Origin of the sequence: Streptomyces sp. NPDC007872 (assembly GCF_042868165.1) — a bacterium.
In the GTDB taxonomy this organism is placed as follows: Bacteria; Actinomycetota; Actinomycetes; order Streptomycetales; family Streptomycetaceae; genus Streptomyces.
The window spans coordinates 1-57,671 of record NZ_JBIAEA010000013.1 but is presented as its reverse complement, the minus strand read 5'-3'; the positions used below and the strand labels follow the sequence as shown (position 1 = coordinate 57,671).

44 protein-coding genes and 1 riboswitch (1 of these 45 running past the window's edge) are annotated in these 57,671 nt (G+C 73.6%); of the genes, 28 read left to right on the top strand and 16 right to left on the bottom strand.

Annotated features, from left to right (window positions below; genetic code table 11):
* Nucleotides 1–135: the 3' end of a ribonuclease HII gene (locus tag ACFYNX_RS32065; protein ID WP_365547310.1), read on the top strand. It extends 582 nt beyond the left edge of the window; the window shows 135 of its 717 coding nt (coding positions 583–717); its start codon lies beyond the left edge, outside the window; the stop codon is at nucleotides 133–135.
* Nucleotides 136–239: 104 nt separating this feature from the next.
* Complete coding sequence (locus ACFYNX_RS32060) at nucleotides 240–875, top strand: hypothetical protein (protein ID WP_365547313.1); 636 nt, start codon at nucleotides 240–242, stop codon at nucleotides 873–875.
* A 198-nt stretch (nucleotides 876–1,073) separates the two neighbouring features.
* On the opposite strand, the gene ACFYNX_RS32055 is transcribed toward ACFYNX_RS32060, so the two are convergent.
* A complete protein-coding gene (locus tag ACFYNX_RS32055) occupies nucleotides 1,074–1,703 on the bottom strand; it encodes a hypothetical protein (protein WP_365547316.1) in 630 nt (209 codons plus the stop codon).
* A 356-nt stretch (nucleotides 1,704–2,059) separates the two neighbouring features.
* Here ACFYNX_RS32055 and ACFYNX_RS32050 point away from each other — a divergent pair, with 356 nt between their 5' ends.
* Nucleotides 2,060–4,219, top strand: a complete 2,160-nt coding sequence (locus ACFYNX_RS32050) for a RecQ family ATP-dependent DNA helicase (RefSeq protein WP_388666730.1) — start codon at nucleotides 2,060–2,062, stop codon at nucleotides 4,217–4,219.
* A 94-nt stretch (nucleotides 4,220–4,313) separates the two neighbouring features.
* Here the strand turns inward: ACFYNX_RS32050 and ACFYNX_RS32045 are convergent, their stop codons facing one another.
* A complete protein-coding gene (locus ACFYNX_RS32045; protein ID WP_388666728.1) occupies nucleotides 4,314–5,849 on the bottom strand; it encodes an ATP-dependent DNA ligase in 1,536 nt (511 codons plus the stop codon).
* A gap of 241 nt (nucleotides 5,850–6,090) precedes the next feature.
* Entirely contained in the window at nucleotides 6,091–7,206 is a 1,116-nt protein-coding gene (locus tag ACFYNX_RS32040) for a winged helix DNA-binding domain-containing protein (protein WP_388666725.1), read from the bottom strand.
* 317 nt (nucleotides 7,207–7,523) lie between these two features.
* On the opposite strand from ACFYNX_RS32040, the gene ACFYNX_RS32035 reads away from it, so the two are divergent.
* The 7 genes from ACFYNX_RS32035 (at nucleotide 7,524) to ACFYNX_RS32005 (ending at nucleotide 17,969) form a co-directional block, all read left to right on the top strand.
* Nucleotides 7,524–8,951, top strand: a complete 1,428-nt coding sequence (locus tag ACFYNX_RS32035) for a DUF4192 domain-containing protein (RefSeq protein ID WP_388666722.1) — start codon at nucleotides 7,524–7,526, stop codon at nucleotides 8,949–8,951.
* Between the two features lie 115 nt (nucleotides 8,952–9,066).
* Nucleotides 9,067–11,124, top strand: coding sequence for a glycogen debranching N-terminal domain-containing protein (locus tag ACFYNX_RS32030; protein WP_388666719.1), 2,058 nt, complete (start codon nucleotides 9,067–9,069; stop codon nucleotides 11,122–11,124).
* A 121-nt stretch (nucleotides 11,125–11,245) separates the two neighbouring features.
* A complete protein-coding gene (locus ACFYNX_RS32025) occupies nucleotides 11,246–12,016 on the top strand; it encodes an NUDIX domain-containing protein (RefSeq protein WP_365547334.1) in 771 nt (256 codons plus the stop codon).
* 122 nt (nucleotides 12,017–12,138) lie between these two features.
* Nucleotides 12,139–14,007 (top strand): ATP-binding cassette domain-containing protein, encoded by a 1,869-nt coding sequence (locus ACFYNX_RS32020; RefSeq protein ID WP_388666716.1) that lies wholly within the window; start codon nucleotides 12,139–12,141, stop codon nucleotides 14,005–14,007.
* Between the two features lie 160 nt (nucleotides 14,008–14,167).
* Nucleotides 14,168–15,055, top strand: coding sequence for a FadR/GntR family transcriptional regulator (locus tag ACFYNX_RS32015; protein ID WP_388666713.1), 888 nt, complete (start codon nucleotides 14,168–14,170; stop codon nucleotides 15,053–15,055).
* 378 nt (nucleotides 15,056–15,433) lie between these two features.
* Nucleotides 15,434–16,978 carry an RNA polymerase sigma factor gene (locus tag ACFYNX_RS32010; protein ID WP_365547344.1) on the top strand — a complete coding sequence of 515 codons (1,545 nt, stop codon included), beginning with the start codon at nucleotides 15,434–15,436 and terminating at the stop codon, nucleotides 16,976–16,978.
* Between the two features lie 172 nt (nucleotides 16,979–17,150).
* On the top strand, nucleotides 17,151–17,969 hold the full coding sequence (locus ACFYNX_RS32005; protein WP_388666710.1) for a serine protease: 819 nt from the start codon (nucleotides 17,151–17,153) through the stop codon (nucleotides 17,967–17,969).
* 226 nt (nucleotides 17,970–18,195) lie between these two features.
* On the opposite strand, the gene ACFYNX_RS32000 is transcribed toward ACFYNX_RS32005, so the two are convergent.
* Nucleotides 18,196–18,426, bottom strand: a complete 231-nt coding sequence (locus tag ACFYNX_RS32000; RefSeq protein ID WP_388666706.1) for a hypothetical protein — start codon at nucleotides 18,424–18,426, stop codon at nucleotides 18,196–18,198.
* A 435-nt stretch (nucleotides 18,427–18,861) separates the two neighbouring features.
* Here ACFYNX_RS32000 and ACFYNX_RS31995 point away from each other — a divergent pair, with 435 nt between their 5' ends.
* The 3 genes from ACFYNX_RS31995 (at nucleotide 18,862) to ACFYNX_RS31985 (ending at nucleotide 23,274) form a co-directional block, all read left to right on the top strand.
* A complete protein-coding gene (locus ACFYNX_RS31995) occupies nucleotides 18,862–20,979 on the top strand; it encodes a type IIA DNA topoisomerase subunit B (protein WP_125662644.1) in 2,118 nt (705 codons plus the stop codon).
* Between the two features lie 208 nt (nucleotides 20,980–21,187).
* Nucleotides 21,188–21,685 (top strand): DUF485 domain-containing protein, encoded by a 498-nt coding sequence (locus ACFYNX_RS31990; protein ID WP_365547354.1) that lies wholly within the window; start codon nucleotides 21,188–21,190, stop codon nucleotides 21,683–21,685.
* Nucleotides 21,682–23,274: a cation acetate symporter gene (locus tag ACFYNX_RS31985; RefSeq protein WP_388666702.1), complete on the top strand. Its 1,593-nt coding sequence runs from the start codon at nucleotides 21,682–21,684 to the stop codon at nucleotides 23,272–23,274. Before ACFYNX_RS31990 ends, ACFYNX_RS31985 begins: the two co-directional genes overlap by 4 nt.
* A 55-nt stretch (nucleotides 23,275–23,329) precedes the next feature.
* On the opposite strand, the gene ACFYNX_RS31980 is transcribed toward ACFYNX_RS31985, so the two are convergent.
* Together ACFYNX_RS31980 and ACFYNX_RS31975 are read right to left on the bottom strand one after the other, a co-directional pair.
* Entirely contained in the window at nucleotides 23,330–24,031 is a 702-nt protein-coding gene (locus ACFYNX_RS31980) for a response regulator (protein WP_388666699.1), read from the bottom strand.
* Nucleotides 24,028–25,776, bottom strand: coding sequence for an ATP-binding protein (locus ACFYNX_RS31975; protein WP_388666696.1), 1,749 nt, complete (start codon nucleotides 25,774–25,776; stop codon nucleotides 24,028–24,030). The genes ACFYNX_RS31980 and ACFYNX_RS31975 overlap by 4 nt, the downstream gene beginning before the upstream one ends.
* Nucleotides 25,777–26,037: 261 nt before the next feature.
* On the opposite strand from ACFYNX_RS31975, the gene ACFYNX_RS31970 reads away from it, so the two are divergent.
* Nucleotides 26,038–27,093, top strand: a complete 1,056-nt coding sequence (locus ACFYNX_RS31970; protein ID WP_388666693.1) for a CobW family GTP-binding protein — start codon at nucleotides 26,038–26,040, stop codon at nucleotides 27,091–27,093.
* 28 nt (nucleotides 27,094–27,121) lie between these two features.
* Here ACFYNX_RS31970 and ACFYNX_RS31965 read toward each other — a convergent pair whose 3' ends face one another.
* Entirely contained in the window at nucleotides 27,122–29,581 is a 2,460-nt protein-coding gene (locus ACFYNX_RS31965; RefSeq protein ID WP_388666690.1) for a DNA topoisomerase (ATP-hydrolyzing) subunit A, read from the bottom strand.
* A 181-nt stretch (nucleotides 29,582–29,762) separates the two neighbouring features.
* Between ACFYNX_RS31965 and ACFYNX_RS31960 the strand changes: the two genes are divergently transcribed.
* The 4 genes from ACFYNX_RS31960 (at nucleotide 29,763) to ACFYNX_RS31945 (ending at nucleotide 34,636) form a co-directional block, all read left to right on the top strand.
* The gene (locus tag ACFYNX_RS31960) at nucleotides 29,763–31,109 is read left to right on the top strand and encodes a pitrilysin family protein (protein WP_365547373.1); all 1,347 of its coding nucleotides are present in this window, start codon (nucleotides 29,763–29,765) and stop codon (nucleotides 31,107–31,109) included.
* Complete coding sequence (locus tag ACFYNX_RS31955) at nucleotides 31,106–32,503, top strand: M16 family metallopeptidase (RefSeq protein ID WP_388666688.1); 1,398 nt, start codon at nucleotides 31,106–31,108, stop codon at nucleotides 32,501–32,503. The genes ACFYNX_RS31960 and ACFYNX_RS31955 overlap by 4 nt, the downstream gene beginning before the upstream one ends.
* Before the next feature lie 288 nt (nucleotides 32,504–32,791).
* Nucleotides 32,792–32,957, top strand: a riboswitch (cyclic di-AMP (ydaO/yuaA leader).
* A gap of 12 nt (nucleotides 32,958–32,969) precedes the next feature.
* Nucleotides 32,970–33,740, top strand: coding sequence for a M23 family metallopeptidase (locus tag ACFYNX_RS31950; protein ID WP_388666685.1), 771 nt, complete (start codon nucleotides 32,970–32,972; stop codon nucleotides 33,738–33,740).
* Nucleotides 33,741–33,952: 212 nt separating this feature from the next.
* Nucleotides 33,953–34,636, top strand: coding sequence for a GntR family transcriptional regulator (locus tag ACFYNX_RS31945; protein ID WP_388666682.1), 684 nt, complete (start codon nucleotides 33,953–33,955; stop codon nucleotides 34,634–34,636).
* 166 nt (nucleotides 34,637–34,802) lie between these two features.
* On the opposite strand, the gene ACFYNX_RS31940 is transcribed toward ACFYNX_RS31945, so the two are convergent.
* Nucleotides 34,803–35,084 carry an HPr family phosphocarrier protein gene (locus ACFYNX_RS31940; protein WP_030222698.1) on the bottom strand — a complete coding sequence of 94 codons (282 nt, stop codon included), beginning with the start codon at nucleotides 35,082–35,084 and terminating at the stop codon, nucleotides 34,803–34,805.
* Nucleotides 35,085–35,258: 174 nt separating this feature from the next.
* Here ACFYNX_RS31940 and ACFYNX_RS31935 point away from each other — a divergent pair, with 174 nt between their 5' ends.
* The 4 genes from ACFYNX_RS31935 (at nucleotide 35,259) to ACFYNX_RS31920 (ending at nucleotide 40,986) form a co-directional block, all read left to right on the top strand.
* The gene (locus tag ACFYNX_RS31935) at nucleotides 35,259–38,375 is read left to right on the top strand and encodes a GNAT family N-acetyltransferase (protein ID WP_388666679.1); all 3,117 of its coding nucleotides are present in this window, start codon (nucleotides 35,259–35,261) and stop codon (nucleotides 38,373–38,375) included.
* A 109-nt stretch (nucleotides 38,376–38,484) separates the two neighbouring features.
* Entirely contained in the window at nucleotides 38,485–39,078 is a 594-nt protein-coding gene (locus ACFYNX_RS31930) for a DUF5998 family protein (protein ID WP_388666676.1), read from the top strand.
* Nucleotides 39,078–40,283, top strand: coding sequence for a nucleotide pyrophosphatase/phosphodiesterase family protein (locus tag ACFYNX_RS31925; protein ID WP_365547389.1), 1,206 nt, complete (start codon nucleotides 39,078–39,080; stop codon nucleotides 40,281–40,283). The genes ACFYNX_RS31930 and ACFYNX_RS31925 overlap by 1 nt, the downstream gene beginning before the upstream one ends.
* 52 nt (nucleotides 40,284–40,335) lie before the next feature.
* Nucleotides 40,336–40,986 carry a thymidine kinase gene (locus ACFYNX_RS31920; protein ID WP_125668367.1) on the top strand — a complete coding sequence of 217 codons (651 nt, stop codon included), beginning with the start codon at nucleotides 40,336–40,338 and terminating at the stop codon, nucleotides 40,984–40,986.
* Nucleotides 40,987–41,060: 74 nt separating this feature from the next.
* Here the strand turns inward: ACFYNX_RS31920 and ACFYNX_RS31915 are convergent, their stop codons facing one another.
* The 4 genes from ACFYNX_RS31915 to ACFYNX_RS31900 all read right to left on the bottom strand — a co-directional run bounded on the left by ACFYNX_RS31915 (nucleotide 41,061) and on the right by ACFYNX_RS31900 (nucleotide 44,243).
* Nucleotides 41,061–41,570, bottom strand: a complete 510-nt coding sequence (locus tag ACFYNX_RS31915) for an RICIN domain-containing protein (RefSeq protein ID WP_388666673.1) — start codon at nucleotides 41,568–41,570, stop codon at nucleotides 41,061–41,063.
* Between the two features lie 145 nt (nucleotides 41,571–41,715).
* Nucleotides 41,716–42,717 carry an ArsR/SmtB family transcription factor gene (locus ACFYNX_RS31910; RefSeq protein WP_388666671.1) on the bottom strand — a complete coding sequence of 334 codons (1,002 nt, stop codon included), beginning with the start codon at nucleotides 42,715–42,717 and terminating at the stop codon, nucleotides 41,716–41,718.
* 485 nt (nucleotides 42,718–43,202) lie between these two features.
* The gene (locus ACFYNX_RS31905; RefSeq protein WP_388666668.1) at nucleotides 43,203–43,571 is read right to left on the bottom strand and encodes a hypothetical protein; all 369 of its coding nucleotides are present in this window, start codon (nucleotides 43,569–43,571) and stop codon (nucleotides 43,203–43,205) included.
* A gap of 3 nt (nucleotides 43,572–43,574) precedes the next feature.
* Entirely contained in the window at nucleotides 43,575–44,243 is a 669-nt protein-coding gene (locus tag ACFYNX_RS31900) for a TetR/AcrR family transcriptional regulator (RefSeq protein ID WP_388666665.1), read from the bottom strand.
* A gap of 173 nt (nucleotides 44,244–44,416) precedes the next feature.
* On the opposite strand from ACFYNX_RS31900, the gene ACFYNX_RS31895 reads away from it, so the two are divergent.
* The 4 genes from ACFYNX_RS31895 (at nucleotide 44,417) to ACFYNX_RS31880 (ending at nucleotide 50,327) form a co-directional block, all read left to right on the top strand.
* Nucleotides 44,417–45,034 carry an isochorismatase family protein gene (locus tag ACFYNX_RS31895; RefSeq protein ID WP_388666662.1) on the top strand — a complete coding sequence of 206 codons (618 nt, stop codon included), beginning with the start codon at nucleotides 44,417–44,419 and terminating at the stop codon, nucleotides 45,032–45,034.
* Between the two features lie 159 nt (nucleotides 45,035–45,193).
* Complete coding sequence (locus ACFYNX_RS31890; protein ID WP_388666661.1) at nucleotides 45,194–47,809, top strand: YfhO family protein; 2,616 nt, start codon at nucleotides 45,194–45,196, stop codon at nucleotides 47,807–47,809.
* Nucleotides 47,810–47,987: 178 nt separating this feature from the next.
* The gene (locus ACFYNX_RS31885) at nucleotides 47,988–48,953 is read left to right on the top strand and encodes a glycosyltransferase family 2 protein (protein ID WP_388666659.1); all 966 of its coding nucleotides are present in this window, start codon (nucleotides 47,988–47,990) and stop codon (nucleotides 48,951–48,953) included.
* Nucleotides 48,954–48,956: 3 nt separating this feature from the next.
* The gene (locus ACFYNX_RS31880; protein ID WP_388666656.1) at nucleotides 48,957–50,327 is read left to right on the top strand and encodes a polysialyltransferase family glycosyltransferase; all 1,371 of its coding nucleotides are present in this window, start codon (nucleotides 48,957–48,959) and stop codon (nucleotides 50,325–50,327) included.
* A 36-nt stretch (nucleotides 50,328–50,363) separates the two neighbouring features.
* Here the strand turns inward: ACFYNX_RS31880 and ACFYNX_RS31875 are convergent, their stop codons facing one another.
* Nucleotides 50,364–51,134, bottom strand: a complete 771-nt coding sequence (locus tag ACFYNX_RS31875; RefSeq protein WP_388666653.1) for a VOC family protein — start codon at nucleotides 51,132–51,134, stop codon at nucleotides 50,364–50,366.
* Nucleotides 51,135–51,296: 162 nt separating this feature from the next.
* On the opposite strand from ACFYNX_RS31875, the gene ACFYNX_RS31870 reads away from it, so the two are divergent.
* Nucleotides 51,297–52,124: a sulfurtransferase gene (locus ACFYNX_RS31870; protein ID WP_365547415.1), complete on the top strand. Its 828-nt coding sequence runs from the start codon at nucleotides 51,297–51,299 to the stop codon at nucleotides 52,122–52,124.
* 132 nt (nucleotides 52,125–52,256) lie between these two features.
* On the opposite strand, the gene sepH is transcribed toward ACFYNX_RS31870, so the two are convergent.
* On the bottom strand, nucleotides 52,257–53,315 hold the full coding sequence (gene sepH, locus ACFYNX_RS31865; protein WP_125666790.1) for a septation protein SepH: 1,059 nt from the start codon (nucleotides 53,313–53,315) through the stop codon (nucleotides 52,257–52,259).
* 430 nt (nucleotides 53,316–53,745) lie between these two features.
* Here sepH and ACFYNX_RS31860 point away from each other — a divergent pair, with 430 nt between their 5' ends.
* Nucleotides 53,746–54,747 carry a hypothetical protein gene (locus ACFYNX_RS31860; protein WP_388666648.1) on the top strand — a complete coding sequence of 334 codons (1,002 nt, stop codon included), beginning with the start codon at nucleotides 53,746–53,748 and terminating at the stop codon, nucleotides 54,745–54,747.
* Nucleotides 54,748–54,815: 68 nt separating this feature from the next.
* Here the strand turns inward: ACFYNX_RS31860 and ACFYNX_RS31855 are convergent, their stop codons facing one another.
* Both ACFYNX_RS31855 and ACFYNX_RS31850 read right to left on the bottom strand, forming a co-directional pair.
* A complete protein-coding gene (locus tag ACFYNX_RS31855; RefSeq protein WP_365547422.1) occupies nucleotides 54,816–56,156 on the bottom strand; it encodes a D-arabinono-1,4-lactone oxidase in 1,341 nt (446 codons plus the stop codon).
* A complete protein-coding gene (locus ACFYNX_RS31850) occupies nucleotides 56,095–57,360 on the bottom strand; it encodes an MFS transporter (protein ID WP_388666645.1) in 1,266 nt (421 codons plus the stop codon). Before ACFYNX_RS31850 ends, ACFYNX_RS31855 begins: the two co-directional genes overlap by 62 nt.
* Between the last annotated feature and the right edge of the window lie 311 nt (nucleotides 57,361–57,671).

Below are 57,671 nucleotides of genomic sequence, written 5' to 3'. Positions count from 1 at the left end.
GGCCCCACCCCGCACCACCGGCTCTCCTGGTCCTATCTGGACGCGCTGCCCCGGTGGCGCCACCTCAAGAAGGTCCGCCTCTCCGTCGAGGCGGCCGCGCTGGAGAGCGGGGGCCAACTCGGCTTCGACTTCTGAACTTCCGGTCGCGGGGCCGCCGAAAAGCCGCCCACGCGCCCGGGGTGCACCTGTGTGCCCACCCGCCGATGCCCCGCGCAGCGGCGTTTGATAGACATCCACCCATGCCTCTCATCCCCGAGGAGCCTCAGATTCACGAGAGCGCCCAGGGTCCCCGCGCCACCGCGGCCGCCGGCCGCCCCGCGTCGACCCCCCGTCCCGTACCCGGTCCGCGTTCCGCGGCCTCCCCGCGCCCCGGACGTCCCGTCCCCGGACCCGCCGCCCGGCCCGCGCCGCCGAAGCCGCGCCCCGCGGCCGGGAAGTCTCCGGCCGGTGGCACGGAGAATCGTTCCGACCAGCGGTCCGCCCCGCAGCTCCAACTGATCCCGGCGCCCGTCGACGGCGCGCTCGACGCCGCCGAGGAGGCCCTGGACCTGCTCCTGGAGAGCGGCCGGGCCCCCGGTGAGGTCCTGCTGCTCACCACCGGCGAGCAGCACCCGTGGGCAGCGCACGAGCTGTCCTTCGGCGAAACCGCCTACTGGGCCCAGCAGGACACCGGCGACGACGTGTTCTTCGCCGACGCCTCCGCCGTGGACCGCGCCGCCTCCCGGCCCGTGGTGATCGTCGCCGTCAACGGCGGGGACGACGAGGCGACCGCCCGCGCCCTGCCGGCGGCGCTGGCCCGCGCGGGCACGCTGCTCGTCGTCTGCGGCGACCCGCAGCGCATCACGGCGGTCCTCGGAGCGGGCGCCGGCGTCTGACCGACGGCCCGTACCCCTCGACCGACCGACCGCTCCTCCGCCGGGCCGTGCCGGGCCCGGCGGGGCGGCAGGTCGGGCAGGTCGGGCAGCATGGACGGTTCAGGTGTGGCGGACGGCGCCTGCACGTCGTTCGTGTGCTGTGTGCTGTGTGCTGTGTGCTGTGTGCTGTGTGCTGTGTGCTGTGTGCCGCCCGTGCGCTCAGCGCGCGGCGGCCCGGCGCAGCGGTTCGACCGCGCCGCTCGCGGTCCTCGGCGTGATCCGGTCGAACTCGGCCGGCCCGTCGCCGAGCGGCACGGGAAGCGAGTCGGAGCTCGGTCGGCGGCCTCCCCGGCCCTCGCCGAGCACCTGCCAGCCCCCTCGGGTCAGCGTGATGTACGCGCCGCAGCGCAGCCCGTGCAGCGTGCAGGCGTCCCGGAGTCCCCACATCCAGGCCCCGTCCTCCTCCGTCCAGCGCTCGTCCCCCTCGCGGCAGTACAGCAGCACCGCGGTCCGTACGGGCGCACGCCTCCGCAGGTCGTGGGGGATGACGCGCCGCAGGTGCGCCAGGAGCGCGTTGCGGAACTCCCAGCCGTCCGCCGGCGCGGAGCGGCGGACGAACGAGGCGCTGGCCGCGATCCGTTCCTCGTGGTCCAGGACCGCGAGGACCGCCGTCGCGGGCGCGGGCGCGTGGCGGGAGTGCAGACCGCCGACGACCTCGCGCGGATTGCGCAACAGGGGGACCCCCGCCGCGGCCCACTCGGAGGGCTCCAGTATCCGGGCGAGACGGCTGGCGGACCCGGACGAAGATCTGGTCGAGGCGGCTGTGGGCGGAGCGAATCCGAGGGTCACGGTCCTCCCTTCGGATACGCGCCCGCTGGGCGGGCAAGGTCGGGTGAGGGCGCACCACGGCACAGTCCTTCCGGACCGCTGACGGGCCTTGTGGGGCGGTGGTCCAATTCTTGCGGGCCCGTGCGCGAGCGGCAATGAGCAATTGAGACCGCTGACGGGAATGCGTTGGTATGCCACTCATATCCCTGCCCAGTTGCCCATTGTTCACTCCCCGTTCGTCTGCCGGTTTCACCTCTCGGTGACCGGCACGGGGCGGACACCGGGTGGACACGAGCGGAAACCTCCCTTCCGTTCGTGACCTGGCGTCACGCTGGGTGAGTTCGCCGATTGTCAGTGGCATCGGGTTGCATGGGTGCATGGACACCCTGGAGCTCCGCGCCGAAGCCGATGCCGTTCTCGCCGAGCTGGTCGGCGCCGCCGAGGGGACGGCGCGGCTGCGGGAGGACCAGTGGCTGGCGGTGGCCGCCCTGGTGGAGGAACGGCGGCGGGCCCTGGTGGTGCAGCGCACCGGCTGGGGCAAGTCGGCGGTGTACTTCGTCGCCACCGCCCTGCTGCGCCGCCGCGGCTCCGGACCCACCGTGATCATCTCGCCGCTGCTCGCCCTCATGCGGAACCAGGTCGAGGCGGCGGAGCGGGCCGGCATCCGGGCGCGCACCATCAACTCGGCCAACCCCGAGGAGTGGGACACGATCTACGACGAGGTCGAGCGCGGCGAGACCGACGTCCTCCTCGTGAGTCCCGAACGCCTCAACTCCGTGGACTTCCGCGAGCAGGTGCTCCCCAAACTCGCGGCCACCACGGGCCTCCTGGTGGTCGACGAGGCGCACTGCATCTCCGACTGGGGCCACGACTTCCGCCCCGACTACCGCCGGCTGCGCACCATGCTCACCGAGCTCGCCCCCGGGGTGCCGGTCCTCGCCACCACCGCGACCGCCAACGCCCGGGTGACCGCCGACGTGGCCGAGCAGCTCGGTACCGGTGCCGGCGAGGCGCTGGTGCTGCGCGGCTCCCTAGAGCGGGAGAGCCTGCGGCTCGGCGTGGTCCGGCTGCCGGACGCCGCGCACCGGCTGGCCTGGCTCGCCGAGCACCTGGACGAACTGCCGGGCTCCGGGATCGTCTACACGCTGACGGTCGCCGCCGCCGAGGAGGCCACGGCCTTCCTGCGGCAGCGCGGCTTCGCGGTCGCCTCGTACACGGGCCGCACGGAGAACGCCGACCGGCTCCAGGCCGAGGCCGACCTCCAGGAGAACCGGGTCAAGGCGCTCGTGGCGACCTCGGCCCTCGGCATGGGCTTCGACAAGCCCGACCTCGGTTTCGTGATCCACCTCGGTTCGCCGTCCTCCCCGATCGCCTACTACCAGCAGGTGGGCCGGGCCGGCCGCGGTGTCGAGCACGCGGAGGTGCTGATGCTGCCGGGGAAGGAGGACGAGGCGATCTGGCGCTACTTCGCCGACACCGCCTTCCCGCCCGAGGCACAGGTCCGCCAGACCCTGGCGGCCCTCGCCGACGCGGGACGGCCGCTGTCCGTGCCGGCCCTGGAGGCGGCGGTGGACCTGCGGCGCACCCGCCTGGAGACGATGCTCAAGGTCCTCGACGTGGACGGCGCCGTGCGACGGGTCAAGGGCGGCTGGGAGAGCACCGGACGACCCTGGACGTACGACACCGAGCGGTACGCGTGGGTGGCGCGGCAGCGGGCCGCCGAGCAGCAGGCCATGCGCGACTACGTGAGCGCCTCCGGATGCCGGATGGAGTTCCTGCGCCGGCAGTTGGACGACGAGGGCGCGGCCCCGTGCGGCCGCTGCGACAACTGCGCGGGCGCCTGGGCCGACACATCCGTGTCGCAGGAGACGCTGACGGGCGCGACCAGGGAGCTGGACCGCCCCGGCGTGGAGGTGGAGCCGCGCCGGATGTGGCCGACCGGGATGCCCGCCCTGGGGATCGAGCTCAAGGGCCGCATCCCCGCCGGCGAGCAGTGCTCCACCGGAAGGGCCCTGGGCCGGCTCTCGGACATCGGCTGGGGCAACCGCCTGCGCCCCCTCCTCGCCGAGAACGCGCCCGACGGACCGGTCCCGGACGACGTCCTCAAGGCGGCGGTGGCGGTCCTCGCCGACTGGGCCCGCTCCCCGGGCGGCTGGGCGCCGGACGTTCCGGACGCCTCCGCCCGGCCGGTGGGGGTCGTCGCCGTGCCGTCCCTGGCCCGCCCGCACCTGGTCGGCTCCCTCGCCCGGGGCATCGCGGACATCGGCCGCCTGCCCTACCTGGGGACCCTGACGTACACCGGGCCGGACGGCGCGCACGCGGTGCGCCGCAGCAACTCCGCACAGCGCCTCAGGGCGCTCTCCGACGCCTTCGCCGTCTCCGGAGAGCTGTCCGGCGCCCTGGCGGCCGCCTCCGGCCCCGTGCTGCTCGTGGACGACTTCACCGACTCCGGCTGGACCCTCGCGGTCGCCGCCCGACTGCTCCGCCGTGCGGGCGCCGCGCAGGTGCTCCCCCTGGTCCTCGCCGCGGCCGGCTGACCTGCCCGCCCCTGGGTGGGCTGCCGACTCCGTCCTTCTCCGGCCCCGGCGGGTGCCTCGGGCCGGAGGAGGGCGGCCCGGCCGGGCGCTTCCGTCAGGGGAGGAGGGCCGTCACCGACTCCACCGTGTCCGCGTCCGAGGGGAGCTTGTCCTCGCGGTAGCGGACCACGCGGGCGAAGCGGAGGGTGACTCCCGCGGGATAGCGGGTGGAACGCTGGACGCCGTCGAAGGCGATCTCGACGACCAGTTCGGGGCGTACGGTGACGCCCCACGTCTCCTCCGTGACCGTCAGCTTCCGCAGACGCTCGGTCTGCCAGGTGAGCAGGGCGTCGGTCAGCCCCTTGAACGTCTTGCCCAGCATGGCGAAGGTGCCGTCGGCCGCCCGCGCGCCCAGGTGCAGGTTGGAGAGCGTGCCGGTGCGCCGGCCATGGCCCCATTCGGCGCCGAGGACCACCAGGTCCAGGGTGTGCACGGGCTTCACCTTCAGCCAGGAGGTGCCCCGGCGCCCCGCGCTGTAGCCCGCGTCGAGGGACTTCACGACCACGCCCTCCTGGCCTCGTTCGAGCGCCTCCGCGGCGAACGCCGCCGCGGCCGCGCGCTCCTTCGGGTCGGTGGGGTCCGCCACCACCAGGCGACGCACGCGCTGCGCCTCGGGCACCAGCCGGTCGAGCAGCGCGCGCCGTTCGGCGGCCGGAGTGTCGAGCAGGTCCTCGCCGTCGACGTGCAGCACCTCGAAGAAGACCGGGGAGAGAGGCACCGCCGTTTGCGCGCCCGCCACGTCGAGGGTGGACCCGGTCCGCCCGGACGTCTCCTGGAACGGCCGCGGCCGGCCCCGCTCGTCGAAGGCCAGCAGCTCCCCGTCCAGCACCACCCGACGTACCGGCAGCGCGCGGACCAGTGCCACCACCTCGGGTGTCCGGTCGGTGATGTCGGCGAGCGTCCGGGTGAAGACGCGCACGTCGTCGCCGTCGCGATGCACCTGGATGCGGATACCGTCGAGCTTCTCCTCCAGGGCACAGGGCCCCGTCCTGGCGAGGGCCTCGTCGATGCCCTTGGCGGTGTGGGCCAGCATCGGCAGGACCGGGCGCCCCACCGTGAGCCGGAACTCGGCGAGGGCGGACGGCCCCCTGGAGAGCAGCACCTCGGCGACGGCGGCCGGCGAACCGCTCAGCATGACCGCCTGCCGGACGTCGGCGACCGGCGCCCCGGCTGCCGAGGCGAGGCCCTCCACGGCCACGGCGTCGAGGGCACCCTGCCGCAACTCGCCACTGATCAACCGGAGGAGGAACAGTTGCTCCTCCTCGGTGGCCGCACCCAGCAGCTCGTCCAAGAGCCTCTTCCGCTCGCCCTGTGCGCCCTTGCCGGACACGGCGGCGATCCGGGTGAGGAGCGCGTCCACCTCCTGTACCCCGAGCCGAGGTTCGGGAGAGGGCTCCCGCCGTTCCCTGAGGGTGTTCCAGCCGACACCGATCCTGCGCTGGGGCAGCCGACCGGACATATACATGATCACGACGGGAGCGTCCGCGGGGTCGGCGGCCCGGAACAGCTCGGCCAGCAGCGCCACCTTCTCCGTCCGCGCGGAGGCGGCGCCGATGTCCCGGGACGCCCGTGCGATGTCGGCGAGTCTCATGCGGAAAGCCCTTTCAGTCGGTACGACCCTGTTCACGCAGTCTGCTCATCCACCCCGTGCGGTGCGCCGCGGCACACCGGACCGCCTGGCATCCCTCCCGCCCGGCGTCCCGCCGTCCCGGCCGCGGGTCCTCGAACGGGCGGCCCGCGCCCGAGGACCCGAGGGCGAGGACGCGAACACGACAGCGGTGAGGAAGCGGCGAACCCGCGCCCTTCTCGCCGACGTCCACCTCGAACGGGCCTCAGATCATGCGCACCGACATCGCGTACGAACGCCCGTTGCACGCCTCCAGGTGCCCGACCTCGGCCTCCAGCGCGTCCTTCGGCACCTCGGGGCTCTCGGAGAACAACTGCACGTCCACGGTCCCGTCGGTGATCTCCCAGACCCCGGCGACCCGTCCCCTGTGCACCACCACGGGCGTGATCCAGCCCGACGTACGGCTCACCGCCTTGCGTCGCTCCGCCGGCAGGACACGGGTGTCGGACGTGCCCGGCCCCAGCACGTACTGGTCGAACCCGGCCAGCAGCCGCACCTCCTCCGACGGCCCGGCCGACGCCAGCGCGTCCGCGTCCTCGGCGCGCATGTAGGACGTCGTTCCGTCCACCTCCACCTTCGTCAACTCCTCGCCGAGCGAGGCGAACCAGCCGCGCACCACCGTCTTGCGGTGGGCGTTGCGCGTCAGCCAGGCGTCGAAGGTCTCCGGTGTCGCCGGCCCGTGCGCCCCGAGGTACGCGGGGATGACGGTCCGGGCCGCCTCCTCCGGCTCGATCGTCCCCGTCCAGCCGGGCACCCGGTCGCGTGGTGAGGCGAAGGTGACGCGGTTGCCCTGGTTCGGTCCGTGGCACAGCTTTCCCGTCCAGGCCAGCGGCTTGAGCACCATCCCCCAGCCGGACGTCAACTGCGTCTCCAGGGCGGCGAACCTGCCATCGGCGACCAGGGCCTCGGTGAGCTCCTGACGGGTGAGGACCCTGCCGGCGAGAACGTCGTCGACGGCCTCGCCGAGAGCCGTCATCTCCGTGGGCGTGACCCCGAACGTCCGTTGCCAGGCGGGCTTCTCCCAGGTCCGTGCCGCCGCCATCAGCGACAGGTAAGCCGCCACGTGCTCGGCCGCCACGAGGTGCAGCGTGCCCCGCATGACCCAGGTCTTGACCACCGCGCGGGCCTCCAGGGCCTCCTCCACGGCACCGGCCCTCGGTCTCCGCTGCCGGGTGGCGAGGGCGAGCTCCGCTGACGAGGCCACCTGTGCCTGCACCCCCGCGAGCCCCCGCACCAGCTCCGCGACAGAAGCCGTGCTCCGGGGCGCGAGGCCCTGCCGCCGCAGCCGCCAGGCGAGCACCTGATCCTGAGTCACCTGCATGAGCGCTCCTCGGTGTAGGTCGCAGATCGTCTGCCATCCTGCCTGAACGCCGTGTCGGAGCCGGTCCGTTCCCCAGGAGGGGGGCGGGAGCTCCGCCGCGCCGACGGAACCGGGCGAACGCGGCCCGCGCCGCTTCGCAACGCGACCGGATCTTCGAGAAAGCCGTGTGGGTCATGCCTCCATGCAACCCGACACCTCGGACATCGTGGTCACCTGCATTCGAATCTGTGGATAACTCGAAAGACCGGCGCATGCCTCGATCCGCAAGTTATCCACAGGGGTTTCGGATTTCGGGAGAACACGAGACCGTCCTGACCATGAACGCGAATCGCCACGAAACCAGCGGACCCACCCGTACCCAGCAGATCACCCTGCGGGGCCCGGCCGAACTGGCCGACGCCCTGCCGTTCATGCTGGGCTTCCACCCCACCGACTCCGTCGTCCTGGTCGCCCTCCACGGCGAGCGCGGCCGCTTCGGCGGCCGGGTCAGGCTGGGCATCCCGAGCTCGCCCCGCGAATGGGCGTCCACCGCCGACCACCTCGCCGAGTGCCTCGTCGAGGGAGGCGCCCGGATCGGCGCCCGCCCGGACGGCATCGTCGTCTTCCTCTGCCAGGACCCGGCCCCCGGTGAGACGGGCCGCCGCGTCATGGAGCGACTGCGCCCCTTCGCGCAGCGACTGCGCACCGCCTGCGGCGCCCTCGACATCCCCGTCTACGAGGCCCTCTGCATCTCCGACGGCCTCTACTTCTCCTACTGCTGCCCCGACGCGCGCTGCTGTCCGCCCGACGGCACCCCGCTCGCGCTCAGCGGCACGACGGTGATGGCGGCGACCGCCGCGTACGCCGGAGTACGGCTACGGGGCACCCTGCGGGACATGGAGGCCCGGCTGAAGCCGGCCGGCGGCCCGGGAGAGGAGGAGCAGCGGGCCGCGCTCGACGCGGCCGCCGCCTCGATCGTCCCCCGCGTCCTCGAAGGCTCCGAGGACCGAGGGCGGGTGGAGGTCCGCGAGGAGACCCTGCGCCTCGCCCGCGAGATCCTCCGTCGGTTCACCCGCTCGAAGGACCCGAAGGCCTCGAAGATGCCGGCGGGCACGGCACACCCGGCGGGGGTGACGATCCCCGGAAAGGCCGGCGCCGGCACGACCGAGGACGATGCGGCCGACGACGCCCTGATCGCGTCCGACGAAGCCGCCACGCTGATCCTCGGCCTCCAGGACCGGGTCACCCGGGACCGCGCCGCCGAATGGATGGAGGGCTGGGAAGGGACCGCCGCCCTACGGCTCTGGCGTGTCCTGGCCCGGCGCTGCGTCACCCCCTACCAGGAGCACGCCGCCGCGCCCCTCACCCTCGTGGGCTGGACGGCCTGGTCCACCGGTGACGAGCCGACGGCCCGGGTCGCCCTCGGACTCGCCCTCGACGCCGACCCCGAATACGTCTTCGCCCAACTGCTCCACCAGGCGTGCAACGAGGGCCTCGACCCCGAGTCGCTCCGCTCCTGCCTGAGGAGCGAGCGGGACTCACGGGCCGCCTCGCAGCAGGCCGCTCCCGCATCCTCCCGGCGGGTCCGGATGCGCGCCTCCCACCGGCAGGGAACCCGCCCGGCCCTCGGCAGGGCCGGGCGGCAGACCGGGACGCGGGACCGGCGCGCGGCGGCCGGAGTCCGGCCCGGCGGGCCCGCCGCCGACCGGCCGAGGAGCGGCTCCCCGCGCCAGGGCGGACAGCGCGGCAGCAGGAGCGGTCGATGACGACCGTGACCCGGCCGCCCGCGAACGCGTTCAGCTCTCTGGCGGAGACGTACGAACCGTGCCGCCGACACTCCGCCGGCCGCCCGGTCCGCACAGAGAGCATCCCGCATCCGCCATGGCCCCCAGCCCCGTCCCGGCCCCCGGCCGCCCCGCCCGCCCCCCGATCGGCCGCGCCTCCGGCACCGCGCTCCCGCGCGCGGCACGCCCGGGGGAACTTCCTCCCGTGCACGGCGCGCTCGTCTGCGTCGCCCTGCCCGCCCTCGCCGTCTGCGGCGAACACGGCCAGCTCACCGGCGAGGGACCCGAAGGCGTGTACGCGGCGGGGCGGCGGCTCCTCTCCCGCTGCGTCCTGCGGGTGGCGGGCCGGGAGCCCGTCGCCCTCCAGGGCCGCATGGCGGGTGCCGACCGGGCGGTCTTCCTCGGCGTCCTGCGCGCCCCCGGAGAAACGGGGCCCGACCCCGGTCTCGCCGTCGAACGCGCACGGAGCGCCGACGGCACCGAACGGATCACCCTGCGGAGCGCCGCCACCCGGCCCCTCCGGCTCCCCGTGGAGATCGCTCTGGGCACGGATCTCGCGGACCTGGGCGCGGTGGCGACCGGCAGACCCGGACCCGAACTCACGGCGAGCGTCCACGGAACCGGACTGCGCTGGACCGGGAGCGACGGATGGTCCGCCGCCGTCACCGCGGATCCGGCGCCCGCGGACTCCCTGGCGGCGGCGGGAGTCCTGCGCTGGGAGGCCGAGTTGGCTCCCGGAGCCGCGTTCACGATCCGGCTCCGGGTGCGAGGAGAGGCGCCCGCCCGCCCCGCGGGCCCCTCGGGAGCGGGCACCGGACGGCCGGGCGGTCACCTTCTCGCCGAGGCCCGTGCCGAGGCCGACGACCCGCGCCCCGGTGAACTGCTGCGCACGTCCGTCGAGGACCTGCGGGCCCTGCTCCAGCGCACCCCGGAGCACCCCGCTGACGTGTACCTCGCCGCCGGCGTCCCCTGGCGCTGCGGACCGGTCACCGCCGAGGCGCTCTGGGCGGCCCGCATGGCCCTTCCCCTCGGCACCCGGCTCGCCGTCACCACCCTGCGCGCCCTCGGTCGCACCCAACTCGCCGGAGAAGGAGCCGAGTCCGGTCGCATCCCCGGGCCCCTCAGGGACGCGGGCCCGCATCTTCCGCCCCGCTGCACGGGCATCGAGGCCACGCTCGCCTTCCCGGCGGTGCTCGCCGAAGCCCGCCGCTGGGGACTGTCGCCGGCGGACCTGGAGGAGCTGCTTCCCGTCGCGGAGCGCTGCCTCGACTGGCTGCGCCGCGCCGCCGGCGCGGACGGCCTCGTGCCGGACCCGGGACCCGCCGGACCCCGGCGGGCCGAGACGCAGGCGCACGCCCACCGGGCGGCGCTGCTCGGCGCGGACCTCCTCGACGCTTGCGGGAGACCCGGCGGTGACGCCCTGCGCGACACGGCGAGGACGATGCGCGAACGGTTCCGGCACGAGTTCTGGATCGACGACCGGGCAGGGGGCCGCCCCGCCCTCGCCCGTACGGCGGACGGCAGGACCTGGCCCCGGCCGGGAGGCTGGGCGGCGCACCTCCTCGACACCGGACTGCTGGGCGGCGGCCGGTACGCGCAGGGTCTGCTGGACGGGACGGAGACCGAGCAGGTGGCCCGGCTGCTCGGCGCCCCGGACCTCGACTCCGGCTGGGGCCTGCGGGGCCTGGCCGCCAAGGATCCGGACCACAATCCCTTCGGCCACCGCACGGGCGCGGTCCGGACGCACGACACGGCGGTCGCCGTGGCCGGCCTCGCCGCCACGGGACACGAGAAGGAGGCCGCCTCCCTGATGCGGGGACTGCTCGACGCGGCGGAGGCCTTCGACCACCGGCTCCCCGAGATGTACGCGGGCGAGCAGCGGACGACGGGCGGGCGCCCGGTGCCCCACCCGGCCGCGTGCCGGCCGGCGGCCGTCGCGGCCGCCGGGGCGGTGCACGCCCTGCTCGCCCTCGCCGGGATCCGGCCCGACGCGCCCGGCCGGTCCGTCTCGGTGCACCCGCTGCCCTCCGCGCCCCTCGGAGCGATCCGTCTGTCGGGGCTCGTGGTCGCGGGCGAACCGTTCGCCGTGCGGGTGAGCAGGCTCGGTCTCGGTATGGTCGAGGAGGCCGCAGAGGGCCTTCAACTGGGGGTGTGACGGGATGGCGGATACGGATACGAGGGAAGCTTCGCGGCACCCCGGGAAACACGTTGGGGAAGTCGCCTCCGAAGATTCCGCGGGACGTGTTTATCGTCAGGAAGACGACTATGATCGCGGCATGCCTCCCTACGACCCGTCGGCCTTTCCGCCCTTCGCCGTCACCGTCGATCTGGTCGTGCTCACCGTGCGGCGCCACGCGCTCTGCACCCTGGTCGTGCGGCGGGGGGAGAGTCCGTTCCAGGGGCGTTGGGCCCTGCCCGGCGGCTTCGTGCGGGCGGACGAGGACCTCGGCGCCGCGGCGGCGCGCGAGCTGGTCGAGGAGACCGGCCTCTGCGCGTACGACCCGGCCGCCCCGCCTCCCGTACCGAGCAATGGCGCACACCTGGAGCAGTTGGCGACGTACGGGGCGCCCGACCGTGATCCCCGGATGCGCGTGGTGAGCGTCGCGCATCTGGCCCTCGCCCCGGACCTGCCCGCCCCCAGGGCCGGCGGCGACGCCAACAGCGCCCGCTGGGCCCCCGTCGAGGAGCTGCTCGGGGAGGACGCGGCCGCCGGCGCCGACGGCGAGGGAGCGGGCACGCTCGCCTTCGACCACTCCCGGATCCTCGCCGACGGGGTGGAGCGCGCCCGCTCCAAGATCGAGTACTCCTCCCTGGCCACGGCCTTCTGCCCGCCGGAGTTCACGGTCGGAGAGCTGCGGCGCGTCTACGAGGCCGTCTGGGGCGTGGCCCTGGATCCGCGCAACTTCCACCGCAAGGTGACCGGCACGCCCGGCTTCCTGGTCCCGGCCGGTGGTACCACGACCCGTCAGGGAGGGCGCCCCGCCCAGCTCTTCAGGGCAGGTGGGGCGACCCTCCTCAACCCGCCCATGCTGCGTCCCGAGGTCTGAGGGGCGGGGACATCCGGCGTCGTGGAGCGCCAATCCTGCACGGAAAGTCCGAAATGTAGCGTTATCTTGCTGCGGTAGCGCCGCCCTGCCGCGGAGCGGTGTCACCTACCGCGAGAGAAGCGATGCTCCAGGCAATCGGACTGACCAGCACCCCCCGTGGCGATCGCCCGCCCGCCGTGAACGATCTGACCTTCGAGGCCCGGCCGGGCGCCGTGACCGCCCTCCTGGGGCCTTCGGGCTCCGGCAAGACCACCGCCCTCCGGCTCATGCTCGAACTCGAGCCGGGGCGCGGGATCACCTACTTCCGGGGCCGGCCGCTGCACCGCATCGCCCACCCTCCCCGCGAGGTCGGCGTACTCCTCGGTGATGTGCCCGGCCATCCCTCCCGCACGCTCCGGGGCCAACTCCGGATGCTCTGCGCCGCCACGGGGGTCCCCGCCTCGCGGGCCGAGGAGCTGTTGCGGAGCGTAGGTCTCACGGGCCTGGAGCGTCGGTCGATCGGAACCCTTCCGATCGGCGCGGACCGCCGACTCGGTCTTGCCTCGGCTCTGTTGGGCGACCCCCACACGCTCCTGCTCGACGAACCGGGTGCCGGTCTCTCCGCGTCCGAGAGCGCGTGGCTGTACGAGTTCCTGCGCTCCCACGCCTCCGAGGGCGGCACCGTGCTCTACACCACGGCCGACCCCAAGGACGCCGCCCGCAACGCCGACCGGGTCGTCACCCTCGACGGCGGCCGGCTCGTCGCCGCGCAGGAGGCGGCCGAGTTCGCCCGCACCAGGCTGCGTCCCCGGGTCACGGTCCGCACTCCGCACGCCGCGCGTCTGGCGGCGGCCGTGACCCAGGAGGCGAGGGCCGCCCGCCGGCCGGTCGAGGTGGTCGCGGAGGACGGCAACCGGCTGTCCGTCTACGGCAGCGACTGCGCGTCCGTCGGCGACACGGCCTTCCGGCACGGCGTACCGGTCCACCGCCTCGCCGACGAGACGGGCGATGCCAGCACGGCCGGTACGACCGGTATGGCGGGCATGACGGGAGCAGGCGCCGTCGCGGGAGCCGGGCGGGAGCGCGGCGCTCCCGGAGGGGCCACCGCCGGACCCCGCACCGCCGTGCCCGCGTCACGGGGCGTCGAACCGGCTCTCGCGACCGTCGCCCAAGACGCCCAAGACGCCCAAGACGCCCGCGACACCCCGGCGGAGCGGCCGGTCGCCGCCCGGCGGCCGATGCGCTCGCCCCTGCGCCCGCTCCGCTACGAGGTCCACCGGCTCCTCGGCGTGCCGTCCACGCCGCTCGTCATGGCGGGCGTCCTCCTCGTCTCCGTGACGCTCGCCCTGCTCCTCGGGCGGGGCGGTCGCGCCGCGCTGCCCGCCGTCCTCGCCGGCTGGCCCGCGATCTCCCCGCTGCCGCCCGCCGCCCTGGGGGCCGGGCTGCTCGGCGCCTTCTCCTTCGCTGAGGAGTACCGCTACCCGGCGCTCACCTCGGGCCGCGGAACAGTGCCCCGCAGGCCGGGCCTGCTGCTCGCGAAACTCGCCGTGGCCGCGGTCGTCGCCCTCGTGCTCGGGACGCTCGTCGTGGCGGTCGACCTGGGAGCCCTGCGGCTCTTCTACGGCGGCGAGTTGATCCCCGTCCCGGGGAAATGGCCGGTTCTCTGCGCGAATTGGGCGGGCCTGCTCGTCGGCTGCGCCTGGGCCGGGGTGCTCGGTGCCGGGGTGTTCCGGGCCGCCGCGGCCGGAGTGGCGGCGGTGCTCGCCGTACCGGTCGCCTTCGTCCCGCTGTTGCAGAAGGTGCTGACGGGGCCGTCGGTGCGGTCGGCCGCCGGACTCCCGGCGCGGCTGCGCGAGTTCGCGGGCCCGCACTGGTCCCCGGTCGCGGACCGCTGGCTGAGCGGGGGGCTTCGGGTGCTGGGGCAGCCCGCGGGGGTGGCGCTCTCCCTGACGTTGACGGGATTGTTCTGCGCTTATGTGTTCACCGGCCTTCGCCGCAGAGCCCGTTGGTGACCGCGCGCAGATCGAAAGGCTTCGAGTCGCCCTCAACTGTCAGGCGATATGGGCTTTATGCCCGATTTATCGTCAATTGTGTAAGGGGTACCGATCACCCTTTCGTGTGCTTTTCACCAAAGACCTCAAGGGCCGTGAAGGCGGCGCCGACAAAGGATGCGTGAGTACCCTTGCGCACACCATGATGACCGCCGCCCGCTCCGTCGACTCCGGCCTCGGCACCCCGGGCGATCTCGACCGCTACCCCTATGCGGAGGCTCCCGCCGCCGGCCGGGCGGCCCCGTCCACCTGGGAGGGGGTGGACACCGACCTGGGCCGCGTCGGTCGCAGAAGTGCGGGCAGCCGGGGACGCGGGCTGCACGGCCAGCTCGTCCAGCAGCTCGGCCAGATGATCGTCTCCGGTGACCTCGGAGCCGACCGGCCGCTCGTTCCCGAGGAGATCGGCCAGCGGTTCGAGGTCTCGCGCACCGTCGTGCGCGAGTCGCTCCGCGTCCTCGAGGCCAAGGGGCTCGTCAGCGCCCGCCCCAACGTCGGCACCCGGGTCAGGCCCGTCAGCGACTGGAACCTCCTCGACCCCGACATCATCGAGTGGCGCGCCTTCGGTCCGCAGCGGGACGACCAGCGCCGCGAGCTGAACGAGCTGCGCTGGACGATCGAGCCCCTGGCCGCCCGCCTCGCCGCCGGACACGGCCGCGAGGACGTGCAGCAGCGCCTCGCCGACATGGTCGAGATCATGGGCCACGCGTTCGCCCAGGGGGACGGCATCACCTTCTCCCGGGCCGACACCGAGTTCCACTCCCTCCTCATCCAGCTCGCCGGGAACCGCATGCTGGAGCACCTCTCCGGCATCGTCGCCGCCGCGCTCCAGGTCTCCGGCGGCCCCGCCACCCACTGCGACCGGCCGAGCGAGGCCTGCCTCGCCCATCACGCCCGGATCGCGGACGCGCTCGCCGCCGGCGACGCGCAGGGCGCCGAGGCGGCCATGCGGCAGTTGCTCACGGTCCACCCCGAGGTGGAGCGCGTCGTCCCGGCTCCCCGCGAACACTGACCCGCGGACCGTGGCCGGGAGCGAAGGGGCGCACGCGCCGCGTGCCGCCGGATCCGGGCGTCGCCCGGGGAGCCCGGCAGGGCGGCCCCGAGCGGCGTCCGGATCTCGATGGCGCGAATGTGCGCTTTTAAGCTGGTATGAGTACTTCGTCGCGCATGAGGTGTGACTCGGGCCACGAAGATTGGGCGTAACACTCCTCCGAGCCGTGCGATGACCTAAGAGGTGACGGCCGAGGAAGGAATACAGCAGCCGACGGAGGCGCTGTCCAGTTCCCCGGTCCAGCCCGCGCCGTCGGCACATCCCCCGCCGACGGTCGTCGGCTCCAGCCCGATCCAGGGCGGGGCCGGAAGCCGTTTCCATCGTTCCGAGAGGTTGTTCGTGTCGGCCAGCACATCCCGTACGCTCCCGCCGGAGATCGCCGAGTCCGAGTCTGTGATGGCGCTCATCGAGCGGGGAAAGGCTGATGGGCAGATCGCCGGCGATGACGTGCGTCGGGCCTTCGAGGCTGACCAGATTCCGCCAACCCAGTGGAAGAATGTTCTGCGCAGCCTCAATCAGATCCTCGAGGAAGAGGGTGTGACGCTGATGGTCAGTGCAGCGGAGTCGCCGAAGCGCGCCCGCAAGAGCGTCGCAGCGAAGAGCCCGGCCAAGCGCACCGCCACCAAGACCGTCACCGCCAGGGCGACCGTGACGAAGTCCGCCGTCCCGGCCGCGGCCCCCGCCGCCGAAGGCGCCGACCCGGCCGACGAGGCCGGTTCGACCGCCAAGAAGGCGGCCGCGAAGAAGACCGCCACCAAGAAGACGGCGGCCAAGAAGACCGTCGCCAAGAAGACGGCGGCGAAGAAGACCGCGTCCAAGAAGGACGCCGACGAGCTCATCGAGGGCGAGGAGCTCCTCGAGGACGTGGCTCCCGGCAAGGGCGAGGACGAGGAGACCGAGGGCGAGACCAAGGGCTTCGTCCTGTCCGACGAGGACGAGGACGACGCTCCGGCGCAGCAGGTCGCGGTCGCCGGTGCCACCGCCGACCCGGTCAAGGACTACCTCAAGCAGATCGGCAAGGTCCCGCTGCTCAACGCCGAGCAGGAGGTCGAGCTCGCCAAGCGCATCGAGGCCGGCCTGTTCGCCGAGGACAAGCTCGCCAACTCGGACAAGCTCGCCCCGAAGCTCAAGCGCGAGCTGGAGATCATCGCCGAGGACGGCCGCCGGGCCAAGAACCACCTCCTGGAGGCCAACCTCCGTCTGGTGGTCTCCCTCGCCAAGCGCTACACCGGCCGCGGCATGCTCTTCCTGGACCTGATCCAGGAGGGCAACCTGGGTCTGATCCGCGCCGTCGAGAAGTTCGACTACACCAAGGGCTACAAGTTCTCCACGTACGCCACCTGGTGGATCCGTCAGGCGATCACCCGCGCCATGGCCGACCAGGCCCGCACCATCCGCATCCCGGTGCACATGGTCGAGGTCATCAACAAGCTCGCGCGCGTGCAGCGCCAGATGCTCCAGGACCTGGGCCGCGAGCCCACCCCGGAGGAGCTGGCCAAGGAACTCGACATGACCCCCGAGAAGGTCATCGAGGTCCAGAAGTACGGCCGCGAGCCGATCTCCCTCCACACCCCGCTGGGTGAGGACGGCGACAGCGAGTTCGGCGACCTGATCGAGGACTCCGAGGCGGTCGTCCCGGCCGACGCGGTGAGCTTCACGCTCCTCCAGGAGCAGTTGCACTCCGTCCTCGACACGCTCTCCGAGCGCGAGGCGGGCGTCGTCTCGATGCGCTTCGGCCTCACCGACGGCCAGCCGAAGACGCTGGACGAGATCGGCAAGGTCTACGGCGTGACGCGAGAGCGGATCCGTCAGATCGAGTCGAAGACGATGTCGAAGCTGCGTCACCCGTCGCGTTCGCAGGTGCTGCGCGACTACCTCGACTGACGCGACCGGCACGACCCGCCCGGGTCGGCCTCGCAGATCCGTACGAGGCACGGAGCGGTACACCGAAGGGCCCGGCTCCCCGAAAGGGGGAGCCGGGCCCTTCGGGTGTGCGCCGGGGCTCCGGGTGCTGGACGCTGGGTGAACCGACATCACCGGAGAGTCAGGAGGCTCCATGCGTGGTTCCCTCACTCGAGCATTGACGGGTGCCCTGGGACTGATCACCGCGGCGGCGGGACACCTCGCCCTCGCCGCCCCCGTGGTCGCCGACAGCGTCGTGGTGGGCGGCCGCCAGGTCGGGATCACGGACGCGCCGTGGGTGGTGGCGCTGTCCAGCCGTGACCGGTTCGGGGGTACGCGCGCGGGGCAGTTCTGCGGAGGCGTGGTCGTCGCGCCCACCAAGGTGCTCACCGCCGCCCACTGCCTGGGCCGGGAGGTGCTCGGCGGCGAGCCGTCGGAGGTGCGCGACTTCGCGGTCGTCGCCGGCCGTGCCTCGCTGCGCGGCCAGGGCGGCCAGGAGGTCCGGGTCTCCGGCACGTGGGTCAGCCCCGACTACGACCCGACGACCAACTCGGGCGACCTGGCGGTCCTGACGCTGGCGAGCGCGCTTCCGGAGTCGTACGTGATCGGTGTCGCCCGCACGGGAGACAGCGCGTACGCGCCCGGTACGGCGGCGGACGTCTACGGCTGGGGCGACACGACCGGCAGGGGGAGCTACGCCTCCGCGCTGCGGACGGCGCGCGTCCAGGTGCTGCCGGACACGGCGTGCGAGCGGGCGTATCCGGGCGGTCCAGGCGTCCGGTACCGGGACGACACGATGGTGTGCGCGGGCGATCCGCGGGGCGGCAGGGACGCGTGCCAGGGGGACAGCGGCGGTCCGCTGGTGGCCGAGGGGCGTCTCATCGGCCTGGTGTCCTGGGGGAGCGGCTGCGGGGAGGCGGAGAACCCGGGCGTCTACACACGGGTTTCCGCGGTGCTCCCGGAGCGCTTCTGAGGCCCGCTCTGGGAGAGGGGCGGGAGCCGGACCCGTAAAGGTGCCGGGACGGACCCCCGAGAGGCCTTCCGGGCGTGCGCCGGAAGGCCTCTCGGGGGTCGGGGCCCGGAAAGCTTCTCCGGGAGCGCCCCGGATACGAGAACGGGCGGCCACTCCCCGCAGCGCGGGGGTGACCGCCCGTCGTCCGGTCAGCGACCGGCCCTGGGCTCGTCGTGGATGCGGGGCGTCAGTGCTCGTCGCCCACCGTGCGGGCCGACACATCCGTCAGCCGGTCCGTCTCATCCTGTATCTCAACGGCGATCTTCTTGAGTTCCGGCTCGAACTTACGTCCGTGGTGGGCGCAGAAGAGCAAGTCACCTCCGCTGGTCAGGACGACACGCAGGTAAGCCTGGGCGCCGCAGCGGTCGCAGCGGTCAGCGGCCGTCAGGGGGCTCGCGGGGGTCAGAACAGTAGTCACGTCGCCTCTTCTCTAGCTCGACGAGCTGTCGTACCAGGGTCAACATCCAACCAGGCCGAAAACGTTCCCGCTCGTGGCTTTTCCTTGAAACTTCTTCCCAAGGTGGCTGTCTGCTGCCGGTTGGCGGCGAATGAGCCGTATTGCGTCGCTCTACGGATTTCGCATTGCTTGTCTCGGTCAGGCCCTCCCGGCGTGGTTGCCGGTTGTTCATGAGGACGTGCCCGGAGCCTAAATGGTTCATGCCTGGAAGGGAACGTGATGTTCACGTCACCCGATCGAGGGATCGAACATGTATGCGACTCTGGACTAGCATGAGGAATCGGGGAGGGTGGCGTGACAACGGCTCTACCAGGCATCGGTACCCTCTGAAGCCGGTGACCGACGCCGGGCCTTACCCACCGGGCCAGATTTCAAATTCAGCGAGGAGCGAACCGCGTGACCGCCGAAACGTCCGTGCCGTCCAGTGCGCTGCTGACCGCAGACCGTGACGGTTCCAACTACACCGCGCGGCACCTGCTCGTACTCGAAGGGCTCGAAGCGGTCCGCAAGCGCCCCGGCATGTACATCGGGTCCACCGACAGCCGCGGCCTGATGCACTGCATCTGGGAGATCATCGACAACTCGGTCGACGAGGCCCTCGGGGGCTACTGCGACCACATCGAGGTCGTCCTCCACGAGGACGGCTCCGTCGAGGTCCGGGACAACGGCCGGGGCATCCCGGTCGACGTCGAGCCGAAGACCGGGCTCTCGGGCGTCGAGGTCGTCATGACCAAGCTGCACGCCGGCGGAAAGTTCGGCGGCGGCTCGTACGCGGCCTCCGGCGGTCTGCACGGCGTCGGCGCCTCCGTGGTCAACGCCCTGTCGGCCCGCCTCGACGTCGAGGTCGACCGGAACAGCGCGGTGCACTCGATCAGCTTCCGCCGCGGCGTCCCCGGGGTCTTCACGGAGCAGGGCCCCGACAGCCCCTTCGACCCGGCCAACGGCCTCCGCAAGGGCAAGCGGATCCCCAAGACCCGCACCGGCACCCGCATCCGCTACTGGGCGGACCGGCAGATCTTCCTCAAGGACGCCAAGCTCTCCCTGGAGACGCTCCACCAGCGCGCCCGGCAGACCGCCTTCCTCGTGCCCGGCCTCACCATCGTCGTCCGCGACGAGCGGGACCTGGCCGGGGTCGGCAAGAGCGAGGAGACCTTCCGCTTCGACGGGGGCATCAGCGAGTTCTGCGAGTACCTCGCGCAGGACAAGGCCGTCTGCGACATCCAGCGCCTCACCGGGCAGGGCACCTTCAAGGAGACCGTCCCGGTCCTCGACGAGCGCGGCCACATGACCCCGACCGAGGTCACCCGCGAGCTCGCCGTCGACATCGCCCTGCGCTGGGGCACCGGCTACGACAGCACGGTCAAGTCCTTCGTCAACATCATCGCCACGCCCAAGGGCGGCACCCACGTCTCCGGCTTCGAGCAGGCCGTCACGAAGACGGTGAACGAGGTGCTGCGCTCGGCCAAGATGCTGCGCGTCGCCGAGGACGACATCGTCAAGGACGACGCCCTGGAGGGGCTCACGGCCGTCGTGACCGTGCGCCTCGCGGAGCCGCAGTTCGAGGGCCAGACCAAGGAGGTCCTCGGCACCTCCGCCGCCCGCCGCATCGTGGCGAACGTGGTGGCGAAGGAGCTCAAGGCCTTCCTCACCTCCACCAAGCGGGACGCCAAGGCGCAGGCCCGCGCCGTCCTGGAGAAGGCCGTCGCCGCGGCCCGTACCCGGATCGCGGCCCGTCAGCACAAGGAGGCGCAGCGCAGGAAGACCGCGCTCGAGACCTCCTCCCTGCCGGCCAAGCTCGCCGACTGCCGCAGCGACGACGTGGAGCGCAGCGAGCTCTTCATCGTCGAGGGCGACTCGGCCCTCGGCACGGCCAAGCTCGCCCGCAACAGCGAGTTCCAGGCCCTGCTGCCGATCCGCGGCAAGATCCTCAACGTCCAGAAGTCCTCCGTCGCGGACATGCTCAAGAACGCCGAGTGCGGCGCGATCATCCAGGTCATAGGAGCGGGCTCGGGCCGCACCTTCGACATCGACGCGGCCCGTTACGGCAAGGTCATCATGATGACCGACGCCGACGTCGACGGCTCCCACATCCGCACGCTGCTGCTCACGCTCTTCCAGCGCTACATGCGGCCCATGGTCGAGGCGGGGCGGGTCTTCGCGGCCGTTCCCCCGCTGCACCGCATCGAGCTCGTCCAGCCGAAGCGCGGCCAGGACAAGTACGTCTACACGTACTCGGACAACGAGCTGCGGCAGACCCTCCTCGAGTTCCAGCGCAAGGGCGTCCGCTACAAGGACTCCATCCAGCGCTACAAGGGTCTGGGCGAGATGGACGCCGACCAGCTCGCGGAGACCACGATGGACCCGCGCCACCGCACCCTGCGCCGGATCAACATCGGCGACCTGGAGGCGTCGGAGCAGGTCTTCGACCTCCTCATGGGCAACGACGTCGCGCCCCGCAAGGAGTTCATCACCAGCTCGGCGGCGACCCTCGACCGCTCGCGCATCGACGCCTGACGGCCTCCGTCCGTGGGTGGGGCCACACGCTCCACCCACGGCCGCGAGCCGTGCGGTACGCATATCAGCACGGTTTTGTCAGGCAGCCCGGGAAAAGAGTCACCTGATGAGGTGAAGTGAGGGAGGAGAAGAGTCCGGGAAGTTCCTGCTCTGTCCATCCTTGTGCACACGCGGCCGAAACGGTTCGCTGACAAGGAGAGTTGGACCGGTGGAGCAGGTGGAGAAGCAGGAGGGGCGCGGCGCTTCGGCGGTGCCGGTCGACGACCCCTGGGACGACGTGCCGGCCCCGGGCCGGGACGGACGGGCGCAGCCCGGAGTGGCCGCCGGGACGACCGGCGGCGGCCGTACGGGCACGGTGCCGCGACAGCGGGTCCCCAGCGCGGCGGAGATCTATCTGGAGGTCCAGCGGAGCCCCGCCTTCCAGGAAGTGCGCGGCCGCTACCGCCGGTTCGTCTTCCCGGCCACCTTCGCCTTCCTGGCCTGGTACCTCGCCTACGTCGTGGCGGCGACCGCCGCGCCGGGGCTGATGGCCCGGCCGGTCGCCGGAGCGGTGAACGTGGCGATGGTCGCGGGCCTCGGCCAGTTCCTCACCACCTTCCTGCTGACCTGGGCGTACGCGCGCCACGCGCGACTGCGCAGGGACCGGGCGGCGCTGGAACTGCGCTGGGACACGCAGGAGATGACCCGAGGGGCGGTGCAGCGGTGACCGGAGACCACCAGACCCTGGCGCTCGTGCTGTTCAGCGTCTTCGTGGCCGTGACCCTGGGCATCACCACCTGGGTGAGCCGCAGCCGGCACGGTTCGGCGGAGGAGTTCTACGCCGGCGGGCGCCTCTTCTCGCCCATGGAGAACGGCTTCGCCATCGCCGGCGACTACATGTCGGCGGCGTCCTTCCTCGGCATCTCCGGCCTGATCGCCCTCTACGGCTACGACGGCATGCTGTACTCCGTCGGCTTCCTCGTCGCCTGGCTCGTCGTCCTCCTCCTCGTCGCCGAACTGGTCCGCAACTGCGGGCGGTTCACGCTGGCCGACGTCGTCGCCGCGCGGATGTCCGAGCGCCCCGTGCGGATCGCCGCCGGAACGTCCTCGGTGGCCGTCTCCGTGCTGTACCTGGTGGCGCAGATGGTGGGGGCCGGAAGCCTGGTCGCCCTCCTCCTCGGCGGCACCGGCGAGGCGGCCCGCTCCTGGACGGTGATCGGGGTGGGCGCGCTGATGGTGATCTACGTGTCGCTCGGCGGCATGCGGGCCACCACCTGGATCCAGATCGTCAAGGCGGTCCTGCTCATGGCGGGCACGATCGCGCTCACCGTCCTCGTCCTGCTCCGCTTCCACGGCGACGTGAACAGCCTGCTCTCCACCGCGGCCGAACGCAGCGGTCACGGCCTCGACTTCCTCGCCCCCGGGCTCCGCTACGGCGGGGACTGGACGGCCCGCCTCGACTTCATCAGCCTCGGCCTCGCCCTGGTCCTCGGCACCGCCGGCCTCCCGCACATCCTGTCGCGCTTCTACACCGTGCCGACCGCCCGGGCCGCCCGCCGCTCCGTCGTCTGGTCCATCGGGCTCATCGGCAGCTTCTACCTGATGACGATCGTGCTCGGCTTCGGCGCGGCCGCCCTGATCGGCCCCGCCGAGGTCCGGGCGTCCAACGCGGCCGGGAACACCGCCGTACCGCTGCTCGCGCTCGACCTCGGGGGCGGCGCGGGCTCCACCGGCGGCACGGTGCTCTTCGCGGTCGTCGCCGCCGTCGCCTTCGCGACCATCCTCGCCGTCGTCGCGGGGATCACCCTCGCCTCCTCGGCCTCCGTCGCCCACGACCTGTACGCCTCGCTGCGCCGCAAGCACGCGAAGCAGTACAGCGAGGTGGCCGTGGCCCGGGTCGCCGCGGTGGTGATCGGCGCCGCCGCCATCGGCCTCGGGCTGCTCGCCAGCGACCTCAACGTGGCCTTCCTCGTCGGCCTGGCCTTCGCCGTCGCGGCCTCCGCCAACCTGCCGGTGCTGCTCTACTCGCTGTTCTGGCGGAAGTTCACGACCAGGGGCGCGGTCTGGGCGGTGTACGGCGGGCTCGTCCCGGCCGTCCTGCTCGTCCTGGTCTCGCCGGTCGTCTCCGGCAGCCCGGAGTCGCTGTTCCCCGGCGTCGACTTCCACCTCTTCCCGCTGCAGAACCCGGGCCTGGTCTCCATCCCGCTCGGCTTCCTCGCCGGGTGGGTCGGCACGGCCACCTCGACCGAGCCGCCCGACGAGGCGCGGCACGCGGAGACCGAGGTCCGGGCGCTGACCGGTGCGGGAGCGGTCTGATCCGTGCGCGTACGAGTGCCCGTACGAGCGGGAGCACGGACCGGACCGGCTCGCGTCAGGCGGTGGGCGGCGAGCTCGCCCAGGCGTACCGGTGCTCGGGGCGGCCCGTCTCGCCGTACCGGAGCGAGAGGCGCACCCGGCCGGTCCGTTCCAGGAGTTTGAGGTAGCGCTGGGCGGTCTGGCGGCTGACGCCGGACCGCTCGGCGATCTCCTGCGCGGACAGCGGCCCGTCGGCGGCGAGCAGCACCTGCCGGACCAGCTCGGCCGTGGTGGGGGAGTGCCCCTTCGGCAGGTCGGGGGCGACGGAGCCCGCCGCCAGGACCCCGAAGATCCGGTCCACCTCCGCCTGCTCGGCCTCGCCCCCGCCCTCCAGGGTGCGGCGGAGCGTCGCGTACGCCTCCAGCTTGCCGCGCAGGCCGGCGAAGTTGAACGGCTTGACCAGGTACTGGAGGGCTCCGTGCCGCATCGCCGCCTGCACGGTGGCCACGTCCCGGGCCGCCGTCACCATGATCACGTCGCACTGGTGGCCCCGCGCGCGGAGCTTCCGTACCGCCGCGAGGCCGTTCTCGTCCGGCAGGTGGTGGTCCAGGAGGATCAGGTCCACCGGCCGCTCGTCCAGGACGGCGAGCGCCCCGGCGGTCGAATGGGCGGTCGCGACGACCCGGAAGCCGGGCACCTTGGCGACGTAGGCGGCGTTGATCCGCGCCACCCGCACGTCGTCGTCCACCACGAGCACGTCGATGGGCACGCCGGTCATCGTGCCTCCTCGGCGGGCTCCGGAGCGGTCGGCCCCGGGACGGCCGGTTCCGGTGCGGTCGGCTTCGCTCCGGCCGGTTCCGGTGCGGCCGGTTCCGGGACGGAGCGGAGGCCGTCCGGGGCGTCGCTCAGGGCGTCGGGGAGGACGACCGTGAACTCGGCCCCGCCTTCGGGGCCCCCGGTCACGGTCGCCGAGCCGCCCCGGCGCTCGGCGAGCCGGCGCACCAGGGCGAGCCCGAGCCCCCGTTTCCCGTGCGACGGGAGGGCCTTCGTCGTCCAGCCCTCGGTGAAGATCAGCTCGCGCCGCTCCTCCGGCACCCCCGGGCCGCTGTCCGAGACCCGCAGCACGACCGTACGGCCCGCGCAGTTGAAGGAGACGTCGACGCGGGCGTCCGGGGTGCCGGAGGCCGCGTCCAGGGCGTTGTCGACCAGGTTGCCGACGACGGTGACCAGTTCGCGCGGGTCGACCAGTCGGTCCGGAAGCAGCGAGTCCGGTGCGAGCCGCAGCGAGACGCCGCGCTCGGCGGCGACGGCGGCCTTGCCGACGAGCAGCGCGGCCAGGAGCGGATCGTGGACCTTCTCCGTGACCTGCTCGGCGGTGGCCCGGTGCACCCCGACCACCTCGGTGACGAACTCCACCGCCTCCTCGTGCATCTCCAGCTCCAGGAGGCCGAGGAGGGTGTGCATCCGGTTGGCGTGCTCGTGGTCCTGGGCGCGCAGGGCGTCGATGAGGCCCCGGGTGGCGTCCAGCTCGCGTCCGAGGTGCTCCAGCTCGGTGCGGTCGCGGAGGGTCGCCACCGCGCCCCCGTCGTCCGTGGGCATCCGGTTCGCGATGAGCACCCGGTGCCCCCGGACCGTGACCAGGTCCTCGCCGGTGACCCGGCCCGCCAGGACGTCGGCGGTGCGGCCCCGGCCGAGGACCTCGTCGAGCGGCCGGCCCGCCGCCTCGGGGCCGAGGCCGAGGAGCCGCTGCGCCTCGTCGTTCACGAGCCGTACGGAACCGTTGCGGTCCAGGGCCACCACGCCCTCCCGGATGCCGTGCAGCATGGCCTCGCGCTCGGCGAGGAGCGCGGAGATGTCGGAGAAGGCCAGGTCGTGGGTCTGCCGCTGGAGCCGCCGGGAGATCAGGTACGCGGCCAGGGCCCCGGCCGCGAGCGCGCCGCCCGCGTAGGCGAGGAGACCGGGGATCGCGCCGAGGAGCCGGTCGCGGACGCTGTCGTACTCGATGCCGACGGAGACCGCGCCGACGGTCCGCCCGTCCGCGTCGCGCAGCGGCACCTTGCCGCGCGCCGACCGGCCGAGCGTGCCGCTGTCGATCTCCATGACCTCCCGGCCGGCCAGGGCCTCGCTCGGGTCGGTGGAGACGAGCCTGCCGATCTGCGCGGGGTCGGGGTGCGACCAGCGCACCCCGCGCGTGTCCATGACGACCACGTACTCGGCGCCCGTGGAGATCCGGACCCGCTCCGCCTCCGCCTGCACCGGGCCCCGTACGGACGGCGGACCGCCGGTCAGGCCGGCGGCGAGCCGGGGCGACGCGGTGGTCCCGGCGACGGCCAGGGCCCGCCGCATGGCCTGGTCGTCGAGCTGCGCGCTCAGCGGAGCCAGGAACAGGCCGGTGGCGAGGACGGTCACCCCGGTCGCGACGGCCAACTGCATCAGCAGGACCTGCGAGAACACCCGCCGGGGCCATCCGAACCGCCGACGGCGCGTGAGGGGGCGCGGGGATCCGGTCCGTACGGGGTTCATGCCCGAAAAGGTACGGGGACACGCCCCGGCACCGGAAATGAGCGCGGACGGGAGCGGAGGCGGGAGGGCGTGCGGTGCCGGAGCGGGGGTAGGGCCCCAGGAACCGAAGCCCGTCCCGGGGCACCCGCCCCCCGGCCCGCCCGCGCGCACCCGCTCCGTACCGGAAGCCCGTCATGGGCCCGTGGCCCGCCTATCCTGGGCCTTTCCCGCGGAGCGGCACGTCGCGGGGACCACCACCGAGCACGACCGGAGGCACGTTCCTTGACCACGCAGCAGATCCCCGTCGTCGTCCTGGCAGGGTTCCTCGGGGCCGGGAAGACCACGCTCCTCAACCATCTGCTGCGCAGCGCGCGGGGCACCCGCATCGGGGTCATGGTCAACGACTTCGGCGACATCGGCATCGACGCGATGACCGTCGCCGGCCAGGTCGGCTCCACCGTCTCCCTGGGCAACGGCTGTCTGTGCTGCGCCGTCGACGCCAGTGAGCTCGACGAGTACCTGGAGGTCCTGACCCGGCCCGAGTCCCGGCTCGACGTGATCGTGATCGAGGCGAGCGGACTCGCGGAGCCGCAGGAACTGGTCCGCATGGTGCTCGCCAGCGAGAACGAGCGGATCGTGTACGGAGGGCTCGTCGAGGTCGTCGACGCGGCCGAGTTCGGGGCCACCCGGCAGCGGCACCCCGGGACCGACCGGCACCTGGCCGTCGCCGACCTCGTGGTCGTCAACAAGGCCGACCGGGTCTCCGCCGACGAGCTGCGGAGCGTACGGGAGACGGTGGCGGGCCTCGCCGGACGCGCCGCCGTGATCGAGGCCTCCCACGGCCGCGTCGACCCGGAACTGCTCTTCGACCGGGTCGTGCCGGACGACGAGATCGAGGGCCAGATGTCCATCGAGGACGTCCTGTACGGCTCCGACGACGACGCCGACCACGCGCACGCGTCCTACGAGACCGTCTCGCTGACGGCCTCGACGCCGCTCCACCCGCGCCGTCTGATGGCGTTCCTCGACTCCCGCCCCGAGGGGCTCTACCGGATCAAGGGCTTCGTCGACCTCGGCGCCGCCGACCCGGCCAACCGCTACACCGTGCACGCCGTCGGACGCTTCCTGCGCTTCTACCCGGAGCCCTGGCCCGCCGGCGAGGAGCGCCTCACCCAGCTCGTCCTGATCGGCTCCGGCGTCGATACGGCCGGTCTGCGCGAGGAACTCGCCGCCTGCGAGCTGAGCGGCCCGCGGGACGCCCCCGACGAGTCCAGCATGTGGGGCGTCCTGCGGTACGTGCAGCAGACGGAGGAGGAGCCGGAGGAGACCCTGTTCTAGGGGGTCCGGGGCCCCTCCGGCCCGGGTGCTAGCTGGCCGGGCCCGCCAGGACCTCCACCGGCTTCGGCAGGGGCGTGCCCGAGCCGTCGCGGCGGGGGTCGATCTCCGGGAGCTCGACCGGGGTGCCGTTCTTCTGCGCCGCGCGGGCCGGGGAGGTGCCCGCCCAGGCCAGGACCAGGACGTCCTCGCCCTTCAGGAACCGCTGGCAGCGGACGCCGCCGGTCGCGCGGCCCTTGCGCGGGTACTGGTCGAAGGGCGTCAGCTTCGCCGACGTACTACCGGCGGGGTCCAGGGTGCCCGTGGAGCCCGCGACCGTGAAGACCACCGCCTCCGCCGCCGGGTCGACCGCCGTGAACGAGAGGACCTCGGCGCCCGCCGCCAGCTTCACGCCCGCCATGCCGCCCGCGGGCCGGCCCTGGGGCCGCACCTGGGACGCCGGGTAGCGCAGCAACTGGGCGTCGGAGGTGATGAAGACCAGGTCCTCCTCACCCGTCCGCAGCTCGGTCGCGCCGACGATCCGGTCGCCGTCCTTGAGGGTGATGACCTCCAGCTCGTCCTTGTTCGCCGGGTAGTCCGGCACCACCCGCTTCACCACGCCCTGGAGCGTGCCGAGGGCGAGCCCCTGCGAGGCCTCCTCGAGGGTCGTCAGGCAGACCACCGTCTCGTCCGCCTCCAGGGAGAGGAACTCCGACAGCGGCGCGCCGCCCGCCAGGTTCGGGACGGACGCGGTGTCCGGCAACTGCGGCAGGTCGATCACCGCGATCCGCAGCAGCCGGCCGGCCGAGGTCACCGCGCCGACGTCACCGCGCTGGGTGGCGGCCACCACCGACACGATCACGTCGTGCTTGACCCGCTTCGCGTCCGGGTCGGTGGGCGGTAGCTCCTCCGTCGCCGTACGCGCCAGCAGACCGGTCGAGGACAGCAGGACCCGGCACGGGTCGTCCGCGACCTGGAGGGACGTGGCCGCGACGGGCGTGCCGGCCGATTCGAGCAGGACGGTCCGGCGGTCCGTGGCGAACTTCTTGGCGACCGAGGCCAGCTCCGCCGAGACCAGCTTGCGCAGCTCCGCGTCGGACTCCAGGATCCCGGTCAGCTCGTCGATCTCGCCGTTGAGGCGGTCGCGCTCGCCCTCCAGCTCGATCCGGTCGAACCTGGTGAGGCGGCGCAGCGGGGTGTCCAGGATGTACTGCGTCTGGATCTCGCTCAGGGAGAAGCGCTCCATCAGGCGCTCCTTGGCCTGCGCGGAGTTGTCGCTCTCCCGGATGAGGCGGATGACCTCGTCGATGTCGAGCAGCGCCACGAGCAGGCCCTCGACCAGGTGGAGCCGGTCGCGCTTCTTGGTGCGGCGGAACTCGGAGCGGCGGCGGACCACGTCGAAGCGGTGGTCCAGGTAGACCTCCAGGAGCTCCTTGAGGCCGAGGGTGAGCGGCTGGCCGTCGACGAGCGCCACGTTGTTGATGCCGAAGGACTCCTCCATCGGCGTCAGCTTGTAGAGCTGCTCCAGGACGGCCTCGGGCACGAAGCCGTTCTTGATCTCGATGACCAGGCGCAGGCCGTGGCTGCGGTCGGTGAGGTCCTTGACGTCCGCGATGCCCTGGAGCTTCTTGGAGCCGACCAGGTCCTTGATCTTGGAGATGACCTTCTCCGGGCCGACCGTGAACGGCAGCTCGGTCACGACGATGCCCTTGCGGCGCGCCGTCACGGTCTCCACGGTCGCGGTGGCGCGGATCTTGAAGGAGCCGCGCCCCGACGCGTACGCGTCCTTGATGCCGGAGAGGCCGACGATGCGGCCGCCGGTCGGCAGGTCCGGTCCCGGCACGAAGCGCATCAGCGTCTCGAGGTCGGCGTTCGGGTGCCGGATCAGGTGGCGGGCGGCCGCGACGACCTCGCCGAGGTTGTGCGGGGGCATGTTGGTCGCCATGCCGACCGCGATGCCGGACGCGCCGTTGACCAGCAGGTTCGGGTAGGCGGCGGGCAGTGCCACCGGCTCCTGCTCCTGGCCGTCGTAGTTCGGCGCGAAGTCGACCGTGTCCTCTTCGATGGACTCGGTCATGAGCAGCGCGGCCGAAGCCATCCGCGACTCGGTGTACCGCATGGCGGCCGGCGGGTCGTCGTTGCCGAGGGAACCGAAGTTGCCGTGGCCGTCGACGAGCGGGAGGCGCATGGAGAAGGGCTGTGCCATGCGGACCATCGCGTCGTAGATCGACGCGTCGCCGTGCGGGTGCAGCTTGCCCATCACCTCGCCGACGACCCGGGCGCACTTCACGAAGCCGCGGTCGGGACGCAGCCCCATCTCGTTCATCTGGTAGACGATGCGGCGCTGGACGGGCTTCATCCCGTCGCGGGCGTCCGGGAGCGCGCGCGAGTAGATCACCGAGTACGCGTACTCGAGGAAGGAGCCCTGCATCTCGTCGACGACGTCGATGTCGAGGATCCTCTCCTCGTACGCGTCGTCCGGCGGCGGTGTCTTCGTGCTGCGGCGGGCCATCGCGGCTGCGGCTCCTTCACCAACAAGGTTGATCTGACGCGGACCATTGTGGACCGTGCCACCGACAACGCCGACCGCGACCCGGACGAGGGACATCTCGAAGGGGCGGGAACTTCGCCAGGTGTCGGCGCGCTTGCATACAGTGGCAGGACTTTTTCACATCGCCATCGAAGGGACGTACATGCCCATGGGTCACACGGCCACGGCCGAGGCCGGCTCCGGCGGCCTGACAGCGACCGAGCACCGGTTGGCGAACGGCCTGCGCGTGGTGCTCTCCGAGGACCACCTGACCCCGGTCGCCGCGGTCTGCCTCTGGTACGACGTCGGCTCGCGCCACGAGGTCGCGGGCCGCACGGGGCTCGCCCACCTCTTCGAGCACCTGATGTTCCAGGGCTCGAAGCAGGTCCACGGCAACGGCCACTTCGAGCTGGTGCAGGGCGCGGGCGGCTCGCTGAACGGCACGACGAGCTTCGAGCGCACCAACTACTTCGAGACCATGCCCACCCACCAGCTCGAGCTCGCGCTCTGGCTGGAGGCGGACCGCATGGGCTCGCTGCTCGCCGCCCTGGACGACGAGTCCATGGAGAACCAGCGGGACGTCGTCAAGAACGAGCGCCGCCAGCGCTACGACAACGTGCCCTACGGCACGGCCTTCGAGAAGCTGACCGCGCTCGCCTACCCGGAGGGCCACCCCTACCACCACACGCCCATCGGCTCCATGGCCGACCTGGACGCGGCCACCCTGGAGGACGCGCGGGACTTCTTCCGCACGTACTACGCCCCGAACAACGCGGTGCTCTCCGTCGTCGGCGACATCGACCCGGCGCGGACCCTCGCGTGGATCGAGAAGTACTTCGGCTCCATCCCGTCCCACGACGGCAAGCCGGCCCCGCGCGACGGCTCGCTGCCCGACGTCATCGGCGAGCAGCTCCGCGAGGTCGTCGAGGAGGAGGTCCCGGCGCGCGCCCTGATGGCCGCCTACCGGCTGCCGCACGACGGCACGCGCGAGTGCGACGCCGCCGACCTGGCCCTGACGGTCCTGGGCGGCGGGGAGTCCTCCCGGCTGCACAACCGCCTGGTCCGCCGGGACCGCACGGCCGTCGCCGCCGGTTTCGGGCTGCTGCGGCTCGCCGGGGCGCCCTCGCTCGGCTGGCTGGACGTCAAGACGTCCGGCGGCGTCGAGGTCCCGGAGATCGAGGCGGCCGTCGACGAGGAGCTCGCCCGGTTCGCCGCCGAGGGCCCCACCGCGGAGGAGATGGAGCGCGCGCAGGCGCAGTTGGAGCGCGAGTGGCTGGACCGGCTCGGCACCGTCGCGGGCCGCGCCGACGAACTGTGCCGGTTCGCCGTGCTGTTCGGCGACCCGCAGCTCGCCCTCACCGCCGTCGACCGCGTCCTCGACATCACCGCCGAGGAGGTGCGGGAGGCCGCCGCGGCCCGGCTGCGCCCGGACAACCGCGCGGTCCTGGTCTACGAGCCGGTGGCCACCGAACAGAGCGACAGCGACGAGGAAGAGGGAGCGGACCAGTGACCGACGCTGCCGTGTCTTTGACGAGCATGGAGTTCCACCCGCAGCCGGCGCCGGGCACCGCCCGCCCCTGGGCCTTCCCGGCCCCGGACCGCGGCACCCTGGAGAACGGCCTGACCGTCCTCACCAGCCACCGCCCCGGCCAGCAGGTCGTCGCCGTGGAGCTCTTCCTGCCGGCCCCGCTGGACGCCGAGCCGGCCGGCCTCGACGGCGTGGCCACCATCATGGCCCGCGCGCTCTCCGAGGGCACCGACCAGCACGGCGCCGAGGAGTTCGCGGCCGAGCTGGAGCGCTGCGGCGCCACCCTCGACGCGCACGCCGACCACCCGGGCGTACGGGTCTCCCTGGAGGTCCCGGTCTCCCGGCTGCCCAAGGCGCTCGGGCTGCTCGCCGAGGCCCTGATCGCCCCGGCGTTCCTGGACACCGAGGTCGAGCGCCTGGTGCGCAACCGCCTCGACGAGATCCCGCACGAGACGGCCAACCCGGCTCGGCGCGCCGCCAAGCAGCTCTCCAAGGAGCTGTTCCCGGCCGACTCCCGGATGTCCCGGCCGCGCCAGGGCACCGAGGAGACCGTCGCGGCGATCGACGCCGCCGCGGTCCGCGCCTTCTACGAGGCGCACGTGCGACCCGCCACGGCCACCGCCGTGGTCGTCGGCGACCTGACCGGCGTCGACCTGGAGAAGGTCCTCGCGGAGACGCTGGGCGCCTGGACCGGCGAGCCCGGTGAGGCGCTGCCGATGCCGCCGATCACCGCCGACGACACCGGCCGGGTCGTCGTCGTGGACCGCCCCGGCGCCGTCCAGACCCAGCTCCTCATCGGCCGGATCGGTCCCGACCGGCACGCCCGCGTCTGGCCGGCCCAGGTCCTCGGCACGTACTGCCTCGGCGGGACCCTGACCTCGCGTCTGGACCGGGTCCTGCGCGAGGAGAAGGGCTACACGTACGGCGTGCGGGCCTTCGGGCAGGTGCTCCGCTCGGACGCCGGGGGGAACGGCGCCGCGATGCTCGCCATCAGCGGCTCCGTCGACACCCCCAACACGGGCCCGGCCCTGGACGACCTGTGGAAGGTGCTGCGCACCCTGGCCGCCGAGGGGCTCACGGACGCCGAGCGGGAGACCGCCGTGCAGAACCTGGTGGGGGTGGCGCCGCTCAAGTACGAGACGGCCGCCTCCGTCGCCGGGACGCTCGCCGACCAGGTGGAGCAGCACCTCCCGGACGACTTCCAGGCCCAGTTGTACGCGCGCCTGGCCGAGACCGGCACCGTCGAGGCGACCGCGGCCGTGGTCAGCGCCTTCCCGGTGGACCGGCTCGTCACGGTCCTGGTGGGCGACGCGGCGCAGATCGCGGAGCCGGTGCGGGCGCTCGGCATCGGTGAAGTGACCGTCGTCACCGGCTGATCGGGCCCTGCCCGGCCGGCTCCACGGAGGACCCCGACGTGACGGATCGTCGGGGTCCTCCGCCCGTTCGCACGAGAGCCGCGCGAGAAGTCGTGCGAGAGCTGCGCGGGAAGCCGTACGCGAGTCGGACGGGAAGCATCCCTGTGAATTGTCCGTATTGGTAATAAGAGTGATCATCTGGCCTGTGGCATGCCTTACAAAAGGTCATGTTCGGTTGGTGATCGACTGGCGGTCCGCATAGCGTCGGTGCGGCTGTCCGCCAGTTGCACCCGCCGCACCCGCGGCACCGGACAGTCATCGCCGAGTCCCCGTCAGGCGCGAGCCTGGGGAGCCGGGGACCCACACACAGTCCCTGGGGTGAATCGGACGCCTTCGCCTCGCGCGGAGGGGCCCGTAGGAGACCTTCCTGCTCCGAACCCGTCAGCTAACCCGGTAGGCGAGAAGGAAGGAAAGGAACAACGTCTTCATGGCGTTCACCCGTGCCACCGGGAAGCATCGTGGTTCGAGCCGGATGGCGCGCCGCGGCGCGGGCATCGCGGGCGTGGCGACGCTCGCCACCACCGGCGTCATCGGAACCCTGGCCTCCCCGGCGCTCGCCGCCGACACGGACAACCGCTCCCCCGAGGACACCGGTCTCACCAAGGTGATCACCGAGGACTCCCTCGTCGACCGGCTCAACGCCCAGGCCGACGCCCAGGACCGGGAGGCCTTCGAGGCCGCCGCCCTGCAGAAGGCCCGGGCCGAGGCGAAGCGCAAGGCCGAGGCCCGCGCCAAGGAGATCCGCGAGGAGCGGGCCCGCGCCGCCCGCGAGGCCGAGCGCCGCCGCCTGAACTCCTTCCAGCTCCCCGTCTCCGGCTCGTACGTGTCCACCGGCTACCAGACCGGTGGCTCGCTCTGGTCCTCCGGCAGCCACTCCGGCGTCGACTTCCACGCCGCCTACGGCAGCCGGGTCGTCTCCGTCGGCTCCGGCACCGTCGTCGAGGCCGGCTGGGGCGGCGCGTACGGCAACAACATCGTCATCCGGATGCACGACGGCACGTACACCCAGTACGGTCACCTCTCGTCCATCGGGGTGTACGTCGGCCAGACCGTCGAGCCGGGCCAGCAGATCGGCATCTCGGGCTCGACCGGGAACTCGACCGGTCCGCACCTCCACTTCGAGGCGCGCACGGGCGTCGAGTACGGCTCCGACATCGACCCGGTCGCCTACCTCCGCGCCCGCGGCGTCACCGTCTGACCCACGCCGCCGCCCCCGGCCGCGGGGGTCCCGCGTCGCAAAAGCCCCGGCTCGTGCTGAGCCGGGGCTTTCGTCGTCCCCCCGTCGGCCAAAAGGTGGCCATGGATTCCATGGGGGCATCGGAAATTCCGGCGTACTGCAATAGAGTCGCGGATCAGGCGCAGAACAGGCGCCGCTCGAATTGACTCGCGCGACCAAGGCGGAGGTCGGACATGCGCATTCCCGCGCATTCGGTATGCACGGCGATCCGGGACGACATCGTCACCGGAGTCTTCGAGCGGGGCGGCCGGCTGACCGAGGAGCAGCTCGCCCGCCGGTACGGGGTCTCCCGCGTCCCGGTCCGCGAGGCGCTGCGCACCCTGGAGTCCGAGGGCTTCGTCCTCACCCGCCGCCACGCGGGCGCGCACGTCGCCGAGCCCACCGAGCAGGAGGCGGCCGACCTGCTCGACATGCGGGCGCTGCTCGAACCGCTGGGGGCCGCGCGGGCCGCCCAGCGGCGCACCGACGCCCACCTCAAGGTGCTGCGCGGCCTGGTCAGGCTGGGGCAGGAGCGGGCCAGGCGCGGCCAGGGCGAGGACCTGCGCTCCCTCGGCGGCTGGTTCCACGAGACGCTCGCACAGGCCTCCGGCAGCCCGCCGCTGACGGCGCTGCTCACCCAACTGCGGCACAAGATCGCCTGGATGTACGCCGTCGAGCAGCCCGAGCGGCCGGTGGAGGCCTGGGCCGAGCACGGCGCGATCGTGGACGCCGTGGCGCGCGGGGACGCCGAGCGGGCGAGGGCCCTCACCGCGCTGCACGCGGAGCGCTCGATGTCGCTGCACCGGCTCAAGAGGCCGGACCGGGGGCGTGTGAGGGTTTCGCAACACGTCGTCAACACGGCGAGTGCCCGGAATTAACACGCGCGCCGTATACAAAGAATAGAAATCCCACGGGGCTTTTCGTGCTGCCCGGAAACTTCGCGCCGCCCGAAATCGGGAGCGGCGGGGGAGCGGAAAAGAAAAAGGCCGCGGCCGCCGGAATTCCGGCGGCCGCGGCCTTTCGAAGTGCGGGAACCGCGAGGGGTCAAACGGTCTCGGGGAGCTCGTCCAGGCCCTCGGCGACCAGCTTCGCCAGACGGTCCAGGGCGGCCTCGGCGCCCTCGGCGTCCGACGCGAGCACGATCTCCTCGCCGCCCTGCGCGCCCAGGCCGAGCACCGCGAGCATGGAGGCGGCGTTCACGGGGGTGCCGTCGGACTTGGCGATCGTCACCGGAACGCCGGAAGCCGTGGCGGCACGGACGAAGATGGACGCGGGGCGGGCGTGCAGGCCCTCGGCCCAGCCGACGTTGACGCGGCGCTCAGCCATGGTGTTGCCCTTCAAGTCTCAAGCGGGTTGTCTAGACCAGTCTCTCACGCGATGCGAGGTGCTCACGCCGACCTCCGGCCCGGACCGGACCGCCCTTCGGCCCTCCCACCTTGCAACGCCCGTCCCCGCCGCGCGACCGGTGCCCCGGGCGCGCCGCCCCCGTAGGCTGACCCCATGCAGAGCGCGTCGGAGCAGCCGGAAGCGGCGGGACCGGGAGCCACGCCGGCACGGCCGGCACCACCGGAGCACGCCTATCCCGACCACTGGGAGGCGGACGTGGTGCTCCGCGACGGCGGCACCGCGCGCATCAGACCCATCACCGCCGACGACGCCGACCGGCTCGTCAGCTTCTACGAGCAGGTCTCGGACGAGTCGAAGTACTACCGCTTCTTCGCCCCCTACCCGCGCCTCTCCGCCAAGGACGTGCACCGCTTCACCCACCACGACTTCGTGAACCGGGTGGGGCTCGCGGCGACCGTCGAGGGCGAGTTCATCGCCACCGTCCGCTACGACCGCATCGACGACCGCGGACTGCCCGCCTCCGCCCCGGCCGACGAGGCCGAGGTCGCCTTCCTCGTCCAGGACGCGCACCAGGGGCGGGGCGTCGCCTCCGCCCTGCTCGAACACATCGCGGCGGTCGCCCGCGAGCGGGGCATCCGGCGCTTCGCCGCCGAGGTGCTCCCCGCCAACACCAAGATGATCAAGGTCTTCACCGACGCGGGCTACACCCAGAAGCGCAGCTTCGAGGACGGCTCCGTACGGCTCCACCTCGACCTCGAACCCACCGACCGCTCCCTCGCCGTCCAGCGCGCCCGCGAGCAGCGCGCCGAGGCCCGCTCCGTACAGCGGCTGCTCACCCCCGCCTCCGTCGCCGTGGTCGGCGCCGGCCGCGCACCCGGCGGCGTCGGCCGGACCGTCCTGCGCAACCTCCTCGGCGCGGGCTTCACCGGACGCGTGTACGCGGTGAACGCGGCGCTCCCCGAAACCGGCGACGGTGACGGTGACGGCGGTCCGGTCGAGCTCGACGGCGTCCCCGCGTACCGCTCCGTCGGTGCCGTCGGCGAGCCCGTGGACCTGGCGATCGTCGCCGTTCCCGCCGAACGGGTGCCGGAGGCCGTCGCGGACTGCGGCGCACACGGGGTGCGGGGCCTCGTCGTGCTCTCCGCCGGATACGCCGAGAGCGGCCCCGAGGGCCGCGAGCGGCAGCGCCGGCTCGTCCGGCAGGCTCGCTCGTACGGCATGCGGATCATCGGGCCCAACGCCTTCGGCATCATCAACACCGCCGACGACGTCCGGCTCAACGCCTCGCTCGCGCCGCAGATGCCGGCCGCCGGGCGGATCGGCCTCTTCACCCAGTCCGGCGCGATCGGGATCGCCCTCCTCGCCGGACTGCACCGGCGGGGCGCCGGGCTCTCCTCCTTCATCTCGGCCGGCAACCGCGCCGACGTCTCCGGCAACGACTTCCTCCAGCACTGGTACGACGACCCCGGCACCGACGTCGTCCTCCTCTACCTGGAGTCGATCGGCAACCCCCGGAAGTTCACCCGGCTCGCCCGCCGCACCGCCGCCGTCAAGCCGGTCGTCGTCGTCAAGGGCGCCCGGCACAGCGGCAGCGCCCCGCCCGGCCACCGGGTGCCCGTCACCCGCATCCCGCACGCCACGGTCTCCGCGCTGCTCCGGCAGGCCGGGGTGATCCGCGTCGACACCGTCACCGAGCTCGTGGACGCCGGGCTGCTCCTCGCCGCCCAGCCGCTGCCCGCCGGGCCCCGGGTCGCGATCCTCGGCAACTCCGAGTCGCTCGGCCTCCTCACGTACGACGCCTGCCTCACCGAGGGGCTGCGCCCGCTGCGGCCCCTCGACCTGACGACCGCGGCGGTCCCGGCGGACTTCCGGGACGCGCTGGCGGCGGCCCTCGCGGACGAGACGTCCGACGCGGTCGTCGTGACCGCGATCCCGTGGGTCGGCGAGGACGGGGCCACCGAGTTCGGCGACGGCGAGGTCCTCGCGGCCGCCCTCCGCGAGGCCGTCGCCTCCGCCCCCGCCCCGGCGAAGCCGGTCGTCGTCGTCCACGTCGAGATGGGCGGCCTCGCGGAGGCCCTGGCGGTGGCGACGAGCACGAGGCCGCCCGCGGCGGGGCGGGGGAGCGGGACGGGTACGGATACGAGTACGGCCACGGGTACGGATACGCGTGCGGCCACAGGTACGAGTACGGCCACGGTTACGAGTACGGGAGCCGGGCCGGGCGCGGGAGTCCCGGCGGGGGAGAACCGTTCCGCCGCACCCGCCGGCACCGTCACGCCCGAATCCGCGTCCTCCGCACCCTCCGCCCCCACCACCGACCCGGCGCCGGAACCGTCCGCCCCCGCCCAGGACCCCGCACCGGTCACGACCACCGACCCGGCCCGGTCCCCGGTCACCGTCACCATCCCCGCCTACCCCGCCGCCGAGCGGGCCGTGCGGGCGCTCGCCGAGGCCGTGCGGTACGGGCAGTGGCGGCGGCAGGCGGCCGACCCCGGCCGGGTGCCCGAGTACGAGGACATCGACGAGGCGGGAGCCGCCGCCCTGATCCGGCGGGTGCTCGGCGGTACGGACGCGGACCCGAGGGGCGTCACCCTCGGCACCGACCAGGCCGGCGAACTGCTCGCCCGGTACGGGATCACCGCCCTGCCCACCCTGCCCGCGCCCACGCCCGGCGCAGCCGTCGCCGCCGCCGCCCGGCTCGGCTACCCCGTCGCCCTCAAGACGACCGCGCCGCACCTGCGCCACCGCCCCGACCTCGGTGGCGTCCGGCTCGACCTGGCCGACAAGAAACAGCTCCGCACCGCCTACGCCGAGCTGACCGAGGTCCTCGGCAAGCCCGAGGAGCTCCAGTTGGTCGTCCAGGCCATGGTCCCCCGGGGCGTCGACACCGTCGTCCGCTCCGCCATCGACCCGGCCGTCGGCGCCGTCCTCTCCTTCGGCCTCTCGGGCGCGGCCTCCGAGCTCCTCGGCGACACGGCCCACCGCCTTGTCCCGGCCACCGACCGGGACGTCGCGGAACTCGTCCGCTCCCTCCGGACCACCCCGCTGCTCTTCGGCTGGCGCGGCTCCGCCCCCGTCGACACCCCGGCCCTGGAGGAGCTCCTGCTCCGGGTCTCCCGGCTCGTCGACGACCACCCCGAGGTGGTCGCCGTCTCCCTGGAGCCGGTGGTCGTGGCCCCCCGCGGCCTCTCCGTCCTCGGCGCGACCGTCCGCCTGGCCCCGCCCCCGCCCCGCACGGACCTCGGCCCGCGCAGCCTGCCGAACTACTGAACGCGACCGCCGCGAGGGAGGCGGATGTCACAGCCCCGGCCCTTCCCGACCGCCCCGCCGTCCCCGCAACCGGCCGAGCCGTCCTTACCCGGGGCTTAGGATGGAGTCCATGGCGAAGACCGGTACGACGACCCAGGGGCTGCGCGCGGCGATCGAGCGCAGCGGCTACTACCCGGCCCTCGTGGCCGAGGCGGTGGAGGCCGCCGTCGGCGGCGAGGCCGTCGCGTCGTACGTGGTGCACCAGGAGACCACCTTCGACGCGAACGAGGTCCGCCGCCACGTCACCGTCCTCGTCCTGACGCCGAACCGCTTCATCGTCAGCCACACCGACGAGCAGGCCGCCGACACCAGCTCCCCGACCCCGTACGCCACGACCTCCACCGAGTCCGTGAAGCTCGACCGGATCTCGTCGGTCGTCGTCAGCCGCGTGGTCGCCAACCCCGAGTCGTACACGCCGGGCACCCTGCCCCGCGAGGTGGTCCTCACCATCGGCTGGGGCGCCGTCTCCCGCATCGACCTGGAGCCCGCCGCCTGCGGCGACGCCAACTGCGACGCCGACCACGGCTACACGGGCAACGCCACCGCCGACGACCTCAGCCTGCGGGTGAGCGAGGCCGGGGACGGCCCGGACACCGTCCGGCAGACCCTCGCCTTCGCGCAGGCGCTCTCCGAAGCCACCGCGGCCACCGCCGCCACCCGCTGATGGCGCAGTCCGCCGCCGTGTCCCACGGCTGGCCCGACGACCCGGTCCCGCTCGCCCCGGAGACCGCGCCGGTGCCCGAGTACGCCACCGGCTCCCTCGGCGACCTCCTCCCCACGCTCGTCGCGGGCCAGGAGGTCCCCGGGTTCGCCCCCCGGATCGCCGAACTCGCCCCCGCGGACCGGAACTGCGTCTTCCTGATCGACGGGCTCGGCTGGGAGCAGATCAAGGACCACCCGGAAGAGGCGCCCTACCTGACCTCGCTCCTCGGCTCCTCGCGGGGCGGCACGGGCCGCCCGGTCACCGCCGGGTTCCCCGCCACCACCGCGACCTCGCTCGCTTCCGTCGGCACCGGCCGGTACCCCGGCACCCACGGGCTGCCCGGCTACACCGTGCGCAACCCCGACACCGGCGAGCTGATGAACCAGCTCCGCTGGAAGCCATGGACCGCGCCGCACGCCTGGCAGCCGTACCCCACCGTCTTCCGGCTCGCCCACGAGGCCGGGATCCACACCGCCCAGGTGTCCTCCCCGATCTTCGAGCAGACCCCGCTCACCCAGATCGCGCTCAGCGGCGGAACGTTCCACGGGCGGCTCTCCGGCGAGGAGCGCATGGACTTCGCCGCCGAGCAGCTCGCCGCCGGCGACCGCTCGCTGGTCTACACGTACTACAGCGAACTCGACGGCGCCGGGCACCGCTTCGGCATCGACTCCGACGCCTGGCGCGGCCAGCTCATGTTCGTCGACCGGCTCGTGCGGCGGCTCGCCGAGCAACTGCCGCCCCGCTCGGCCCTGTACGTCACGGCCGACCACGGCATGGTCGACATCCCCTTCGACGAGCGGCACCGCATCGACTTCGACGAGGACTGGGAGCTGCGCGCCGGCGTCGCCCTCCTCGGCGGCGAGGGGCGCGCCCGCCACGTCTACGCCGTGCCCGGCGCCGCGGCGGACGTCCTCACCTGCTGGCGCGAGGTCGTCGGCGAGCAGTTCTGGGTCGCGAGCCGCGACGAGGCGATCTCCCTCGGCTGGTTCGGGGACGAGGTCGACGAGCGCGTGTACGGGCGGATCGGGGACGTCGTCGCGGCGGCCCACGACGACGTGGCCATCACCGCCTCCGTCAACGAGCCCCACGAGTCCGCGATGGTCGGCATGCACGGCTCCATGACCCCGGCCGAGCAGCTCGTCCCGCTGCTCGAAGTGCGTTCCTGACCCCCCTTCCCCCTCCCACGTCCTCCCCGCCCCGAAAGGTCACCGCCCCGTCATGCCCGAGCTGGTCTTCTTCTCCGGAACCATGGACTGCGGGAAGAGCACCCTGGCGCTCCAGATCGCGCACAACCGCGACGCGCGCGGCCTCCAGGGCGTGATCTTCACCCGCGACGACCGGGCGGGCGCGGGCAAGCTGTCCTCCCGGCTCGGCCTGGTCACGGAGGCGGTCGAGGCGCCGCGGGACATGGACCTGTACGCGTACCTCGTCGGCCAGCTCTCCCAGGGCGGCAAGGCCGACTACGTGATCGTGGACGAGGCGCAGTTCCTCGCCCCCGAGCAGATCGACCAGCTCGCCCGCATCGTCGACGACCTCGGACTGGACGTCTTCGCCTTCGGCATCACCACGGACTTCCGCACGAAGCTCTTCCCCGGCTCGCAGCGGCTGATCGAGCTGGCGGACCGCATAGAGCAGCTCCAGGTCGAGGCCCTGTGCTGGTGCGGCTCCCGGGCCACCCACAACGCCCGTACGGTGGGTGGCGAGATGGTCGTCGAGGGCGAACAGGTCGTGGTCGGCGACGTGAACCGCCCGGCCGAGGAGATCGGTTACGAGGTCCTCTGCCGCCGCCACCACCGCAAGCGGATGACCGCGGCCTCGGCCCGCGCCGGCGCCCTCTCCCCGGACGTCCTCCCCGTCAACCACGCCTGACGCCCCCGCCCGGCCGGGGGCCGTCCGCCGACCCCCGTCCGACGGGCCCCTCCCGGGCCGGGCGGGTCCCGGGCTCAGCGCCAGGTCTGGTTGCGGCCGCCGTTGCACCCGATCGTCCGCAGCCCGTACTGGCTGTCGTCCAGGCACTCGCCGGTGGCCTGGCTCTGGAAGGTCACCCGGTCGCCGCTCTTGTACACGAACCAGCTCTGCTCGCGCGACGAGTTGCAGGCCCGGGTGTCGAGCGTGACGCCGTCGTCGTAGAGGCACTCGTCGGTCGCCACGTTCCGGAACTGGCGGGTGCCGTCGTTCCACACGTGCACGTTCCACCGCTGGTAGACGCCGCCGTTGCAGCCGTACCCGCGCAGGCCGTACTGCCGGCTGTCGTCGAGACAGGAACCGGTGGCCATGTTCCCGAAGGTCTGCACCACGTCGGCCGCGCGCAGGACGCCGACGTCGGCGCCCGTCCCGGACTGCGCGGCCGTCCGGGGCGCCGGCTGCGCCGCCATCGCCGTGGTGCCGGCGGCGAGGAACCCGGCCGTGGCCAGAAGCGCGAGGGCCCCCTGGTGGAAGGCGTACGAACGCATCTCTCTTCTCCTCTCGTCGTGCCGCCGCGGACGGTTCCGGCGGCGCGGGCCCACCGTAGGTTCGGGACCGGTGGCGGGGCCAAGCTTTCGAGCCCCGTCGAAACCAGCGGAACGGCGCCGTGGTGTCCGCCCCCGGACGGCCCGGTCAGAGGAGGCGCGAGCCCGGATCCAGGAGGGCCGTGCCCAGCGGCGTCACGGTGTGGAGGACCGCCTTGCCCTCCCGGCGGGTGGCGAGCAGACCGGCGTTGCGGAGCACGGCGGTGTGGTGGCTCACGGTCGCGGGCGAGATGCCGAGCCGGCGCGCCAGGTCGGTGGTGCCGCGGCCGTCCGCCGCCGCCTCCAGGATCGCGGCGCGCGTGCGTCCGAGGAGTTCCTCCAGCGCCTGACCGGTGGACGTGTCGCCGCCGCCCCACAGCGCGCTGCCCGCCACGGCGTCGAGGTCGGTGGGGACGGCGAGGACGGGAGCCCGGGCCGGATCCAGGACGGGGTGCAGCAGCTCGGCCCGCCGTGTGGAGAACATCGTGGGGGCGATGACGAGACCGCGTCCGTCCAGGTGGACGTCCGCCTCGTGCGGATGGTCCAGTTCGAGGACCGGCGGCCTCCAGCGCAGCGCCGGCCCGCACAGGGTCTTCAGCAGGTGCTCGACCCCGCCCTCGGCCATCGCGTTCACCAGTGCGACGCGGACGTCGGCCAGATGGGCGCGCACCCTGTCCCAGTGCGGGGCGACGGTCACGCCGTGGCAGGCCCGCAACGCCGCGGCGACCTGGAGCCAGGTCTCGCGGTCGCCGTCCACGAGGTTGCGGGCCCAGGAGCGGTGCGCGGGACGGAAGCGGATGTGCTCGAACTCGACGCGGAGCAGCTCCCGGGGCGCGCCGAGCAGCCGGTCCACCGCCTCCTCGATGCACGGCGAGTCGCCCGCCAGGCTCCACACGTCGACCTCGGGCCCGAGCGGCGGCAGCAACGCGGCGAGGGGGCGCATCCGCTCGTCCAGCCGGCCCCGGACCGACACCTGCCAGCGCCGGAAGGCGAGGCCGGCGTCGGGGGCCCGCAGCAGCTTCACGCTGTCGAGCGTCTCGGCCGCCGCGCCGATCGTCGCGGCCACGCGGGTCCGCATGAGGTCCTGGGCAGTGAAGTGGATCCGTTTCACCGGGCATTCCGTCCACGCGTTCCCGTTCGCACACGTCAGTCTCGCGGCCGGGACGGCGGTCGCACAACGACCGATCAGGCCAGAGGCCGTCCGAAGCGCGCGGGGACGGGGCGGGGACGTGACCGGACGGGAACGGGGACGGAGCGGGGGTGGGGACGTGACCGGACCAGGCGAGGACGCGCCGGACGAGAGGGGCGAGCCCCCGCCACACCTGACGGCCGGCCTCGCCGCCGAGCCCTCCGGCCGGTGCCGCAAGGGCGGCCGCCGTGACCGGATCCACGGATGCGCTCCCCGAGCCGACTCCTCCGCACGCCACGGGAAAGTCCCGAACTCCGGCACAGCCGTTCCCGAGAAGACCGTCACCCCGTCAGCACGCCGTGCGGTCAGCAGGGCCGGGGAACGGCCGAGGACACGTACCACACGACGGACGGACGCGCCGAGGTGGTTGTCCGGGCCGGTCGTACCGGTGAACTGCACCCGCACCTTCACGGTGTGGCCCCCTCGTCCCTCACGCCCTTCCCACTCCCGTCCGCTCTGGCGCACTTCGAGAACCGCCCGGCCGAACAGGACAGGATCCCCCGGGTCGTCGAGGAGTGCACCGGGCAGGCCGGGCCGCTGGTCGTCGGACGGAAGGGGGTCAGCTCGCGCCCGCCGTCGTACGCGCCGACCACGGAGCGGCCGAGCGCCGCCGCGTACAGGGCGGCGAGGACGTCGAGGGTGAACTCCGAGCCGGACGGCAGGGCGAACCGGACGGCGACGCGCGCGTCACCGTCGAAGACGGGCAGGACGTCGAGGAGCCGGTGCGGGGCCCCGGCGGACCGGACGGCGACGAGCACGGCCCACTGCCCGCACATGGTTCATTCCGCCGGAAACGCCGTCAGATCGTCGAGCTCGGTGGCGTTCACGGGCGCCGTCCCCGTCAGGGTGCCGAGCAGGGCCTGGGCGAGGGCGGTCGCGGTGGCGATGCGGGTGTCCTCCCGTTCGTCGCCGGTGACGCGGCCGATCACGGCGTCCCGTACGGACCGCGAGGTGTCGGGCTCCCCGAAGAGGTCGGGGAAGGAGAGCGCCATCATGCACACGCCCACGTTGGCGGAGAGGATCGACCGGCCGGCCAGCTCGGGGGGCATGCGCAGGCGTCCGGCGTCGCGGCAGCGCTCCACGGCCTTCAGCAGGATCGCCTGTGCCTCCTTGACGGCCTGCGGCTTGGCGTCCCCCGTCGGCGTGAACATCAGGCGGTAGAGGTGCGGGTTGCGCAGCGCGAACGTGACGTGGCTGTCCCAGGCCGTGCGCAGGTCCGCCACCGGGTCGTCGGTGAGCGGGTTCCGCCGCTTCTCGGCGAGGAAGCGCGCGAAGCCGAGGTCGGCCACCGCCGTGAGCAGCCCCTGCTTGTCGCCGAACTGGCGGTAGATCTCGGGCATGCCGACCTTCGCCCGGTCGCAGATGGCCCGGGTCGAGATCGCCAGCGCGTCCTTGGTGGCGAGCAGTTCCCCGGTGGCTTCCAGGATGCGCTCTCGGGCCGTCGACATGCTCCCACGGTAGCAGCGCTAACAGGCCGGACCTGGGCGAATCCCCCGTCCGGTGCGCGACCTCGCAGCGACGCACGCAGTCCTGTAATCATCGCTTACGAACTGTGTTAGCGTCGTCAACGTTCACGGGGCGGCCCCGTCGGCGCCGCCCCGCCCGACCGAAAGGAACCGCCATGACCGCGTCCACCACCCTGCGCGACGTGATCGGCCTCCCCCAGGAGCCGCCGCGTCTGAGCGAGTCGGTCCTGATCATGATCGACTTCCAGAACACCTACCGCACCGGCGTCATGCGGCTCGACGGGGCCGAGGAGGCCGTGGCCGCCGGCGCCCGGCTGCTCGCGGCCGCCCGCGCCGCCGGCACCCCGGTCGTCCACGTCGTCAACGACGGCGGCGAGGGCACCCCGTACGACATCCGGGCCGAGATCGGCTCCATCAGCGCCGAGGTCGCCCCGGTCGCGGGCGAGAAGGTGGTCGTCAAGCAGTTCCCCGACGCCTTCCACGCCACGGACCTGGAGGAGACCCTGAAGGACCTCGGCGCCGGGCGCGACCTCGTCCTCGCCGGGTTCATGACCCACATGTGCGTCCTGTTCACCGCCCAGGGCGCCTTCAGGCTCGGCCACCGCCCGACCGTCGTCGCCGAGGCCACCGCCACCCGACCCCTGGAGGCCCCCGACGGCACCGTCCTGCCGGCCGACGCGCTGGCGGCGGCGAGTCTGACGACGGTCTCCGACCTGTTCGGCACCGTGGCCCGCACGGTCGACGACCTCGTGGCCCCGGCGCCGGTCGCCTGACCCGTACCGGAGGGCGCACGGCACCGGGAGTTCACCCGGGGTGCGCCCGGGCATCTCCTGCCGCTCGGTCGCGGGTCGCCCGCCTCGGCGGTAATGGCGTCGGCCCGTGCGTGACGACCCCGCCTCCGGGCGTCCCGCCGTACGACCCCTGGAGGATGCGTGCCCCCCGCCGCCGACACCGTGCTCGACGAGGTCGTGGACGAGGAGGACGCGGGGCCCGGCCCCCGGGCCGGGACCCCGGCCCGGGGAGCGCGGGCCGCAGGCGCCGCCGGCCTGCTCACCGCCGTCCTCTTCTGCCTCGCCACCGCGCTCTCCCGCAGCCACCCCTTCGGCCCGGTGACCAGGAACGTCGTCGACCTGGGCCAGCAGTACCTGCCGTACCACGCCTACTGGCGCTCCTTCCTCCGCGGGGAGACGCACGGCGACGCCTTCCTCAACTGGAACTCCGGCTTCGGCGCCGGCTTCCTCGGCGACATCGGCACCTATCTGAGCAGCCCCGTCGACCTGCTCGTCGTGTTCTTCCCGGCGGACCGGATCGAACTCGCGCTGTACGTGGTCACCGCCGTCAAGATCACCGCCGCCGGGGCCGCGACGGCGCTCCTGCTCCTGCGGCTGCGCCCCGGGCCCTGGCCGGTCGCCGCCGTGCTCGGCACCGCGTACGCCCTCTCGGGCTGGACCTTCAACTTCGGCTCCACCGTCCCGATGTGGCTCGACGGGCTCGCCGCCTTCCCGCTGCTCTGCCTGGTCGGCGAGTGGGCCCGCACCGGCCGCCGCCCCGTCCTCGGACCGCTCGTCGTCGCCCTCGCCTGGATTGCCAACTTCTACACCGCGTACATGGCGACCCTCGGCGCGGCCGTCGTCCTCGTCGTCCGGTTGCTCACCGCCGAGGAGACCGCCACCGCCCGGCAGCGCCTCGCCGGGGCGCTGCGCGCCGCCCGGGGCGTCCTCGTCGGCGTCGGACTCGCCGCACCGCTCGTCGTGGTCGTCTTCCTCGGCACGAAGACCGCCGACCCCACCCCGGAGGTCACCTTCGCGCCCGCGGCCTGGACGGACGTCCTCGCCCGGTTCCTGCCCGCCACCGCGAGCACGTCGAGCCCCGCCCTCTTCATCGGCACGCCCGCCCTGTTCCTCGCCCTGACGCTGCCCTTCAACCGGGCCGTCGCCCCGCGCGTCCGGGCCGCCCTGACGGCCGCCGTCGTCCTGGTGACGCTCTCCCTCCAGTGGGAGCCCACCCATCTGCTCTGGCACGCGGGCGCCTCGCCCAACGGCGTCCCGTACCGCCAGGCCTTCGTCCTGTGCGGCCTGCTGCTGATCGCGGCCTGGTTCTCGGTCGCCGGGGGAGTGCCCCGGCCGGCCGCGCTCCTCGCGGGCGGCGCCCTGCTCGGCGGCCTCGCGTGGGCGGCCCGGGGGAGCGTCGACGTCGACCCGTGGACCTTCCCCGTCCTCGGCGCGGCCGCGCTCCTGGCGCTGGTCGCCGCCCTCCTCGCCCTGACGGCTTCCAGGACCGGCGGCCGTCTCCCCGACCCGGCGGCCCCTTCCGGGACCGGCGGCGCTCTCCCCGACCCGGCGGCCTCTTCCACGACCGGCGGCGCTCTCCCGTCCCGCTCCTCCCGCCTCCTGCCCCTCCTCGCCGTCCTCCTGCTCGTCGCCGCCCAGGCGGGCGAGGCGGCCGTCACCGGGAAGCGGATCGAGGAGCAGCAGCGCGGCGAGGTCGCCTGGTCGCCCCGGATCGGCCCCTGGCACGAGGCCGTGGCGCGCGAGACGGCCCGCGCGGACGCCTGGCCCCGGTACCGCACGGAGCCCGGAGAGGTCCCCGGCGGCAACGACGTCCTGCTCGTCGGCGGACAGGGCGCCGACTACTACAGCAGCCTCACCTCCGAGGCGACCTCCCGGACCCTCGTCTCCCTGGGCTTCGGCGCCTACGCCAAGGGCCGGCACCTGGTCACCCTCGACAACCCCGTGACCGACGCCCTCTTCTCCGTCGGCACCCGGATCCGCTCCACCCCCACGGAGCCGGTGCGGCAGGACGCGCCGCCCCGCGCCGCGGTCACCGTCACCACCACCCCCGTGCCGCCCCTGGTCACCGTCCGCCCGTCGCCGCGCCCCGCCGGCCCCGCAGGGGACTCCGCCTTCGCCCGGCAGGAACGCCTGCTCGGCGCCTCCATGTACGAGCTCCCCGCGCCCCGCCGCACCGGACGGACCCTCACCGCCCGCTGCCCGGCCGGTTCCCAGGTCTGGTTCTGGGCGCCCGAGTACCGGGGCACGGCGGCCCTCGCGGGGCAGGAGCCGGTGCGCTTCGACGGCAGGCCGCCCGCCGTCACCGCCCCCATGGGCGCCCTCGGCACCGTGCCGGACTCCGGCGAGGTACGGATCGCCCTCGGCCCCGAGGGCCGGGCGCGGCTGCCCCGGGAACCGGTCGGCTGCCTGGTCCGAGCCCGGCTCGACGCCGCCGTGGACCGGCTCACCGCCACCGGCGCCACCCGGGTCCGCGCCACCGGACACACCGTCACCGCCGCGCTCCCGCCCGGCAGTACGGGCGTCGCCGTCCTCGCCGTGCCCCGCACCTCCGGCTGGAGGTGCGCCGCCGGAGACGCCGGCCTCCGCCCCGCGCGCGCGTACGGGGGCCTCGTCGCCGTCCCCCTCGACGGGCGGGCGGACACGGTCCACTGCTCCTTCCGGCCGCCGGGCCTCCGCCTCGGCGGCGCCGTCGGCGCGGCCGCGCTCCTCGCGCTCGTGGCGACGGGGATCCTGCACCGCGGGCGGAACCGTGGATGACGGGCCGTCCCGGCTTCTCCGGGAGGACGGGAAGAGTTCACCCGGCATGCACACGGGGCTCGTTCGACCGGAGGGACGGAGCGTTACCGTCCACGCCGTACCCGCCGTCCACCGGTCGGACGACAGCCCGACGACAGCCCGACAACAGTCCGATCCAGCACCAGCATGGGGAACCCGAGTGCCGAAACTGTCCGTCGTCGTACCGTTCCACAACGTCGGGGCCTACGCCTCCGACACCCTGCGCAGCCTCGCCGCCAACGCGGATCCCGCATTCGAGTTCCTGCTGGTCGACGACTGCTCGACGGACGACACCCCGGAGATCCTCGACCGCTGGCGCGACCGCCTGCCGAACGCCACCGTCATCCGGCACGAGACGAACCGCGGCGTCGCCCAGGCCCGCAACACCGGGATCGACGCGGCGCGCGGCGACTACCTCACCTTCCTCGACGGGGACGACTGGTACGCGCCCGGCCACCTGAGCGCCGCCGTCGCCGGAATCTCCCGTCTGGGCTGCGACTTCGCCCGTACCGACCACGTCCTGTCGGAGGGCCGGAAGCGGCAGATCCGCTACGCGCCCGCCAAGCGGCGCGACACCGTGATGGACTCCCGGGACGGCATCGCGCCGGCCCGCATGGTGACGATGGTGGACTATCCCTTCGTCCCCTTCGGCATCTACAGCGGGCGCCTCTTCGCGGACGGCGCGTCCCGTTTCGAGACGTCCCTGAGGACCGCCGAGGACCGCCTCTGGGTCTGGCGGCTCCACCTCAAGGCCCGCACCTTCGCGGCGCTCTCCCTGCACGGGGTCTTCTACCGGCGGGGCGTCACCACCTCGCTCACCCAGATCACCGACAACCGGCAGCTCGACTTCATCCCCTCGTACGACCTCCTGCTCGACGAGGTCGCGCGGGACGCCGACGCCGACCGGTTCCTGCCGAAGGCGGTCCGCACGTACTGCGCGATGATCGCCTTCCACATGGGCAAGGCCGGGAAGTACGACCCCGCCGTCGCCGAGCGACTGCGCGCCGACGTCGGCGACGCGATGCGCCGCATGCCGCAGCGGGTCCTCGACGAGACCCTCGCCACCATGGACACCCGCCGCAGCACCCTCCTCCGGAGCCTGCGCGAGACCGGAAGGACCGCCTGACCCATGGCCCCCGACACGGCCTCCGTCCCCGTCCGGGACGCCCGCCCCGTCCAGATCTTCCAGGTGTCCACCCTCTACGGCGCCGCCACCCTGGCCGCCGCCCTCGACGCCGGGCTGTTCGGCCCCCGCGAGGACGCCCGCCGGCTCCTCCTCGTCTCGCACAACGCCGAGATCCCGGAGACCGCGCTGCGCCTGGAGACCATGACCGGCTACGGACGGATCGCCGCCCGCTTCGACGGCACCCTCGACTGGAACGAGACGATCCACCCGTACCACCCCGCCGCCTGGGCCCCCCGCCCCGAGGAGGCCCCGCTCTGGCAGCGCGTGCTGCGCACCGCCTGGGACCTCGGCGACGCCCCCGTGGAGCTGGCCGTGGAGTCCATCCAGGTCAACCCCGCGAAGGCGCTCGCCGGGACCTTCCCCGAGAGCTCCCTGCACGTCTACGCCGACGGCCTGATGAGCTACGGCCCCACCCGCAACGACCTCGCGCAGTCGATCGCCTGCCGCGTCCGGCGGGTCCTCCACCTCGACCTGGTGCCGGGCCTGCGCCCCCTCCTCCTGAGCGAGTACGACGTCGAGCCCGAACTGGTCCCCGACGATGCCTTCCGGGCCGTCCTCGCCGAGATCGCCGAGGAGGCCGCCGACGACCCGGTGATCACGCGGGCGGCCGCCGCCGGGCCCACCGCCCTCCTGCTCGGCCAGTACCTCGCCGCGCTCGGCCTCCTCACCGCCGAGGAGGAAGAGGAGCTGCACGTGCGGATGCTGCGCGGGGCGGCCGCCGCCGGACACCGCTCGATCGTCTTCAAGCCGCACCCGACCGCTCCCGCCCGCTACTCCCGGGCCCTCGACGAGGAGGCGGAGCGGACCGGCGTGCGCCTGACGGTCCTCGACGGGCCGCTGCTCGCCGAGACCTTCTACGAACGGTGCCGGCCCCGGCTCGTCGTCGGCTGCTTCTCCACCGCGATGCTCACCGCCGCCGTCCACTACGGCGTGCCCGTCGCGCGCGTGGGCACGGCCGAGGTCCTCGAACGGCTCACCCCCTTCGAGAACAGCAACCGCGTCCCGCTCACCGTGGTCGACCACCTCGTCGCCGACCTGGAGGGGGGCGAGGAGCCCGCCGTCCCCGGACCGGCCCCCGCCTCGCTCACGCCCCTGGTCCGGGCCGTCGGCTACTGCATGCGGCACGGGAGCCACCCGGAACTCCGGGAGGAGGCCATCCGCTTCCTGTCCGCCCACCACGACGCCCCCGGCACCGCCCGCCACTTCGACGCCGAACGGCTGACCCTGCTCGGCCTGCCGGGCGGAACGGCGGCCCCGGCCCCGGGCGGCGCGTCCCGGCTGCGCCGCGGCCTCGCGCGGAGCCGCCGGGGCTGATCCACCACGGCCGAACGGGCCTGCGGGCCGCCCGGGTCAGTGCCCGGTCGACCTCACCACGGTGAAGACCGCGCCCTCCGGGTCCGCCACCACGGCGAGCCGCCCCGCCGTGCCGTCGCGCGGCGGGGACACGACCCGGCCGCCGAGCTCCACGACGAGCCGGGCGGCCGCGTCCGCGTCGGCCACCTCGAAGTACGTCATCCAATGCGGCCCCCGGCCCCGGGGCAGCGCGTCGCCGACGCCGTGCAGGGAGGCCACCGGGGCCCCGTCCACGAAGAGCGTCGCGTAGTCGTGCTCGGGCGAGCCGGCCGTCTCCAGCTCGAAACCGAAGACCGACCGGTAGAACTTGCCGATCGACGTCTCGTACGTGAGCAGCTCGTTCCACACCGGGGTCCCCGGCGGCCCCGCCGTCGCCGTGCCGTGGTGCGCCTCCGCCTGCCAGATGCCGAAGACCGCGCCCGTCGGGTCGGAACAGATGGCCATCCGGCCCGCCTCGGCCGCGTCCAGCGGGCCCACCGCGACGGTGCCGCCGCAGCTCCGGATGGACTCGGCGGTCTCGTCTGCGTCCTCGGTGGCCAGATAGGGGGTCCAGGCGATGCGCAGGTGCCGGTCGACCGGCAGCCGGCCGATGCCCGCCACCTCCCTGCCGCCGAGCAGGGCGCGGACGTACGGGCCGAGCTGCTCGGGGCCGGGCACGAACTCCCAGTCGAAGAGCGCCTTGTAGAACTCCTGCGTGGCGTCAAGCCCGTGCACCATCAGGCTCACCCAACAGGGTGCGCCGGGTGGGCGCCGAGTCGCCTCGGTCATCGTCACCCTCTCCTCGGACCATCGTCGTGGCCGTGCCCCCTTCCGGCGGTGAAACCGGTGGTGGCGCGGTGCGCCCCGGACGCACCACGTCGTGGCGCGCTTCCGCGGGGAAGACGCCGGGTCCGTCCCGCGCGGCCGTGCGGCTGCGCGAGTATGGCATCCATGAAGCCCATCATCTCCGCAAGCGAACTGCTGAGCGAGTCGGCCGGGGCCCGGCCGCCGGTCCTCCTGGACGTCCGCTGGGCGCTCGGCGGCCCGCCCGGACGGCCCGCCTACGAGGCCGGTCACCTGCCCGGCGCGGTCTACGTCGACCTGGACACGGAACTCGCGGGCCCGCCCGGGAGCGGCGGCCGCCACCCCCTGCCCGACCCGGAGGCCTTCGGCGCCGCGATGCGCCGTGCGGGCGTCTCGGCGGACCGGCCGGTCGTCGTCTACGACGGCGGCTCCGGCTGGGGCGCCGCCCGCGCCTGGTGGCTGCTCCGCTGGGCGGGCCACCCGGACGTGCGGGTCCTGGACGGGGGCCTCGCGGCCTGGACGGGCGAGCTCACGGAGAAGGTCCCCGCGCCCGAGCCGGGCGACTTCCGGCCGGAGCCGGGCGCCCTCGGCCTGCTCGACGCCGACGGGGCGGCGGCCCTGGCCCGCTCGGGGCTGCTCCTGGACGCGCGGGCGGCCGAGCGCTACCGCGGGGACGTGGAGCCGATCGACCGCGTCGGCGGGCACATCCCGGGCGCGGTCTCGGCCCCGACGACCGAGAACGTCGACGCCGGAGGCCTCTTCCTGGCCGCCGACGCCCTGCGGGACCGGTTCACCGCCCTGGGCGCGGCCGGGGGGACCCCGGTCGCCGTCTACTGCGGCTCCGGCGTCTCCGGTGCCCACGAGGTGCTCGCCCTGGAGATCGCGGGCATCCCGGCCTCCCTCTACGCCGGCTCCTGGTCGGAGTGGTCCGCCGACCCGTCCCGCCCGGTGGCCACGGGCCCGGACCCGCGGTAGCGCGGCCGGGCCCACGCACGCGCGTGGCCCGGCCCGTCGACCGCCGGACGTCCACACGCGAACGGAGAGGGCCCGCGCCGTGACGACGGCGCGGGCCCTCTCCGTACACCTCGGTACGTCTCCGTACGAAGGTCAGTCCTGCTTCTTCCGCCGCGTGCCGAAGACGATCTCGTCCCAGCTCGGCACCGCCGCGCGCCGTCCCGGGCGGACGCCGTCCGCCTCGGCCTGGCGGTCCGTGGTGCCGGTGAGGCGGTCGCGGTGGCCCGAGACCGCGCGGGGCATGAGGACGTCGGCGTAAGCCGCGCCCGCGCCCGCCGAGGCGGCCGGGGCCGGCGGCTCCTCCGCCTCGGGCTCGTCCGAGGGCTCGGAGGAGTCCGGCTGCTCGGGTACGACCATGTCGCCGCGGAAGCTCGGCACGGCCTCCAGGAGGCTCGTCAGGGAGTCCCGCTCGTCCTCCCCCTCGGACGGGGGCGCGGGGGCCCGCTCCAGTTGGCGGTCCAGGGCGCGGTCGAGCGGCCGGTCCCGGGGCAGCCGGGCGATGCGCGGCACGAACGGGAAGCTGGGCTCCGGCGCGGCGGCGATCGTGTCGTCCGTCTCGCCGATCAGGGCCCGCGCCTCGTCGTCCACGGCCTGGACGAGCCGCCGGGGCGGGTCGTACGTCCAGCTCGCCGTGTGGACCTCGCCCGCGACGCGGTAGACGAGCAGCACCTCCCAGGTGCCGTCGTCCCGCCGCCAGGAGTCCCACTGCACGGTGTCCTTCTCGGCGCCGCGCAGCAGCAGCCGCTCCTGCACCGCCTCGCCGAGCTGGGGCCCGCTGTTCTCCCCGGGCCTGCGGACCGGGGTCTTGCGGGCCCGCTCCGCCATGAAGGCGCGCTCCGCGAGGACGGGGCCCTCGAAGCGGCGCACGCGGTCGACGGGGATGCCGGCGAGCTGGGCGACCTCCTCGGCGGAGGCACCGGCTCTTATCCGCGCCTGGATGTCGCGGGGGCGGAGGTGGCTCTCCACCTCGATCTCGATCTGGCCGAGGCGCGCGCGGTCGTTGCGCACGGCGGCGCGGAGCCGCTCGTCGATCGGAAGTGTGTACTCCGTGCTGTCAGCAGCCTTCAGCACCAGTCGTGTGCCGTCGTTGGAGACGGCCACGACACGCAGTTCGGGCATGGGGACCTCCCGGGTGGTGCCTGCCGACGTCACGTGCGTCGCTGCTTCCGCTAGTCGAGTGTGGCCTGCCCGGGTGCAGCCTGCCACTACCTTGCCGAGTTGCCCGCGTGTCGGGCGTGGACCCTGGAACGCCGTTATGGCACGGTGACCTCTTAGCTACCCGGAGTGACTGGCGGTCACTCTGTGCAGCCGGTTCCCGCGCGATGTCGAGCGCCGCCGGTTCGAGTGCCGTCTCCGGCTCTCTTCCCGTGATCCCGGGCACCCGTGAGGGCGTCCGGACCCAGGTTTCGTCAATGTACTCCATTCGGGCCACCTGGGTGGACCGGCGCGCCGCCCAACTTCTCGGGCGGTGCGGGAGTTGAGTCTCCGCGATCTTCCCCCGTACGTGTCGCTCTTCACAGAAAGAGTGGAAACGGAACTATTCCCTTCTCCCATTTGTCCCTTCTGGGTGCAAGGCACTCGGATGAGTCAGCAGGGGTTGGAGATGCGCCACAGGCCGGACACCGACACGGACGAGCCGAAGGAGGCGAAGGCGGAGGAGCGGGAGGGGAACGAAGAGAACGAGGAGAGCGGCAGGAGAAGGATCGACCTGAGCGTGGCCCAGGTCTCGGGCAGCGCCCTGGCCGCGGTCATCGCGGCCAAGCTCGCCTCGACCCTGGGGGTGTACGGCACGATCATCGGCGCGGGCGTGATCAGCGTCATCGCGACCTGCGGCGGCCCGTTCTTCCAGTACGTCTTCCGGCGCACCGGCGAGCAGGTCCGCGACGCGACCGCCGCCGCCAGGCCGAGGGCCCGCAGGGTCCCGTTCGCGGTCGGCCCCGCCTCCGCGGCCCGTGCCGCGGCCGAGCGGGACGACCCCACCCTGCTGCTCGCCACGGTCCCCTCGCCCCTCCCCGAGCGGGAGGAGTTCGGCGAGGCGACCACCCACGGCACCCGGGTCCGGGGCTGGAAGCGCCCGGCGATCGCCGCCGCCCTGGTCTTCGGCGTCACCATGGGCGGCATCACCACCTACGAACTGGTCGCCGGGGAGGACTTCAGCGGTAGGCAGGGGACCACGACCTTCGGCTCGGCCGTCCGGGGCGGCGGGCACGACGGACGGGACGCGCCGGACCCGGGCGGGGAGACCACCCCCGCGCCCTCCGGCTCCTCCGGCGGCACCGGGCGGCCGGGGGAGGGCGCCACCTCCGGGCCCGGCCCCACCCCGAGCGGGGACGGCCGGAGCTCCGGGCAGCCGGACACCGGGCGGACCGGGACCGGGACCCCGTCGGCCGAGCCGACCCCGTCCCTCCCCACCGACGGCGGGACGACGTCCGCGCCGGTGCCGACCGGCCCCACCACGGCACCGACCCTCCCGACCGGGGAGCCGTCCACCGGCACGGGACCGACCGGCGTCCCGACCGCCCCGTCGGTCCCGGCGCCGGCGGGACCCGACACCGGCACCGGCCCGGAGCCCGGAGCCGAATGACGCCGGAGGAACGGGAGACGGCCGCCACGCACCCGCGTGGCGGCCGTTTTCACACGCCGGCCGTCGCATCAGTCGCCCAGGACCCGCCGCAGGTGGTCGTTGGCGAAGAGCCGGTCCGGGTCGAGCCGGTCGCGCAGCGCCGTGAACTCGGCGAAGCGCGGATAGGCCTCGGCGAGGTATGCGGCGTCGCGGGTGTGCAGCTTGCCCCAGTGGGGGCGGCCGCCGTGCGCCGTCATGATCCGCTCCACCGCGGTGAAGTACGCCCGGTGGGGCGTCCCCTTGTAGAGGTGGACGGCGATGTAGGCGGTCTCCCGGCCCGAGGCCGTGGACAGCGGGATGTCGTCCGCCGGGGCCGTGCGCACCTCCACCGGGAAGCTCACCTTGAGCGGCGACCGCTCCACCATCGCCTTGACCTCGCGCAGCGCGGCGACCGCCGCCTCGCGCGGCAGCGCGTACTCCATCTCCACGAAGCGCACCCGGCGCGGCGAGGTGAAGACCTTGTACGGGATGTCGGTATACGTACGGGCCGACAGGGCCCGGCTGGAGACCTTGGCGAGCGCGGGGACGACCGGCGGCACCGCCCTGCCCAGCGAGCAGGCGAGCTGGAAGACCCCGTTCGAGAGGAGCTCGTCCTCCACCCAGCCGCTGATCCGTCCGGGCGGGGCGGCGGGACCCGCGCTGCGGTTGTTGCGCTTGGTGTTGCAGTTGTCGGTGTGGGGGAACCAGTAGAACTCGAAGTGCTCGTTCTCCGCGTGCAGCGCGTCGAACTCCGAGGTGACCCGGTCGAAGGTCATCGGCTCCTCGCGGGCGGTGAGCAGGAAGACCGGCTCCACCGCGAAGGTGATCGCGGTGATCACGCCGAGGGCGCCGAGCCCGATCCGGGCGGCCGCGAAGACCTCGGGATTCTCCTTCTCCGAACAGGTCAGCAATTGCCCGTCGGCCGTCACCAGTTCGAGGGCGCGGATCTGCGCCGCCGTCGACGCCGAGTCGCGGCCCGTGCCGTGCGTACCGGTGGAGGTGGCCCCGGCGACGGTCTGCTCCATGATGTCGCCCATGTTCGTGAGCGACAGGCCCTCACGGGCCAGCGCCACGTTGAGCCGCTTCAGGGGGGTGCCGGACTCGACCGTCACGGTCATCGCCTCGCGGTCGATCCGCCGGATCCCGGTCAGCAGCCCCGGCCGGATCAGCACGCCGTCGGTGGCCGCGATCGAGGTGAAGGAGTGGCCGGTGCCGACCGTCTTCACCCGCAGCCCGTCCTCGGCCGCCCGGCGCACCGCCTCGGCGAGCTCCTCGGCCGAGGCCGGGCTCACCTCGCGGACCGGGCGGGAGGTGACGTTCCCCGCCCAGTTACGCCACGGACCGCTCGCCGTCCTGCTGCTCCCCGACCCCGCTGTCGTCGTCCCGCTCACGCTGCCCCTCCCGGTTCGGCGCCGGCCTGCGCAGCCGGCGGTGTCCGAGGAGACCCACCGCGACCGCGACCGCGCCCGAGACGACGGGCACCACGTACCCCGCTTCCGCTCCCGACGCGTCGACCACCCAGCCGGCGGCCGAGGAGCCGAGCGCCACGCCGATCGCGAGACCCGTACCCGTCCAGGTCATGCCCTCGGTCAGCTTGGTGCGCGGTACGTGCGCTTCGACGAGGGCCATCGTGGTCACCATCGTAGGTGCGATGGAGAGGCCCGCGACGAAGAGCGCCACGGCCAGCAACGGCAGGTTCCCGGCCAGTAGGAGGGGGATCATACTCACGGCCATCGCGCAGACGCCCAGCAGCCACCTGCGGGACGGCTCGCCCTTGAGGTGGAGCAGTCCGAAGACGGCCCCGGCCAGGCAGGAGCCCAGCGCGTAGACGGCCAGGACGAGGCTGGCGGCGGCCTTGTGCCCCCGCTCCTCGGCGAAGGCCACGGTCACCACGTCCACCGAGCCGAAGATGGCGCCGGTGGCGACGAAGGCGAGGACCAGGACCCGCAGGCCGGGGGAGCGGAGCAGGGAGGCGTCCCGCTCGCCGCCCCGCCGGGGGTGCGGCCGGGGCTCCGTGGCGCGCTGCGCGGTCAGCCAGAAGACGCCGATCGCGAGGAACACCCCGGCGAGCAGCGGACCGGCCTCGGGGAACCAGGTCGTCGACAGGCCGATGGAGATGATCGGGCCGAAGATGAAGCACACCTCGTCGACGATCGACTCCCAGGAGTACGCCGTGTGCAGGCTCCGTCCCTCGCCCCGGTAGATCTCCGCCCAGCGGGCCCGGATCATCGCCCCGACGCTCGGCACGCAGCCGATCGCTGCGGTGAACAGGAAGAACGTCCAGTCCGGGGCCCCCTCCCGCACACAGAGGAGGAGCCCGGCGCCCGCGGCGAGCGACACCAGCGTCACCGGCCGGAGCACCCGGCGCTGCCCGTGCCGGTCGACCAGGCGCGAGACCAGGGGGCCGAGGACCGCGGCGGACGTCGCGAGCGTCGCCGAGAGCGCGCCGGCGAGCCCGTACCGGCCGGTGACCTGCGAGATCATGGTGACGATGCCGATGCCCATCATGGAGAGGGGCATCCGGCCGAGGAGACCGGCGACGGAGAACGACGCGGTTCCGGGCGCCGCGAAGATCGCGCGGTAGGGACTGGGCAAGGGGGTCTCCGGAAATCTCCGTGCTTCGGAGCTGGCTCCGCGCGACGACTCGACACGCGCCCCGCGCGACCGCCGGGCACGTGTAGTTAACAGCTAAAGCCTACGGCGTTGAAGTGAGTGGGGCATCCCCCTTTACGGACGGCCGGCGACGACCGCCGTCCCGCCCCTTCCGACGGGCCGCGCCCCCGCCGCCGGGGACGGGTGGGAGGATCGGTGCCATGTCCGATCAGCACGATCCCGCCCCGTACGACGCCCTGCTGCTGCTCTCCTTCGGCGGTCCCGAGGGCCCGGACGACGTGGTCCCGTTCCTG

Bases quoted from the DNA above. Each gene is read 5' to 3' on its own strand.
- ACFYNX_RS32060 (WP_365547313.1), top strand. From the start codon at position 240: ATGCCTCTCATCCCCGAGGAGCCTCAGATTCACGAGAGCGCCCAGGGT.
- ACFYNX_RS32050 (WP_388666730.1), top strand. From the start codon at position 2,060: ATGGACACCCTGGAGCTCCGCGCCGAAGCCGATGCCGTTCTCGCCGAG.
- ACFYNX_RS32045 (WP_388666728.1), bottom strand. From the start codon at position 5,849: ATGAGACTCGCCGACATCGCACGGGCGTCCCGGGACATCGGCGCCGCC.
- ACFYNX_RS32040 (WP_388666725.1), bottom strand. From the start codon at position 7,206: ATGCAGGTGACTCAGGATCAGGTGCTCGCCTGGCGGCTGCGGCGGCAG.
- ACFYNX_RS32035 (WP_388666722.1), top strand. From the start codon at position 7,524: ATGAACGCGAATCGCCACGAAACCAGCGGACCCACCCGTACCCAGCAG.
- ACFYNX_RS32030 (WP_388666719.1), top strand. From the start codon at position 9,067: ATGGCCCCCAGCCCCGTCCCGGCCCCCGGCCGCCCCGCCCGCCCCCCG.
- ACFYNX_RS32025 (WP_365547334.1), top strand. From the start codon at position 11,246: ATGCCTCCCTACGACCCGTCGGCCTTTCCGCCCTTCGCCGTCACCGTC.
- ACFYNX_RS32020 (WP_388666716.1), top strand. From the start codon at position 12,139: ATGCTCCAGGCAATCGGACTGACCAGCACCCCCCGTGGCGATCGCCCG.
- ACFYNX_RS32005 (WP_388666710.1), top strand. From the start codon at position 17,151: ATGCGTGGTTCCCTCACTCGAGCATTGACGGGTGCCCTGGGACTGATC.
- ACFYNX_RS31980 (WP_388666699.1), bottom strand. From the start codon at position 24,031: ATGACCGGCGTGCCCATCGACGTGCTCGTGGTGGACGACGACGTGCGG.
- ACFYNX_RS31975 (WP_388666696.1), bottom strand. From the start codon at position 25,776: ATGAACCCCGTACGGACCGGATCCCCGCGCCCCCTCACGCGCCGTCGG.
- ACFYNX_RS31965 (WP_388666690.1), bottom strand. From the start codon at position 29,581: ATGGCCCGCCGCAGCACGAAGACACCGCCGCCGGACGACGCGTACGAG.
- ACFYNX_RS31960 (WP_365547373.1), top strand. From the start codon at position 29,763: ATGCCCATGGGTCACACGGCCACGGCCGAGGCCGGCTCCGGCGGCCTG.
- ACFYNX_RS31950 (WP_388666685.1), top strand. From the start codon at position 32,970: ATGGCGTTCACCCGTGCCACCGGGAAGCATCGTGGTTCGAGCCGGATG.
- ACFYNX_RS31945 (WP_388666682.1), top strand. From the start codon at position 33,953: ATGCGCATTCCCGCGCATTCGGTATGCACGGCGATCCGGGACGACATC.
- ACFYNX_RS31940 (WP_030222698.1), bottom strand. From the start codon at position 35,084: ATGGCTGAGCGCCGCGTCAACGTCGGCTGGGCCGAGGGCCTGCACGCC.
- ACFYNX_RS31935 (WP_388666679.1), top strand. From the start codon at position 35,259: ATGCAGAGCGCGTCGGAGCAGCCGGAAGCGGCGGGACCGGGAGCCACG.
- ACFYNX_RS31930 (WP_388666676.1), top strand. From the start codon at position 38,485: ATGGCGAAGACCGGTACGACGACCCAGGGGCTGCGCGCGGCGATCGAG.
- ACFYNX_RS31925 (WP_365547389.1), top strand. From the start codon at position 39,078: ATGGCGCAGTCCGCCGCCGTGTCCCACGGCTGGCCCGACGACCCGGTC.
- ACFYNX_RS31920 (WP_125668367.1), top strand. From the start codon at position 40,336: ATGCCCGAGCTGGTCTTCTTCTCCGGAACCATGGACTGCGGGAAGAGC.
- ACFYNX_RS31915 (WP_388666673.1), bottom strand. From the start codon at position 41,570: ATGCGTTCGTACGCCTTCCACCAGGGGGCCCTCGCGCTTCTGGCCACG.
- ACFYNX_RS31905 (WP_388666668.1), bottom strand. From the start codon at position 43,571: ATGTGCGGGCAGTGGGCCGTGCTCGTCGCCGTCCGGTCCGCCGGGGCC.
- ACFYNX_RS31900 (WP_388666665.1), bottom strand. From the start codon at position 44,243: ATGTCGACGGCCCGAGAGCGCATCCTGGAAGCCACCGGGGAACTGCTC.
- ACFYNX_RS31895 (WP_388666662.1), top strand. From the start codon at position 44,417: ATGACCGCGTCCACCACCCTGCGCGACGTGATCGGCCTCCCCCAGGAG.
- ACFYNX_RS31880 (WP_388666656.1), top strand. From the start codon at position 48,957: ATGGCCCCCGACACGGCCTCCGTCCCCGTCCGGGACGCCCGCCCCGTC.
- ACFYNX_RS31875 (WP_388666653.1), bottom strand. From the start codon at position 51,134: ATGACCGAGGCGACTCGGCGCCCACCCGGCGCACCCTGTTGGGTGAGC.
- ACFYNX_RS31870 (WP_365547415.1), top strand. From the start codon at position 51,297: ATGAAGCCCATCATCTCCGCAAGCGAACTGCTGAGCGAGTCGGCCGGG.
- ACFYNX_RS31860 (WP_388666648.1), top strand. From the start codon at position 53,746: ATGAGTCAGCAGGGGTTGGAGATGCGCCACAGGCCGGACACCGACACG.